The sequence below is a fragment of the Phenylobacterium sp. genome, from assembly GCF_035944335.1.
Taxonomy (GTDB): domain Bacteria; phylum Pseudomonadota; class Alphaproteobacteria; order Caulobacterales; family Caulobacteraceae; genus Phenylobacterium.
Window position 1 is genome coordinate 1 of sequence record NZ_DASZBG010000100.1, and the last position, 56,790, is coordinate 56,790.

Here is a 56,790-nt window from a genome sequence, read left to right on the forward strand (position 1 = left end):
TGACCGGCGCGATCGGCGGCATCGCCCGCGAGGTGGCCCGCGACGGGGTGACCATCAACAACCTGCTGCCCGGCCATTTCGCGACCGAGCGGCTGGAGAGCTATCTGACCGCCCTGGCCGGCGCGCGCGGCGTCCCGGTCGAGGCGGTGCGCGAGGAGGTGGCTGCGGCCAATCCGACCGGCCGGGTGGGACGCCCCGAGGAATTCGGCGCCATGTGCGCCTTCCTGGCCAGCGCGCACGCCGGTTACATGACCGGGCAGAACGTGCTGCTGGACGGCGGACTCTATCCGGGGCTGTTCTGACGTGGGGCGGGCGCCCGGGCCCGGGCGCGAAGGCCTAAAGCCCTCGCACGGGCTCGTTCGGGAACGCCAGCTGCTCGCGGGCGCGCCATTCGTCGGTCACGTAGTTGATGATCACCGAGCGGCGGGGCGCATGCAGCTTGCGCGCCTCGAAGCCGTGCCAGGTCTTGTCGGACGGCACGAAGACGAAGGCCGAGTTCCAGCCGAACGGCACCCGCTCGATCCAGGTCTCGCGGTTGGCATAGACGTCGGTGCCGAGATCTTCCTGGCCGGGCAGACCCAGCTGGTAGAGCATGGTGTAGGTCTTCACGCCCAGGTCGGTGTGCGGCTCCAGCCAGAAGCCCGAGACGTCGATCGCGTATTCGATCCGCAGGTAGCTGCCGACGAGCTTCGCGCCGGTCTGGGCCATGATCGCCTCGACGATGCGCGGCGACTGGAAGGCCTCGGCCACCTCGCGGGCCGCGGGGTGCTGGTCGAGCACCTCGCCGGCGAAATAGGAGCGCTGGTCGTTGTGCAGCTCGCGGCGGCCGGAGACGCCCTGCAGCTCGATGGCGTGGAACGGCAGCTCCACCAGGGCGCGCGCCGTGGCGTCCGGGAAGAGGTCGAACACCCGCCAGTTCACGTAAGGGCTCTCGCGCCGCTCGGCGGCGGCGAAGCTGGCGAGGATCGCGCCCTCGACCGACGAAGGATCGGCGACCGTTGCGGCCTCACTCATCGCGGAGAACTCCAAACTGCGAGGCGCGACATCACCCGCGTCGCGCGAACCGCCCCTCGGGCCCATATAGGCCGATTGCGTCTTGGTTGCCACGTCGCCGCGGCTGCGGCCTATCGCGCCGCCGCGGCGCTCGATTTGCGACGTTCGCCGGGAGCGAACCGCCGCGCTGGCGACTATATGGAGGCCAGAAGGAGCCGCCATGCCCGCCAAGACCGTCGTCGCCCAGCACCCGAGCCTGCGCGACGACATCGGCGACCTGATCACTACCCGGCCCCTGCCCGGCCCCAGGGTCGAGCAGATCGACCCCTTCCTGTTCCTCAACCACCACGGCCCGCAGACCTATCCGCCGAACAACGCGGGCCTGCCCTTCGGCCCGCATCCCCATCGCGGCTTCGAGACGGTGACCTTCATCCTCGAAGGCGAGCTGGCGCACCGCGATTCCGCGGGCCATGAGAGCGTCATCCGGGCGGGCGGCGTGCAGTGGATGACCGCCGGCTCGGGCCTGGTCCATGCCGAGGTCTCGCCCGAGGGCTTCCTGCGCGACGGCGGCCCGCTGGAAATCCTCCAGCTCTGGGTCAACCTGCCCGGCCGGATGAAGATGACCCGGCCCCGCTACACCGGCGTGCAGGCCGCCGACATCCCCGCCATCACCGCCGACCAGGGCAAGGCCACCGTCCACTTGATCTCCGGAGCCTGGGGCGGCCGCGCCGGCCCGATCTCCTCCCTCACCGGCGTCTTCATGAGCACCATCGCCCTGAAGAAGGCGGGCCGCGCCGGTTTCGGCTCCCTGGCCGGGCGCAACGTCTTCCTCTACGTGGTGCGCGGCGAGGTGGAGGTGAACGGCGTCGCAGCCGCCGCCCAGCACCTCGTCCAGCTCGACCTGGCGGGCGACATGATCGAGATCGTCGCCCTGCGCGGCGCCCTCGTCGTCTTCGGCCACGCCGAGCCGATCGGCGAACCCGTGGTCGCCCACGGCCCCTTCGTGATGAACACCCGCCAGGAAATCGTCGAGGCCATCCGCGACTACGAGGCGGGCTTCTTCGACCAGGTCAGCGCCTAGGACCGCAGTCCGCTACTCCAATTCGGGCTCGTCCGTGGGGTCGTCGAAGCTGAAGTCCGGTCGCGGCTCGACCATGTAAACGTACTGGCTCGCGGCGAGCGCGCGGAGCTGGGCGTCGCTCGGATGGCTCGCGAACTCCAGGTCCAGGGCCCGCAGGCCGCGCCACTGCGCCGTCATGCCGATCCCGGCCCGTCGCGCCAGCTCGACTAGGTCCGCGCCCACCTCCTCGATGCGGCGGGGACAGAGGTTCTCCAGCGTCTGCTCGTCCGCCCCCGGCCCGAACAGGCACTGCGGCGCGACATGGCAGATGAACCGGGTGACCTGCGCCCACAGATCGCGATGCCGCTGGGTCTTCTGGATCGGGATCACGATCCGCTGGTCGATCGGCCGTTCGCCGACAGTGGTGACGCCAGGGATGCCCCGAAGCCGCGCGAGCGCGTCCGGAGTCGCCCAGACCACCATGCCGTTGCCGCCTGTCGGACTGACAGGCGAGCCGGTCATGTCCGTAGCCCGCGACTGCTGATCCAGCGTGAGGGAGCCCTGGACCAGCGCCACGATGCACGCCCCGCCTGCCAGCAGCCGAATGAACATCGGCGGCGGCGGCTCCGGACCGAAGGCCTGGTCGAGGATGGCTATCAGGGAGCGGGTGTTGCCCGTCCAGGTCGGCTGCGCGCCATCCCGGATGAAGACCGGTGTGCTGGGCGCGGCCGGGGCCGCGGCGGTCACCGCCCAGGCCGCGTTCACATTCGGCCGCGACACCGTCGTCGACCAGGACCAGTCCACATGGCCGAGCGACATCCAGACGTTTTCGGGCCCGTCGGCCTTGATGCAGAGATGGCTGCGGAAGTCCTCGTTCACCTCCAACCGGATGCAGTCGTCGTGCAGCCCGGTGCCAGGGGAGTCGTTCACGGTCAGCGTCGCGGGGCCGTTGGGCGCGGTGTGTGTCTCCTCACCGCCATAGGCCAGGTCTCCCGCCGGGTAGCCGCGGACGTTGTCGAGATACCAGGCCCCCCCGGTGTCGGCGGAGACGATCGTTCCATTCCCACGCGTATACCGGCGATAGCCGCGCATCACCTGGAGCACGGCGATCTTGCCGGGCAGTCCGGGAACGGCGGTGACTTCGAAGTTCAGCGCGATGCCGAGGACGCCGTTGAAGGGGTCCCCCAGTCCAATCCGGGGTATCCGGCCCTGCCAGGGTCCCACCGTCTGCATGGTGGTGATGCCCACCACCTGCGGGGCCCGGCACCGGACGTAACCGTATTTCGAGAGCTGACCGGGCCGTCCCTGACGATTCTCGTAGGAGATGTCGACGTCGAAGTAGACGTCCCCGGCGGTCTGCGCATAGGACCGCACCTGCTTGGGCCCAGGGATGTCCCGGGGGAGCGGAACCATCCGTCCGAGCTCGTTGGTCTGCTGATAGGCGCTGAGCAGCGTATTGGGCGCAAAACGCCAGTCCGCGCGGATGACCACGTAGTCGCGTTCGTTGGGGGCCTGGGAGATGACCAACTCGCCGGGCGAGCCGGTGCCGTCTTGGAGGTTCTGCAGCTCGAACTTGCCGCTAGCCGCGGCCCTGTGTGCGGCGATCTCGATAAGCCCGCGCCCCGCATCGGCCGGCGCTTCCGCCGCGCCTTCGAGGGAGAAGCGGGCGACGATGTCGCCGTAGCCGCTGAGCGCCGCCTTGCGGAAATCGGGGCTGTCGATCAGCAGCGGCTCGATGCCGATCTCCATCGAAGGGGTCACCTCGAAGCTGGCCCACTCGCCCTCTTCCAGGCGCGCGGAAAGCCCTTCCAGCTCGAACACCGTGCCCAAGTCGCTCCGCCGCTGTCGGCGCTGGTCGAAGGCGTGGTCGAAGAGCACCTCTTCGCCCCGCTTCAACTGCACGCGCGCGGCAAAGGGGTTCTGGTTTGCGCCCATGTAGACCACCAGCGCATTGGGCACGCCGGAGGCCTGCACCTTGAAGGCCTGCACGAAGGTCGTGCCCGCCGCGAAGGCGTAGCTCTTGCCACTCTTGAAGGATGCGGTGCTTGCAAGCGAGACCGGAGCACTCATCGGCGCCTCCCGCAGTCTGGCCCAAGCGGCCAACTAGCTACGGTAGAGCTTAGACGAGAATAGGTTGTGTGTCGCGACGATACACGCGGCGGGATCAGGTCCGCGTGAACTCCGGGTCCTTGCGCTCGCGGAAGGCGGCCACCGCGGCCTTGTGATCGTTGGACTTGCGCAGCACCCGAAGCTCCGCGCCCAGCATCTTGTTGGCGTCCTCGGGGCTGAGGTCAGGGGCGCGCGTCGCCGTGCGCTTGGTGGCTTCCACCGAGAGCGGCGCGCGCGAGGCGATGCGTTCGGCGAGCCGCTGGGCCCAGGTCATCAGGTCGTCGGGGGCATAGACGCCGGTGACGAACCCGTAGCGTTCGGCCGTCTCCGCGTCGTGCGGCAGGCCGGTCAGCAGCATGGCCTTGGCGCGGCTCACCCCGATCAGCCGCGGCAGCCGGTAGGTCGAGGCCATCAGCCCGACGTTGACGCCGGCGCAGACGAACTTCGCCTCGGTCGAGGCAATGCGGATATCGCAGCAGCAGGCGAGTTCGAACCCTCCGCCCACACACCAGCCGTTGACCGCCGCCACGATGGGCACACGGGATCCCTCCAGCCGGTCCAGCAGCCGCCCGAACCCGGCCAGGTCCTCGCCCTGCGGTCCCACGGCCTTGAGGTCGTCGCCCGAGCAGAAGGCGCGGCCCTTGCCCGTGACGATCAGGCAGCGAAGCGTGTCGTCGGCCTCCACCCGGTCGAGGGCGCGCATGAAGGTCTCGCGCATCTCCACGCCCAGCGGATTCATCGGCGGATTGTCGATCGTCAGCTGGACGACGCCGGGCCCTGCCGGCTCCACATGGACTTCCGCGCTCAAGTCGCCGCCTCCTTGCGTTCCACAGCCGCCGCGCCGTTCGCGATCAGCGCCTCGATCTCTTCGCCCGAAAAACCAGCCTCCGCCAATACCTCGCGGGTGTGTTCGCCGACCTCGGCCGGGCCGCGATTGAGCGCCACCGGCGTGCCGTGCAGCTTGATCGGCGTGCGCACGAACCGGCGTCCCGCGACCTCGGCCAGCAGCCCGCGGGCCTGCACCTGTGGATCGGCCCAGGCCTCAGCGATCGTGTTCAGCGGTCCGGCGGGCACGCCCTTGGCCTCCAGCCTGGCCATCCAGTTGGCGCTGGTGTCGGTCATCAGGATCGCCTCGATGCGCGCCTGCAGGGCGTCGCGGTTGCGCACCCGGCGGTTCGGCCGGGCGAACGCCTCTTCCTCCGCCATCTCCGGCGCGCCGATCGCTTCGCAGAACCTGAGCCAGAGCCGCTGGTTGTTGACGCCCACCACCATGTGCCCGTCGGCGGTCTTCAGGGCCTCGTAGGGCGCCGCCAGCCGGTGCCGCGTGCCCTGCCGCTTGGCGACCTCGCCGGTGGTCAGGAACATGCCGGTCTCCCAGACCGTGTAGGCGAGCGCGCTTTCCAGCAGCGAGGTCTCCACGTGCTGGCCCTCGCCGCTCTGGTCGCGCGCGCGCAGCGCCGCCAGCACGCCCACGGCGGCGAACACCCCGGCGTTGAGGTCCGAAATCGGCACGCCGGCCGCCACGGGCTTGTCGCTGCCCTCCTCGCCGGTGAAGCTCATGATGCCGCTCATCGCCTGGGCGATCAGGTCGAAGCCGCCGCGGTCGCGATAGGGGCCGTCGAGCCCGAAACCCGACACCGAGGCATAGACGATCTTCGGATTGATCGCCTTGATGGCCTCGTAGCCCAGACCCATGCGGTCCAGCGACCCCGGCCGGTAATTCTCCACGAACACGTCGGCGGCCCTGGCGAGGCGGCGCACCACGCCGGCGCCCGCCTCCGTCGTCAGGTCCAGGGCGATGGCCCGCTTGTTGCGGTTGACGAAGTCGAAGGCCCGGAAGGCCGCGCCCGGATGGCCGCGCGTCGTCTCGCCGGCCGGCGGCTCGATCTTGACCACGTCCGCCCCCAGGTCGGCCAGGATCAGCGAGCACCAGGCGCCGGCGATCACGTGGGTGCAGTCGAGCACCCTGAGGCCGGCGAGCGCGCCGCTCACGGCTTGGCCTCCGGCGGCGGAACGAGCACGCAGGCGCGCGCCAGGGACATCTGGGTCAGGGCCCGGCGCCGCGCGAAGATCTGCATCGCCTCCGTCGTCGGATCGCGGCTCTTCTGCCATTCGCCGAGGTCGCGGTAGCGGGTGATCAGCAGCAGGCGCCGCGCGCCCGCCGCCGTCTCGCCGGCCTGCGGCTCCACGGAGAACAGGCCATAGATCCTGGCCTCGAACTTCGCCTCGAAATCCGGCCAGGCGGCGCCGGAGAGCTGCACGAACTCGTCGAAGGCCTCGGCGTCGATGGTGAACCAGTTGTGGACATAGACGCCGCCGGCCGCCGGCCGCGCGCCCTGATGCGGGCGCAGGGTCGGCGACATCCGCCGCCATTCGGCCGCCGCAACGCCGGAGCCCTTCAGCACGGCGTCCGAGGTCGCCCGCTCGTCGGTCAGCACCAGCGCCTCGTTCGAGGCATAGCCCAGCAGCGGCGCGAACACGCCCAGCACGCCGGCCCCGCCGCCGGCATAGACCTGCTCGGCCAGCGCCCGTTGCGCCTCGCGCTCGCGGCCGACCCGGAGTTCGTAATAGTTGTAGATCAATGCCTTGTCCCTAGAAGTTGGCGCGGCGTGAGATGCCTCCATCGACCACCATGTTGATCCCGGTGGTGAAGCCCGAGCGCGGACTCGATAGGAACACCGTGGCGGCGGCGATCTCCTGCGGCGTCGCCATCCGGCCGGTGGGGTTGCGCTTGATCATGCTCTCGAAGAAGCCCGGCATGTTCTGCTTCACGTTCCCCCAGACGCCGCCCTCGAAATAGACCGTGCCGGGCGAGACGACGTTGCAACGGATCTTCTTCGGCGCGTTCTCGCGGGCCACGCCCTTGGCATAGTGGATCTGCGCCGCCTTCATCGCCCCATAGGAGTTCGGATTGTCGGTCTCGGCGGCCGAGATCGACGAGGTGATGAGGAAGGCCGCGTCGCCCTTTTCCGCCGCCGATTTCTCCAGAAACGGCTTGGCCGCCTCGAAGCTTCTCACCGCGCCCATGACGTCGATCTCGAACATCGCCTTCCAGGCCTCCTCGGCGTTGCCCTGCACCAGGGCGCTGGCATTGGAGACCAGCACGTCGATGCCGCTCAGCGCCTTCGCCGACGCCTCGATGAAGCTCTTCAGCCCCGGCGCATCGGCGATGTCCATCGCCTGGCCGAACGCCTTCACGCCCTTGGCCTCCAGCGCCTTCACGGTCTCGGCGACCTGCCCGGCGTCGCGCGCGCAGATGGCGACGTTGGCGCCCTCGTCGGCGAACAGCTCGGCGATCGCCCGGCCGATGCCGCGTGAGGCGCCGGTGACCACGGCGGTCTTGCCCTTGAGTTGAAGGTCCATGCTCATCCCCCTTTGAACTTTATGCGCCGCGGCGGTTGAGGTCCGTGCGTCGGCTGGCGAGACCCTGCACCAGCCGGCGGCGGTGGGCTAGGCCCAACCCGCTCGCCGCGTTATGCCCCGCCGATGCAGGCCTATGCCCAGGTCGAAATCCCCTGGCGCGATCCCGTGGAGAGCCTCTCCCGGATCGCCGATATGCCATGGGCCATAGGATTCCTCTCGGGCGGCGAGCGGGCGCGCTGGTCCTATGTGGCGGCCGAACCCGACGCCACCCTCAGCCTCGCTCCGAACGACCCGTCCGACCCCTTCGCAGCCCTGGCCGCCCTCGCCGGCCCGCCATGCCAGTCCGCGCCCGGCGGCCCGCCGTTCCAAGGCGGCGTCGCGGGCCTCATGGCCTATGAGCTCGGCGACCGCATCGAACATCTCGGCCTCAAGCGCCTCGCCGGCTGGCCGGACCTGGCCTGCGCCCGCTATCCGGCCTTGCTCGCCTTCGACCATGGCGAGCGGCGTGTGCTGGCCATCGGGCGCGGCGCGGATGCGCGCCAGGCCGAGGCCCGGGCCGCCCAGGCCCTCGCCTGGCTGGAGCGGGCGGCGCCCACCCCCGGCCGACTTGGCGCCGACCTCGTCGCCGACGATCCCGCGGTCTACGAAGCCAAGGTCGCCGAGGTCACCCGCCGCATCGCCGCGGGCGAGGTCTTCCAGGCCAATATCGCGCGGCGCTGGCGGGGCCGCCTGGCCGCCAACGCCCGGCCCTTCGACCTGATGGACCAGCTCGCCGCGACCAGCCCCGCCCCCTTCGCCGCCTACCTGCGCCTGGCCGACCGCGCCGTGGTCTCCAACTCGCCCGAGCGCTTCGTGCAGGTCCGCCGCGACGGCGCCGCGCTGGCCGCGCGCACCGAGCCGATCAAGGGCACCGCCCCGCGGGGGCGAACCGCCGAAGCCGACGCCGCCAACGCCGCGGCCCTGCTGGCCTCGGAAAAGGACCGCGCCGAAAACCTGATGATCGTCGACCTGATGCGCAACGACCTGGCCCGGGTCTCCTCGGCGGGCCAGGTCCGGACGCCGGAGCTGTTCAAGGTCGCGACCTTCGCCAACGTCCACCATCTGGTCTCGACCGTGACCGGACGGCTCGCGCCGGGCCGCACGTCCCTCGACCTGTTGCGCGCCGCCTTCCCGCCGGGCTCGATCACCGGCGCGCCGAAGGTGCAGGCCATGAAGGTGATCGCCGAGCTGGAGCCGCCGCGCGGACCCTTCTTCGGCGCCATGTTCCATCTTGGCCTCGACGGCAGCCTGGATTCCAACGTGCTGATCCGCACCGCCGCCTTCGTGCGCCACGCCGGCGGCTGGAACGTCGAAGCGCGCGCCGGCGCCGGCATCGTGGCCGATAGCGATCCGGTCCTGGAACGCCGCGAGACCGAGGCCAAGATCTCGGCCCTGGCCGCCGCGCTGGCATAGGCGGCGAAGACGACGCATCGCGCCTTCGGTCACTAACCTATGTAATCGCAAGTGCCGACCTCCCTTCGAAGACGGCTTGTAGCTGGCTTGATCTCAAACTGTCGGAATCCCGACAATGGCCGAAGCCTCTTGCGTCACTTACCCATGTTGAGTTCTTGGCGTGTGCAGTAGCCGTCGCCCCTCGCCCCCCGATTTCGGGAACCTTTGCCGCCTTTGTTGGTTTTCGGCTCGTGGGGCTGGGCGTTGGGGCTCAAGCCGAGGATCGTTGCGAAACGCGGGGCGCCGCGGGTCTTCAGCATGGGGACGGGCAGGATGCCAAACCGGTTCAATGCTCACCTGGGCCTACGCCCGGTCGATCCGATCATCCGCAGGCTTCGCAGCCTGGCGAACCTCACCGACAGCGATGTCGAGCTGGTCCGCGGGCTCACGGAGCGGCGCGAGCGCCACGGGCCGGGCGAACAGCTGATCGCCGAGGGCGACGGCGCCGGGCGGCCTCGCTTCGTGGTCTCCGGCTGGGCCTGCCGCCAGCGGCTGATGCCCGACGGCCGGCGCCAGATCTTCAGCCTGCTGCTGCCCGGCGACGGCGTCGGCTTCGGCGCCCGCCCGTCGCTCTCCAGCGTCGTGGCCCTCACCGCCCTCGAGACGGTGGACGCCAGTGTCTTGCAGGACACCGTCCGGCGCGGCGCCTCGCCCGGTCTCGCCCGCGCGCTGGCCGCCGCGGACCTGCGGGAAGACGCCCTCCTGCTCGATCACGCCGTGCGGCTCGGCCGCCTCACCGCCTTCGAGCGGGTCGCCCACTTCATGCTGGAGCTGCAGCAGCGCCTGGAGATCGCCGGCCTCGGCGACCGGCAGCGCTTTCCCCTGCCGCTGACCCAGGAAATCCTCGCCGACGCGCTCGGGCTTTCCATCGTGCACGTGAACCGCACCCTGCAACAGCTGCGGCGCGCCGGGTTGATCGAGTTGCGCTCCGGCGTCGCCATCCTGCGGGAGCCCGAGGCCCTCGCCCGGATCTGCGACTACCGCACGCCGGCCGTCGCCCCGAACAAGGCCGCGTAGCGCTCGCGCAGCAAGTTCTTCTGCACCTTGCCCATGGCGTTGCGCGGCAGGTCGTCCACGAACACCACCCGCTTGGGCGCCTTGTAGGCCGCCAGCCGCCGCCGCGCCTCGGCGATCAGCGAGGCCTCGTCGGTGGCCCCGCCCCTCTCGCCGATCACCACCGCCACCACGCCCTCGCCGAGGTCCGGGTGCGGCACGCCGATCACCGCGCTCTCGCTGATGCCCGCGAGCTCGTCGAGCACCAGCTCGACCTCCTTCGGATAGACGTTGTAGCCGCCCGAGATGATCAGGTCCTTGGCCCGGCCGGAGATCCACACCCGCCCGTCAGGATCCCGGCGTCCCACGTCGCCCGTGATGAAGAACCCGTCGGCGGTGAAGTCCTCGGCGGTCTTCTCGGGGTTGCGCCAGTAGCCGGAGAAGACGCTGGGGCCGCGGATCTCGATGACCCCGGTCTCGACGCCCGCGACCCGCAGCTCCACGCCCGGCAGCGGATAGCCGACCGAGCCCGCGATCCTCTCACCGTGCAGCGGGTTGGAGGTGATGATCACCGCCTCGCTCATCCCGTAGCGCTCCAGGATGCGCACCCCCGTCCGGTCTTCGAACTCCTGAAAGGTCGACGGCAGCAGGGGCGCAGAGCCGGAGATGAAGAGGCGCATGTGCTGCGCCGCCGGGCGGCTGAAGCCCGGATTGGCCAACAGGCGCGTGTAGAAGGTCGGCACGCCCATCATCACCGTAGCTCGCGACAGGCCGGCCAGCACCTCGGCGTCAACGAACCTGGGCAGCCAGACCATGGGGCAGCCGCTCAGGAAGGCGCAGTGGAGCGCGACGAACAGGCCGTGGACGTGGAAGATCGGCAGGGCGTGCAGGAGAACGTCCGAAGCTGAGAAACCCCAGGTCTCGTGCAGGGCCAGCGCATTGGCGGCAAGCGCACCATGGCTCAGCATCGCCCCCTTGCTGCGCCCGGTCGTGCCAGAGGTGTAGATGATCGCGGCGAGGTCCGAGGCTGCGCGCGGGACCGCCTGCGCCAAGGGCGAAGCGCCTTGCGCCTGAGCGAGGAAGGCGACCGGATCGGTGATGAACACCGCGGGGTCGGCGTCGGCGCGGAAATAGTCGACCTCGGCGGCGGTGTAGGCGGGGTTCAGCGGCAGGAACACCGCGCCGGCCTTCAGCACGCCCAGATAGACCATCACCCCTTCGGGACTCTTCTCCGCCTGCAGAGCGACGCGATCGCCGGGCTCGACGCCCAGCGCCACCAGATGACCGGCGACCTGGGCCGCGGCCGCCTCCAGCGCGCCGTAGCTGACCTCCGAGCCATCGCTCAGCAGGAAGCAGGGCTTGGCGCGGTCCGCCGGAAAGCCGGCCGCCAGCCGGGCGTAGAGGTTCGCGCTCATTCGGCGGCGTCGACCACATAGACGGTGGAAACCGAGCTCGCCTCGCGGATCGGCAGGATGGCCGTGTACTCCGGGGAGGTCCGCCAGGCGCGCGCCTGCTGGCGGCTCTCGAAACGGATCAGCACCACCCGATCGACATCGCCCGGCCCCGCCAGGCTTTCCGGCGCCCCGCCCCGCACCAGGATCTCGCCGCCGTAGGCGTGGATCGTCGGCAGGGCCGCCTTGGCATAGGTCATGTACCTGTCCGGATCGGTGATCCTGATCTGGTTGATCACATAGGCCGCGGGGCCGGCGGTGTGGATCTGCTCGCTCATGCCTCTTTCTAGCCCGCACCTTCGATTGCGAAAAAGACTTGACGCGAACCCACTAGATGTTCTATCTTTGTTCTCATGTGCCCTTCGGCCGATATCGCGAGCGAACTGGACGAGGGGCTGAAGCAGCTCTTCGACGCCGGGCTGGCGCTCAGCCTGCAGCTGCAGGCCGATGCGATGGCCGCGGAGCCTGCGGAACGCTCAAGGCTGGCGCTCACCTTCCATCGCCTTTCCCGCGGCGTCCGCCAGACCGCGGCCCTGCGCATGAGGCTCGCCCGCGAGGCTGAGCGCGCCGGGCGTGAAGCCTCCGCCGAGGTCGTCCAGCTGGACCAGCGACGGCTCGAAAAGCGCAAGGCCCACGTCAAGGCGGCCGTCGAATGCCTGATCTGGACCGAGGCCGAGAGCGCCGAGGTTCTCGATGCCTTCAAGGAGAAGTTCGAAGACCTCCTCGATATCGAGACCCAGGACGCCGAGACGTTCGAGGGCGAACCCCTGGACCAACAGATCGCCCGCCTCGCCTGGGTGATCGGCCTCTCAGTTCCTCCCCCGTTGGGGGTTGAAGCCGGAGGCGAGCCCGTTGGGCTCGCGGAGGGCGGAACGTCGGCGAGGCCGACGGCTTCGGCCGAGGAAACGCAGCCGCCCCTTCTGAGTGAAAACCTCCTCAGTCCCTCGAGGACAGCGCCCCCAAGTGGGGAGCAACCGGGCGCACCCTGGGCCTCCTCGGCCTAGCCTCGCCGCAATCCACACCAACCCAGCTCGTCCGAACTCTAGGCCAAGCCGGGGACTGCGACGCATGCCTGCGCCCTACCCGGTGTTGCGCAGGCCCGCGGCGATGCCGTTGATGGTCAGGTGAATGCCCTCGCGGACCTCCTCGTCGTCGTCGCCCATCCTGAGACGGCGGATCAGCTCGATCTGCAGGTGGTTGAGCGGGTCGATGTAGGGCAGCCGCGAACGGATCATGGCGGCCAGATCGGGATTCTTGTCGAGCAGGGCGGTCTGGCCGGTGATGGCCAGCAGGGCCTCGACCGTGCGGTCCCACTCCGCGCGGATCTGGCCGAACACAACCTGCGCCAGCGCCGCGTCCTGCACGAGGTCGGCGTATCGCCCGGCGATGCCCATGTCGGCCTTGGCGAGCACCATCTCCATATTGGCCAGCGTCGTGGCGAAGAACGGCCAACCCTCGTGCATGTCGCGCAGCGCCGCGATCGGCACGCCGGCCTGGGCCACCGCCGAGCCGAAGCCGTACCAGCCCGGCAGCATGGCCCGCGACTGCGACCAGGAGAACACCCACGGGATGGCCCGAAGCGCCTGGACGCTGCGCTTGGTCGAGCGCGCCGCGGGCCGCGAGCCGATGTTCAGGTCGGCGATCTCGCTGATCGGGGTCGCGTCATAGAAGTAGTCGACGAACTTCGGGGTGTCGTAGACCAGCGCCCGGTAGGCCCCCATGGCGGCGCGCGACAGGGCGTCCATGGCCTTGCCGTGCGGCGGCGACACCTCGCCGTCGGCGCTCTTCCTCAGCGAGGCCAGCACCACCCCGGCGGTCAGGGTCTCCAGGCTCTGTCGCGCGATCTCCGGATCGGCGTATTTGTTGGACACCACCTCGCCCTGCTCGGTGATGCGGATGCGGCCGCCCACGGTGCCCTGGGGCTGGGCCAGCAGCGCCTCGAAGCTGGATCCGCCGCCCCGGCCGACCGCCCCGCCGCGGCCGTGGAACAGCTGCAGTTGCAGACCGGCCCCGCCGACCACCGCGCACAGGGCCCGACTCGCCTTGTGCAGTTCCCAGCTCGAGGTCAGGTAGCTGCCGTCCTTGTTGCTATCCGAATAGCCGATCATCACCTCTTGGCGGCCGCTCGACGCCAGCAGGCCGCGCACGACCGGGACCTCCAGATAGCGCGCCATGGTCTTGGGCGCGGCGCGCAGGTCCTCGATGGTCTCGAACAGCGGCTCGGCGAACACCTGCGCCACCGGGGCGGTGCCGGGCGGCGCGCCGGGCGTGAACAGCCCGACCTCCTTCAGCAGCAGATAGACCTCCAGCAGGTCCGAAACCGACTGGGTGTTCGACACGATGTAGCAGCGGATCGCGTCGGGCCCGTAGCGCCGCTTGGCCTGCGCCGCCGCGGCCAGCACCTGATACTCGCGCTCGGTCTCCTCGCTGTAGGGGGCGTAGGGCGAGCGCAGCAGTCGCCCGTGGCCGAGCTCGCGCTGCAGCAGCTCACAGCGGGCCGGCTCGTCCAGCGCCTCGTAGTCGGGACAGGCGCCGGCCACCTTCAGCAGCTCGGCGACCGTGCGGGCGTGCACGGCGGAGTTCTGGCGCATGTCGAGCGTCGCCAGGTGGAAGCCGAACACATCCACCGCCCGGATCAGGTCCGGCAGCGGCCCGTACTCGAAGGCCGCGCCGTGTTTGGCGAGCAGCGAGTCCAGCACCGTCTTCAGGTCGGCGATGAGCTCGGCCGGCAAGGCGTAGGCGGAGGCGGGCCCGGCGGGCGGCCGCGGCGCCTCGTCCCCCGTCAGCTCGAGATAGGTGGCGGCCAGCCGGGCATAGACCCCGGCCAGCGCCCGCCGGTAGGGCTCCTCCGTCCGGTGCGGCGAGGCGTCGGGCGAGGCGTCGGCCAGCGCCTGCAGCTCCGGGGTGACGCCGGTCAGCCGCGCCGAGATCGACAGCTCGGCGCCCAATGCATGGATGCGGTCGAGATAGAGCCCCAGCGCCGCCCGCGCCTGCCGCGTCAGCGCCTGGCGCATGACCTGGGCGGTCACATAGGGATTGCCGTCGCGGTCGCCGCCCACCCAGGAGCCGATCGCCAAGAAGCTCGGCAGGTCCGGCTCGGCCAGCACCTCGCGCCAGTGGGCGTAGAGCGTTGGCAGCGCGCCCAGGAAGCTTCGCTCGAAGAAGGAGACGGCGTTCTCGATCTCGTCGCCGACCTCCGGCTTCACCGAGCGCAGCAGGCGGGTGCGCCAGAAGATCGACACTTCGCGGATCAGCTCGCGCTCGATGGCCTGGCGCTCGGCGTCGGTGTGGGCGCGGTCGAAGGCGTCGAGCTGGTCGGCGATGGCGGCCTGGCGGTCGAGCACGCTCTTGCGGCGCACCTCGCTGGGGTGGGCGGTGATCACCGGGGCGATCAGCGCCTGGCGCAGCAGGTCCTTCACCGCTGGCGGCGCGACGCCCTCGGCGTTGAGCGCGCGAACCGCCCCGGCCAGGGTGTCGGCCCGCGTGTCGCCCCCGCGGCCCCGCCGCCGCTGGATCTGGTCCTCGGCGATGTTGGTGATCTGCAGGAAGCAGGCGAAGGAATGGACGAAGCGCACGGTGTCGGAGAGCGACAGCCCGGTCAGCCGCTCCGCCATCAGCCCCGCGGCTTCGCTGGTGCCCTGGCGGTGGAAGCCCACCGAGGCCTGACGGATCTCCTCGATCTGGTTGAACACCGCCTCGCCGTCCTGCGCGCGGATCACGTCGCCCAGCACGCGGCCGAGGAACCGCACCGCGGCGCGGAGCTGGTCGGGGAGGGACTGGCTCATGGGCCACCAACAGCACGAAGGCGCCCGGGCGTCATCCCGAAAACTAGTCGGCGCGCAACGCCGGCGCCGGGCGCTGCGACAGGGCCTGGAACGCCGCCAGCAGGCCCCCGGCTCCGGCCAGCACCGCGGCGCCGGCCAGCAGCGCCGCGACGCCGGCCCAGTCGACGCTCCAGTGGGCGTGGAAGACCCTGACCACCACCGGCCAGGCGGCCGCATAGCCCAGGCCCACGCCGGCCGCGCCGGCGATGACGCCCACCGCGCCGTACTCCAGGATGTAGGCGGCCAGGATCTGCGCCCGCGAGGCGCCCAGCACCTTCAGGATCGCGGCCTCCTTGGTCCGTTCGCGGGCCCGTGCGGCGATCGCGCCGGCGAGCACCAGGAGGCCCGCCAGGGCGGCCACCGCCGCCGCGCCCCGCACGGCAAGGGCGACCCGGTTGAAGAGGTCGGTGGCGGCCTCCAGCTGATCGCGCACGGAGATCACATTGACCCCGGGAAACGGCCCGGCGAGCGCGCGGATGGCGCGGGCCTCCTGCGCCCGCGACGCCTTGGCGATGGCCACCTGATGCAGGTTCGCGCCCTGGAAGGCCGAGGGCGTGACCACCAGTGGGAAGCTGGCGCCGAAGCTGCCGAACTCCACCTTGCGCAGCGCCGCCACATGGGCGTCGATGTCGAAGCCGAACACCTGCAGGGTGACCGCGTCGCCGACCTTGATCTTCGCGGCGCGCGCCACGTCCTCGTCGAGCGCCAGCAGCGGCGGCCCGGCGTAGGTCGCCGCCCACCAGCGGCCGGCGGTGATCCCCGGGTTTGGCGGCTCCGGACCGAGGACCGACATGGAGACGTCGTTGTCGAAGGCCCAGCGCTCGCCCTGCGGCATCTGCTTGGGATCGACCGCGCGGCCCCGGACCTTGGTGATCCGGCCGGTGACGAGGGGCAGGCGCAGCCAGGTGTCGCGGGTCAAGGGCTGGCCGAAGGCGCGCGCCACGTCGGCGTCGAACTCCGCGGCGCGGTCGCCCGGGATGTCGGTGAACACCAGGGCGGGCGCGGTCTGCGGCGCGACCTCGGCCACTTCGGCCAGCAGGCTCGACTGGATCAGCACCACGCAGGCAAGCAGGCCGACGCCCAGGCCGATGGCGGGCGAGGCGGTCCGGGCGGCCGAGCGCGGTCCGGCAAGGTTGGCGAGGCCGATGCGCACCGGCCCGCGCGCCGCGATCCGCGCCTTGCCGGCCAGCTTCGCCGCGCCCCAGCCGAGGACCCAGAGCAGGCCGAAGGCGACGGCGACGCCGCCGATCATGGCGCCAGCGGCCCGCGGCGTGGGCGCGGTCGCAACCGCCAGGGCGGCGAGGCCGGCCGCGGCCAGGATTGCGCCGACGATCTCCGGCCCGAACCTCAGTCCGCCGGCCAGATCGCTGCGGAACAGGCTGGCCGGCGGCGTCGCCCGCGCCCGGGCCAGCGGCGCCAGCGAGAAAGCCGCGGCGGACAGCAGCCCGAACACCGCGGCCTTGGCGAGCGGCCAGGGATAGACGGCGAACAGCGCCGGGAACGGCAGCTGGTCCTTGACGACGGCGCCCAGCGCCAGCGGCGCCAGCGCGCCGACCACGAGCCCGATAGCCACGCCCAGCGCCGCCAGCACCCCGATCTGCACCAGGTAGGTGTCGCGGATCAGCGCGCCCTCGGCGCCCAGCGCCTTCAGGGTGGCGATGGCCGGCTTGCGGGCCTCCAGATAGGCGCTGACGGCGCCGAATACGCCCAGGCCGCCCGCCACAAGCGAGGCCAGGCCGATGAATCCCAGGAAATACTCCAGCTGGTCGATTAGCCGGTGGATTCCGGGCGCCGCGTCGCCGCGGTCGCGCATCCTGAACGAACGGCCCGGCAGCTCTTTCTTGATGGTGGCGATGGCGGCCCTGGGCTCGAGGCCCGGCTTCAGGGCGATCCGCGCGGTCTCGCCGAACGGCAGGCCTGGCGTCAGGAAGCCCCCCTGCTGCAGCGCGCCCATTCGCGTCAGCACCCGCGGGCCGAGCGCGAAGCCGCGCGACAGCCGGTCGGGCTCGTCCAGCAGCACGGCCCGGGCCATGATCGGCACATTGCCGGCCAGGAACCGATCGCCCAGCTTCAGGTGCAGCCGGTCGAGCAGCGACTGCTCCACCGCCGCGCCCCAGGCGCCGCCCTGCGGCACGAGCGCGGCCGCCAGCGACGGCTGGCCCCGCACATTGACCGTGCCGGCCAGCGGATAGGCGCCCTCGACGCCGCGGAACTCCACGAGCCGGCGCTCGCCCGCGGGCGCCTGCGCCATGGCCCGGCCGCCGACCGCCCAGGAAACGCGGCCCAGCCGTTCGAACACGGCCCGCTCCTGGGGGCTGAACCGGCGCAGCTGCACCGACACCGCCACGTCGCCGCCAAGGATCTCGCGGGCCTTGCTGTTGAGGCCCTCTCGAAAGGCCTCGGCCGTGGAGCCCGCCGCGGCGATCGCCGCGACGCCCAGCGCCAGGCAGGCCAGGAAGATGCGGAAGCCGCGCACCCCGGCGCGCAGTTCGCGGGCCGCGAAGCGGAAGCTGAGCGGGATCACTCCGCCACCCGGCCGTCGCGCAGCCGCACCGCCCGATCGGCGCGGGCCGCCAGGGTCTCGTCATGGGTGACCAGCACCAGGGCCGCGCCGGTCAGGGCCACCAGCTCGAACATCAGCTCGGCCACGTGATGGGCGTTGGCGGCGTCGAGGTTGCCCGTGGGCTCGTCGGCGAACAGCAGGGCCGGCCGCGAGGCGAGCGCGCGGGCCAGCGCCACCCGCTGCTGCTCGCCGCCGGAGAGCTGGTGCGGATAGTGGTGGCCACGGGCCGACAAGCCCACGCGGTCGAGCCAGTCGCGCGCCGTCGCCGTCGCGTCGCGGTCGCCGGCGATCTCCAGCGGCGCGGCGACGTTCTCCGCCGCGGTCATGTTGGGCAGCAGGTGGAAGGCCTGGAAGACCAGCGAAACCCGCCCGCGCCGCAGGCGGGCGCGACCGTCCTCGTCCAGCTTCGCGAGATCCTGGCCGAACAGCAGCACCCGCCCGCCGGTTGGCCGCTCGAGCCCGGCGGCCACCGCGATCAGCGAGGACTTGCCCGAGCCGGACGGCCCGACCAGCGCCACACGCTCCCCCGATCCGACCCTCACATCGAGACCGCGCAGGATCTCGACCGGCCCCGCCGGCGACGGCAGGGTGAGCGAAACCTGTTCAAGGATCAGCGGATCGGGATCGTCAGCGTTGGGCAACGGAGTGCGCCTCGGGCGTTCAGGGACGGGACAACTGATCCTAGATAAGACGAGCCGATGACCGACACACCCTTCCATTCTCTGCCCGCGTCCCTGGCGCTCTCACGCCGCCGGCTGATCGCCGCCGCCTTGGCCGCCGCCGCGCCGGTCCCGGCGCTGGCCGCGCAGGTCCCCGTGGTGACCATCCTCGGCGACTCGATCACCGCGGGCCTCGGCCTGCCCGGACGCGACGCCCTGCCGAACCAGCTGCATCTGGCGCTGGAGAAACTGGGCGCGCCGAACGTGGTGCGCGGCGCCGGTGTCTCCGGCGACACCACCGCCGACGGGCTTGGCCGCATGGATATTTCGATCCGCGCCGACAGCACCGTGGTGGTGATCGCACTCGGCGGCAACGATCTGCTGCAGGGGCTCGACCCCAAGGCGACGCGCAGCAACCTCGACCAGATCATCCGCCGGCTGAAGGCGCGGCGCCGGGGCGTGGTGTTGGCTGGCATCAAGGCGCCTTCGGAGATCGGCCGTAGCTACGCCTCAGACTTCAACGCGGTGTTCCCTGCCCTCGCCGCGGAGCACCACGTGCCGCTCTATCCGGACCTGCTGGCCGGCGTCGCACGCAATCCGACCCTGAACCAGGGCGACGGCATCCACCCGAACGCCAGGGGCGTGCTGATCGTCGCAAGGCGCCTGGCGCCGGTGGTGGCGAAGGTTCTGAAGTCGCCGCCTGAGGGCTAGTAGGAGCCCTTGCGCATCAGCACCGCCGGCACCGTGGCCGCGATGATCAACCCGTCCATGACGACGTTGCGCTGGCGCGCGTAGATGCAGTCCATGGCGACGCGGGCGCGATAGGTGGTGTCGTTGCGGCCGCTGACCTGCCACAGGCCGGTGATGCCCGGCTTCACGGCGCAGTAGTTGGCGAACCGGCGGCCGTACTTGGCGATCTCCGCGTCGACGATCGGGCGCGGGCCCACCAGGCTCATCTCGCCCTTCAGCACGTTGAAGAGCTGCGGCAGCTCGTCGAGGCTGGTCTTGCGCAGGAAGGCGCCGAGCCGCGTGACGCGCGGATCGTTGCGCAGCTTATGGTCCTTGTCCCACTCGGCGCGGGCCGCGGCGTCGTGGGCCAGCAGGTCGGCCAGGCGCTTCTCGGCGTCGGTCGCCATCGAGCGGAACTTCAGGCAGTAGAAATAGCGGCCGCCCCGGCCGATGCGGCGGTGGGCGAACACGATGGGCCCGCCGTCCTGGGCGAAGATGGCGAGCGCCACGCCCAGCATCACCGGAGCCAGGAACATCAGCGCCACGAGCGCGATGGCGATGTTCATCGCCTCGGTCAGCACCTCGTCGGCGGAGAGCTTGCGCAGTCGCTGTCGGGTCCCGCCGGGGACCTCGTGGGTGTAGACAATTTCTGACATCGGTTCGTTCGGAAGCTGCCGACGGAGTCACTCTCCGCCAAAGAACGTGCCGACAACCAATGGCCACGGTTGCGGGTTCCGGGCCCAAACAAAAACATGGAACCGGCCGTAGAACCTTGACCGCGCTCGCGTGTTTAGACGCCGACCACCCGACCCTTGACGGATGGTTGGGAGGATTTCCATGCTGCGAAGCGACGCCGACGTGGCCGTGATCATTCCGGCGCACAACGCCCAATTGACCATTGAGCGAGCGGTCAGCTCCGCCTTGCGCGAGCCCGAAGCCTGCGAGGTGATCGTGGTGGTCGACGGCGCCACCGACGGCACGGCGAAGGCGGCCCGGGCGGCCGACGACGGCACGGGCCGGCTCATGGTCATCGAGCTGCCCGCGAGCGGCGGGCCGGCTGCGGCGCGCAATCTGGCGCTGGCGACGAGCAAGGCGCCGTGGGTCTGTCCGCTGGATTCCGACGACTACTTCCTGCCCGGGCGACTGGGCCGGCTACGGGCGGAGACCGGCTATTGCGATTTCGTGGCCGACGACCTGTTGCGCGTCATCGAGGGCCGCCTCGACGCCGCGCCGCATCCGATGATCGGCGAACGGCTGAAGCTGCCCATGTGCCTGGATTTCGAGACCTTCGTGCTCGCCAACATCAGCCGGCCCCACCTGCCCCGCGCCGAGCTCGGCTTCCTGAAGCCTCTGATCCGCAGGAGCTTCCTGGACACCCACCGGCTCGGCTACGACGAACAGCTGCGGCTGGGCGAGGACTTCGTGCTCTATGCCAGGGCGCTGGCGCTTGGCGCCAAGTTCAAGATCCTGCCGCCCTGCGGCTACGTGGCCGTCGAGCGGGCCAATTCGATCTCCGGCAGCCACGGCGCGGCCGAACTGCGCGCGCTGGTCGAGGCGAGCCGCGAGATGGAAAGTCTGAAGCTGACGCCGGACGAGTGCGCCGCGCTGCGCGAACACCGCGCCCACGTGGCCGCCAAGCTGGCGCTGCGCGACTTCCTGGACGCCAAGCGGGCGGCGGGATTGATCGGGGCGGCGGCCGTGCTGGCGCGCGCGCCGGCGGCGGTCCCCTACGTGGTCACCACGGTGGCCTCGGACGTGCTGAAGCGCTCGCGGGCGCGGCGGCCGGAGCCCGAGGCGCGGGCGGCCTGAGGCCGGCGTCCCGCTCCAACTCGTCGGCGATCGGACTAGGCGGCTTCTTCGGAGAAGGCGGCGCCGGCGCAGAGCATGCGCTCGACGGCGGCCTGGGCCGCGGCGCGGCTGGCGTGCGCCCCGTCGGCGACGGTAATGCCATCCTCGTCATAGACGCACCAGGCCCAGCCATCCTCCCGCTGTGACAGCGAATAGGCGAACGACCTCGGCTCGTGCATGGCTCCCGTCTCCCGGCTCATGCAGGCCAAAACTCCAAGCCACGACTTGGGTTGCCGAGATTGCCGGAAACGTGAGCGCAAGGCCGATCGAAACTATCGGCGCCGCTTGGGTGTTGTGCTGCCCAGCTAGCTTCTGGAGCATCCGACAGTGACCTATTTCAACTATCTCGGCCAAGCCATGGCCGAGAGCGCCAGCGGTCCTGGCGTATTCGGCACGAGCGCGGGCGGCGAGACCCTCACCGCGCCGGCCGGGCCTTCGCTGGTCGACGGCAACGGCGGCGGCGACCTGCTGATCGGCTCGAACGGCGACAACACCTTCGAGGTGCGCGATCCGAACGACATCGTGCAGGTCGCGGCCGGCTCGCCCGGCGTCAAGACGGTGACCGCGTTCCTGTCCTACACCCTGCCCGCGAACGTGCAGAACCTGACCTCGTCGGGCGCCCTGAACTATGCCGCGGGCAATTCGCTCGACAACCTGATCAAGGTCGGCAACGACGGCGAGACGCTCTACGGCGGGGGCGGCAACGACGTGTTGGTCGGCGGCTTCGGCAACGACACCTTCATCGTCAAGGCCGGCGAGGGCAACGACGTCATCTACGGCTTCCACGCCGGCGACGCGATCCGCCTGATCAGCCCCGCCCTGCCGAACTTCCAGGCCGTGCAGTCGGCCATGACCCAGGTCGGATCCGACGTCTCGATCAAGATCTCCGGCTCAGAGCAGCTCGTCATCCGCAACGCCACCGTCAGCCAGTTCGGCGCCCAGAATTTCCTGCTGGCGCTGGACCGCAGCCAGCTCGGCGCGGCGACCCTCGACGACGAGTTCAACAGCTTCCAGCCCTACAACTTCCAGACCCATACCGGCCTCTGGCGGACCGACTTCGGCCTGGGCCGAGACAATGTGAACACCTACCGCCTGACCCAGAACGGCGAGCAGCAGGACTATGTGACCGCCGACTTCCAGGGCACGTCGGGCCATGCGCTAGGCTACAACCCCTTCAGCGATGCGGGCGGCGTCCTGACCATCACCGCCCAGCCCTTCTCCCAGACCGACAGCCAGCAGAGCTTCGGGGCGAGCTACGCCTCGGGGATGATCAACACCAAGGGCATCTTCGAGCAGCAGTACGGTTACTTCGAGATGCGCGCCCAGCTGCCGACCGCGGCCGGGGCCTGGCCCGCCTTCTGGATGGTGCCCGATCCGAACACCAACGGCGTCGAAGCCGATATCGGCGAGAACATCGCGATCAAGCCGAACCTGGATTTCGTGCGCGCCTACGCCGGCAGCTCGACCGCCTTCGGCAATGTGCTGAAGCTCGGCGACCCTTCCGGCTTCCACACCTACGGCATGCTGTGGACGCCGCAGACCGTGACCTTCTTCTACGACGACCAGGCGGTCTATCAGACGGCGACGCCGGCCAGTTGGAACCAGCCGATGTACCTGATCGCCAACCTGGCTGTGGGCGGCTTCGGCGGCAATCCCAACGGCGCCCAGTTCCCGGCCTCGATGCAGATCGACTACATCCACGCCTATGCGCTGCCCGACGGCTCCAGCGTCGTCCACAACCTGACGCCGGCGACGCAGGATCCGCCGCCCACCGGAACCGCGGGTTCGACGCCGGGCGACGACCAGCTGCAGGCGGGGCCCGGGAACAACTCCATCGACGGCGGCGCGGGCAACGACACCATCACCGGCTGGTCCGGCGGCGACCAGCTGCGCGGCAATGACGGCAACGACTCCATCATGGGCGGCTCGGGCTTCGACGACATCAACGGCAACAAGGGCGACGACACCATCGACGGCGGCTCCGGTGGCGCCGACTGGCTGGTCGGCGGCCAGGGCAATGACCTGATCACCGCCCACGCCGGCCAGAACATCCTCTATGGCAACCTCGGCAACGACACGCTGCACGGCGGATCGGGCGGCGACCTGCTGCGCGGCGGCCAGGGCGACGACGTGATCGTCGGCGGCTCCGGCAATGACTGGATCTCCGGCGACCGCGGCGACGACACCCTGACCGGCGGCGCCGGCGCGGACATCTTCCACACCTTCAACGGCGCGGGCCTGGACGTGGTCACCGACTTCCACAGCGCCGAGGGCGACCGGGTGCAGGTGGATCCCGGGACCAGCTACACGCTCAGCCAATCCGGAGCCGATGTGATCATCGACCTCGGCGGCGGCGACGAGATGATCCTGCGCAACGTCCAGCTCTCCGCCCTGCCGCCGGGATGGATCTTCGGGGCCTGATCCGGGAACCGGACCGCGGCGCCGGCCATTTCCGCGCCACGGTGAAGGTCGCGTGGGCGGTGGAATGACGACGACGGTCGATGTGGGGGTCTGCACGTTCCGGCGCCCCTCTTTGCGCGACACCCTGGTCTCGCTGGCCCGCCAGGCCCTGCCGGACGGCTGCAGCCTGCGGGTGATCGTCGCCGACAACGACGAGGCGCCCAGCGCCGAGCCTCTGGTGCGCGCCATCGCGGTCGAACAAGGCCTTGCGGTCACCTACGTCCATGCGCCGGCCCGTAACATCTCGATCGCCCGCAACGCCTGCCTGGCGGCGGCTGGGGCCGAATGGTTCGCCTTCATCGACGACGACGAGACGGCCGCCCCGGACTGGATCGCCAGGCTGCTCGCCGAGGCTGAGCGCGGCGGCTGGGACGCGGTGCTGGGGCCGGTGAAGGCCCTCTATTCCGACGAGGCGCCTCGCTGGCTGGCCGCCGGGGACTTCCATTCCACCGCGCCCGTCGAGGTCGGCGGCCGCATCCTCAAGGGCTATTCCTGCAACGTCCTGATGCGCACCCGCGCCGTGGCCGAGCGCGGGCTGACATTCAAGCTGGAGCTCGGCCGCCAGGGGGGCGAGGACGACGACTTCTTCTACCGGCTGACCGACGCGGGCGGAACCATCGGCTATGCGGGCGACGCCTGGACCTATGAACCGGTGCCGCCGCACCGGGCGCGGCTCGGCTGGCTGCTCGAGCGCAGCTTCCGGACTGGCCAGACCCACGCCGACCGGCTGACGCAGCGCCATCGCGGACCGGCCCGCCTGGCGCAGACCGGCATCGCGGCCGCCAAGGGCGGTGTCTGCCTGGCCGGCGCGGCGGCGACGGCCTGGTCGGCCAAGCAACGCAGCCGCTGGCTGGTGCGCGGCGCGCTGCACGCCGGCGCGGTCGCGCGCCTAGCCGGCATGCCCGTCCTCGAACTTTACTGACGATTTCCGCATCTTCTTGGCGGCTGGCGGGAACGGCGTGGCCGTTGTCCGAGTTTGTGATCGCGCGGCGGTCCGTCGTCGCAAATCGTTGGTCGCGATTTCGGAGAATTCAAATCATGCGCAGGCGCTCGTCCTCGCTCGCCGCCGCGGCGTTCCTCGCGCTCGTGGCTTCCCCCGCGCTTGCGGCAACTTCGACCCTGCCCCCGCCGGACGCCGTCGCCCGGGTCACGCCAGGCGCCACCGAATACCGCATCGGCCCCGCCGACCAGCTGGACATCAACGTCTCCCAGCTGCCCGAACTCACCAAGGTCGTGGAGGTCGGCCCCGGCGGCAAGATCCTGCTGCCGCTGGTCGGCCAGGTGCAGGCGTCCGGCCGCACGCCGGTGGAGTTGTCCGACGACATCGCCGCGGCGCTGAAGAAGAAATACATGAAGGACCCGATCGTCGTGGTCTCCGTGAAAGAGGCCCAGGGCGACAAGATCACGGTGGACGGCGCGGTCACCAAGCCCGGCGTCTATCCGCTGGCCGGTCCGACCACCCTGCTGCAGGCCGTCGCCCTGGCTCAGGGCCCCGACCCCAAACTCGCCAATCCCAAGCGGGTGGCGATCTTCCGCACGGTCGGCGGCCAGCGGCGCAGCGCCTTCTATGACCTGACCCAGATCCGCACCGGCCGCGCCGAGGATCCGGCGATCTACGGCAACGACATCGTCGTGGTCGACACCTCCGGCGCCAAGTCCTTCATGCAGAACTTCCAGGGCGGATCCTTCATCGGTCTGCTCGGGATGCTCGTCCACCCGTGGTGAGGCCGCGCCGCCACGACACCTCCCGCCATTGATCCCGAGCCCTATTCCCGAGGAACCGCCTCGAGCGCTCGGGGTTATTGGCCAAGCTAGATTTTTCCGAACTGGGCGGGGTCCTCGAGGCCCGAACATAGACCGGGGAGCGTCAGGGGTTTCGTCAACCGACGGAACAGCGCCTTCCCGACCGGAGCTTGAGCTTTCCGGCGGTCCCGCCTGCCAGATGGTCCGAACGCAGGTCTTCACATGAACAGTCTGATTCCGATCTCGCATGAGCTGCCCGCACATCCGGGGCAGCCTTTCCGACCGATCGAGCCCGAGCGCATGCACCTGCGTCAGCTGTTCGGCATCCTGCTGCAAAGGGCGAAGCTCGCGCTGTGCGTCGGCGCGGCGGTGTTCCTGGTGGTCTTGGCCGCCTTCGCCCTGAAGACCCCGACCTACAGCGCCTCCGGCTCGGTGCTCATCGACCCGAAGGGCGTCAACCTGGCGCGGGCCGACCAGCCTCAGAGCTATGGCGCGCAACCCGACGCCAGCGCCGTCGACACCCAGGTCGAGATCCTGAAGTCCGAAGCCCTCGCCGAACGCGTGGTGCGCCGGCTGAAGCTCTACAACGATCCGGAATTCAACGGCTCCCAGGCGCCGCGCCTGTTTGGCCTGATCCCCGCCAAGGGCCCGATCGCCAATCCCGATTCGAAGCTGGTGGCCCGCGTCGCCGGCGGCCTGATGAGCCACGTCTGGGTGCACCGCGCCGGCCTGACCTACGTCGTCTATGTCAGCGTTGCATCCACCTCGCCCCAGAAGGCGGCGATGATCACCAACACCTACATGGACGAATATCTGAAGAAGCAGCTCGACGACAAAATCGCCCTGGTGACCAAGGCCAATGGCGACCTCGGCGCGAGCCTGGAGAAGATGCGCCAGGACGCCGAGGTCGCCGTCGCCCGGGTGCAGGAATACAAGAACGCCCACGGTCTGATGAGCGCCGAGGGCGCGACCATGGCCGAGCAGGAAGTCACCACCCTCAACACCCAGATCGCCGCGGCCAAGGCCGAGCACGCCGAGAAGGCCGCGCGCCTGGCGGCGGCCGAGGCTCAACTGCGCATGGGCAGCGGCGGCGCCGATGTGGGCGCGGCCCTGGGCTCGGAGACGATCAAGGAACTGCGCAAGCGGGAGGCGGAGCTTTCCGTCAAGCTCGCCCAGCTGAAGACCGACTTCACCGACGACTATCCGGAAGTGAAGCGCACCCAGGCGCAGCTGAAGGACATTCGCGCGGAGATCCAGACCGAGATCAACCGCATCATGTCCAGCCTGAAGGCCGACGCCACCGCCGCGGCCGGGCGTGAGTCGTCGCTGCTGGGCAGCCGCGGCGCGGCCGCAGGCGGCATCCAGAGCAACAACCAGGCCCTGATCGGGCTGGTCGGCCTGCAGCAGCGGGCCGACGCCGCCAAGGCGATCTACGAGGCCTATCTGAACCGCGCCAAGCAGGTCGCCGCGGAAGGCGGCATGCAACAGGCCGACGCCTCGATCAGCTCCCTGGCGGCGACGCCGACCGCGCCCTCCTCGCCGAACATGAAGCTCGGCGCGGCGCTGGCCCTGCTGGCCGGCCTGATTTCGGCGGGCGCGGCGATCATCATGGCCGAGTTCTGGGACAAGCACCTGCGCTCGCGTCTCGACGTGGAACGCGAGCTCGGCGTGCCCTTCGCCGGCGTGTTGCCCGACTTCCGCTCGGTGAAGCCCAAGAACCTGCGCGGGCCCGAGGCGCAGCCCCAGGAATACCTGGTCAGCCACCCGTTCTCCGGCTTCGCCGAGGCGTTCCGCAACCTTCGGGCCTTCCTGATGGTCTCGGCGCACGGCGATGACGCCAAGCTGCTGGCGGTCACCTCGGCCGTGCCCCGCGAGGGCAAGAGCCTGACCTCCTTCTGCCTGGCGCGCACCCTCGCGCTCGGCGGCGCCCGCGTGGTGCTGGTCGACTGCGACCTTCGCCAGCGCGGCGTGACCAAGATCCTCGGCCCCCGTGAGGTCGGCCTGGTGGAGGTGGTGCAGGACAAGGTGCCGCTGGCCGAAGCCCTGGTGCACGACGCCAAGAGCAACTGCTGGGTGCTGCCGGCCGCCGGCAAGTCGATCCCCTACGACCTGTTCTCCAACCCGGAGACCGACGACGTGCTGCGCGAACTCTGCAACCAGTTCGACTATGTGATCCTCGACGCCCCGCCGATCCTCGGCGTGGCCGACGCCCGGATCCTGGCCGGCAAGGCCGACCGCGTCCTCTATCTCGTGCAGTGGAACAAGACCCCGCTGCGCGCCGCCCAGTCGGCGGTGGATATCCTTCACGAGTGCGGGGCCAACGTGGTCGGCGCCCTGCTCACCAAGGTCAATGTGAAGGGCCAGGCCCGCTACGGCTACGGCGATAGCAGCGACTACTACGGCTACTTCAAGAACTATTACATCGCGGCGGCCTAGGGCGGACGGGGGCGGCGACCATGCTCACGGCTCGCATCGGCGCGCGGCGCGGGGGCGGCGGCAAGCTGGCCGCCCTCGCCCTGGCGCTCACTCTCGCCGCCTGCCTGAAGGCCCCGTCCTCTGCCGCGGCCGCCGCGGAGCCCCTCACCCGCAGCCCGGACGGGCGGCCGTTGACCATGACCTTCTCCGACGACTTCGAAACCTTCCGCCGCTGGTCGGGCGGCAAGGGCGTGTGGCGGACCACCTTCCGAGACGGCAAGGCGGCCGACGAGGTCGAGATCCGGACGCTGAAGAACAACAAGGAAGTCCAGCTCTATGTGGAGCCGGAGTTCGGCCAGCTGGGCCTCGACCCGTTCCGCACCCGTAACGGCCGGCTGGAGATCCGCGCCGAGCCCGCCCCGCCCAAGGCCATGGCGGCCCTGCACGGCTATCGTTACGTCTCGGGCCTGATCAGCACCCAGCCGTCGTTCTCGCAGACCTACGGCTACTTCGAGATGCGCGCCAAGCTGCCGCGCGGCAAGGGCGTGTGGCCGGCCTTCTGGCTGCTGCCGCAGGACCTCTCCTGGCCGCCCGAGATCGACATCATGGAAAGCGTCGGCGACCCCTCGAAGGTCTATGCCACCCTGCATTCCAAGGCTGAGGACGATATGGGCCTCGAGGTCCCGGTCAGCGATCCGGACGACTTCCACGTCTTCGCGGTGAGTTGGGATCCGAAGGATGTCGTCTGGTACGTCGACGGCCGCGAAGTAAAGCGCCGCCCGACGCCCGCCGACATGCACAAGCCGATGTACATGGTGGCCAATGTGGCCCTGGGGGGCGACTGGGCCGGCTATCCGGACGCCTCGACGCCGTTCCCGGCGACCCTGACCATCGATTACATCCGCGCCTACAGGTACGCCCGATGACCTCGGCCTGGAACACCACGCCGGGAGACGCCCCCCGTATCCGCCGCATCCGCGGTGGCGGCGAGGCTGAGCCCCCGCCGAACGCCCGGCTGCGCGTCACGCCCGTGCAGGAGATCGCCCACACCCCGCATCGCGAGGAAGGCTTCGAGATCGGCCGCACCGGCGTCGACATCGACGGGCTGTTCGCGATCGCCCTTTTGGTCCCCATGCTGTTCGTGGGCCAACTCGGCTCGCTCGGCGTGGCGATGGTCGCGGGCCTCGTGCCGGCCTATCTGTTCCTGCGCCGCGAGGGCCTGTTCAAGGTCCTGATGCCGCGCAGCTTCCTGTTCCTGATCCCGGCGTTCGCCCTGTTCTCCGTGGTTTGGTCCACCGCCCCCGGCGAGACCCTGCGCTACGCCATCGAGCTGGCGATCACCGTCGTGGCCGGTCTCCTGCTGTCCTCGGCGCGGAATCAGGAAGCGGTGGTGCGCGGCATCTCGCTGGCCTTCCTGAGCTATGTGGTCGCCTCGATCTTCTTCGGCGGCTACGTGGGCGTCGGCGTCGGCATGGGCGGCGAGGCCTTCTCGGGCCTCAGCGAGAGCAAGAACCTGCTGGCCGACATCGCCTCGACCGGCCTGGTGGCCTCTGCCGTGGTGACCATGCTGGCGGTGCAGAACCGCCGCTGGCTCTGGTTGGCGGTTGGCCTGGTTTCCATCGCCCTCGACCTCTACTGCGCGATCGCCGCGCGCAGCGCCGGGGCCATCCTGGGCCTCGGCATGGCGACCCTGGCCTTCGTCGGCCTGACGCCGCTGGTCTATGCGGGCAAGACGGTGCGCGCCGCGGTCACCTCGATGATCGGGCTGTGCCTGGTCGGCATCGGCGTCTTCTATTCGACCATCGCCCAGGCCATGATCGACTTCGGCGCCAGCGTCTTCGACAAGGACCCGACGCTCACCGGCCGCACCTACCTCTGGTATCGGGCCGCCGACCTGATCCGCGAACATCCGGTGCTGGGCCGCGGCTTCTACGCCTTCTGGATTCAGGGCAACATCGACGCCGAGGGCCTGTGGCGCTACTTCGGCATCGACGGCCGCGGCGGCTTCACCTTCCACAACACCTTCGTCGAGATCCTGGTGATGCTCGGCTGGGCGGGCCTGGTGCTGATCGGCGCCACCCTGCTGACCGGCGTGGTCTTCCTGATCCGCCGCTTCGTGACGCGGCCGACGCTCACCCACGTCTTCTGGATGGGCATGCTGCTCTACGAGCTCGCTCGCACCCCGATCGAGACCGTCGGCGTCGCGCCCTTCTACTTCTCCACCGCCCTGGTGTTCGGCGCGCTTGGCGCGGCGTTCAAGCGCTCCCGCTCCCGCAGGCGCGAACGGGAGGAGGCCCAGGCGGCGCAGGAGGCGTTGAACGCCCAGGCCTGGTCGACGGACGCCCGGGGCGCGGCGCGCCCCGTACCGGTGTCGCTGCGGCTGGTCAGGCCGGCCCCTGGGAACGGGAGGTGAGCTTGGCCGACGGGGCAGGCGCACCCATCGCCGCCAGGCCTGGAACCAAGCGGCGCAGCTTCCTGCATCGCACCTCCGTCGGCGCGCTGGCGCTGTCGGTGTCCAGTGCGCTGCGGCTGGGGCTGCAGCTGGCCATGCTGCCGATCCTGGCCCGGCTTATCGGCCCGGCGGAATACGGCCTGGTGGCCATGGCCATGCCCTTCATTCTGTTCGCCAACGTGCTGTCAGACGGCGGCATGAGCCTGGCGCTCGGGCGCCGGCAGGACGTGACGCCGGAGCTGGAATCCACCGTCCTGTGGCTCTCGGCCGGCATCGGCGGAACGATCGCGCTCGGCCTCATCGCGCTCGCTTGGCCGCTCGGGGTGGTGATGCACCAGCCCCGCCTGCCCTGGCTGATCATGGCGCTGTCGCCGATCCTGTTCATGAACGGCCTGGCGGCCGCCTCCAACGCCCGGATCATCCGCGAGGGCCGGTTCAGCGTCTTCGCCGGCGGCGACCTGTTCTCGACCCTGGCCGGCGCCGCGGTGGCCCTGGTCGCCGCCATGCACGGCTACGGCGCCTGGAGCCTGGTCGCCCAGCAGCTGGCCCTGTGGGTCGTGAAGCTCGTCTGGGTGACCGTCAACAGCCGCGCCGCCTTCCGCCTGCACTGGCGTTTCGAGGAGGCGCGCGACCTGCTGAAATTCGGCCTGCACGCCATCGGCTCGCAGCTCGCCGACTATGTCTCGCGAAATATCGACAACCTGATCGTCGGCGCGATCCTGGGCAGCACGGCGCTCGGCTTCTACGCCATGGCCTATCAGATCGTCCGCATTCCCGACATGCTGATCTCCGGGCCCCTCTACCTCTACATCTTCACCGCCGTCTCGCGGGCCGCCCACGAGTCGCAGCGCGGCGCGCTGCAGGACCTGGCGGCCTCGGCGATGCGGCTGGCCTCGGCCGCCTTCGCGCCGCTGTTCTGCGGCCTGGCGATCATCGCCGACCTGGCCGTGCCCCTGGTGCTCGGCGACAAGTGGCAAGGCGCCATCGAACCGCTGCGCTGGCTGGCTGGCGCGGGGTTCTTCTTCTGCATCTGCTCGCTGGTCAGCGCGATCCTGATGGCGCTTGGCCGCTCGGCCCTGCAGCTGCGCCTTTCCATGCTGCTGGGCGGGGCCACCATCGTCATAGTGGGCGCCACCGCTTCGTTCGGTGTGACCGTGGTTTCGATGGCCCTGGCCATCGGGATCGCCGGGGTCTGCGCGGTCTATGTCCACCAACTGGCCCGCGCCCTGAAGATGCCCAGGCGCACGCTGGTCGCCGCCTTCCGCCCGGCGCTGCTGGGCGTGGCCGCCATGGCCGCCGTGTTGATCGGCGCGCGCAGACTGTTCGCCGGGGCGCCCGCGGCGGCCGCGCTCGTCATGCTGCTGGTGCTCGGCGCTCTCGTCTATTCGGCCGTGATGCTGGCGACGGCGCGCCGCCGGCTGCTGGAGGACGCGCGCACCTTCGGTCGGGCGCAAACCGATCGGGTCGGCGACGCCGGCGCGGCCGCGCCTAGTCCGGCTTGAGGTTCAGGCGGTCTGAGGCTGTGGCTGCGGACGTGCGGCCAAGCGCTTGATGCGCGCGGTCACCGGCATGGTGAGCAGCGGCCAGATCGCCGGCGCCCCCAGCGCGCGGGAAATCCCGCCCGCCAGATCGCGTCGCTTCAGCCGCTGGATGACCTCGTCATAGGCAAGCGCCCGCTCCAGCGAGCGGCGGCGGGCGGCTTGGGCGCGGCGCGCATCGGCCGGGAGGTCGGGCACATCGGTGTCGAACGCCGCGTCAGCCCGCAGCATGGCTTCCAGATGGTCGCGGCGCAGGACGTGCGAGATCGAGGCCGGATGCCGGCGATAGCGGTACAGGCCCGCCGGCTCCAGCCGCAGCCGCAGGCCCTTGGCCAGGAGCCGCAGCAGGACGTCGTAGTCCTCGCCGATCCGTAGGGTCTCGTCATAGCGCACCCCAGCCGCGCGCCAGGCGGCGGCGCGCACCAGGGGCTTCAGATAGCCCAGCCCGGGCCGGCGGGCGTACATGCGGCTGGAGTCGATCACATCGGCCAGCGTCACCCAGCCGGGCGCCTGGAAGAGCGGCTCGGGGAGGAACGGGCGGATGGATTGCGGCGCGCCGTCCTCGAAGGCCATGAGGTTGTCGGCGACGATGTCGGCCTTGTCCGACTCCGCCCGGCGCAGCAACCGGGCCAGACGGTCCGGCTCCATCAGGTCGTCGGAATCGAAGATGGCGATCCAGCGGCCGCGCGCCTCGGCGAGCGCCCGATTGCGCGCCGCGCCCGGGCCGGCGTTGCGCGCCTGCACGATCAGTCGGACGCGGGTATCGAGGGCGGCCGCCTCGGCGACCAGGGCGGCGCTGGCGTCGCTGGAGGCGTCGTCGACGACGATCAGCTCGAGCGCGCGCAGGCTCTGACCCAGCACCGAGGCGATGGCGTCGGGCAGATGCCGGGCGCCATTGTAGTTGGCGGTGATGACGGAGACGACGGGCCGCTCGCCCGTCATGGCGCGACCGCGGCCGTCTGCATCGAGGCGCCCGCCGCCGGGCGGCCGGCGCCGTGGGCAAGCCAGGTCCCGAGCTGCATCCAGAAGCCCAGCGACCAGCCCAGGTGCATGATCATGGCCGCGGGTCCGGACAGCAGCACGGCGCGGTCCTTCTGCTTCGCGCCGAGCGCGACGCCAAAGGCCAGGGCGGCCAGCATCCAGACCAGCGCCGGGATGGCCAGCGGCCAGAACAGCGGAGCTGCGAGCGCGCCCAGCACCGCCGGCGCCACGCCCAGCGGCAGGGCCTGGCGCATCTTCAGCGGCGTATAGTGCTTAAGCACCGTCCGCGCCCGGCCCTTGCCGTAGCTCACATACTGCTTCCACAGCGCGCCCGGCGTCTTGCGCGGGTGGTAAACCAGCCGCGTGCGGTCGGTCAGCCAGATCTTCGCACCTTCCTGCGTCAGCCGCAGGTCGAGCTCGGCGTCCTCGTTGTGACTGAAGCTCTCGTCATAGCCGCCGATCTGCTGAAAGGCCTCGCGGTTGAACAGGGCGTGGTGTCCGTGGTCGACCCAGCCGGCCGCCGCGCCGACCCGGTGGGCCGCGCCGCCCGTGCCGAGCCGCGAGTTCTGGGCGGCGGCCACGGCGCGCTGGAAGGGTCCCTCGCCGTGGGTGTCCATGGCCACGACCACCGAGTGGGCGCCCGTCCGGCGCGCTTCGGCGATGAGGGTGGAGACGTAGTTCTTGGGGTATTCGGCATGGGCGTCGATGCGCACCAGCCAGGGCCGGCCCTCGCCGATCGTGCGGGCGGCCAGGTTCACGCCGGCGCTCTGCAGCCGGCGTGGATTGGGCATCAGGCGCACGCGCGGGTCGCGGGCGGCGATGTCGGCGACGATCTCGCGGCAGCCGTCGGTGGAGCCGCCGTCGGCCACCAGCACCAGCGGGTCGACCAGCGCCTCGTCCTCCAGGATCCTGCCGATCACCTGGGCGATCAGCGGCGCTTCGTTGAGGCAGGGGATGACGATCAGCGCGCGCTTGCGCCGGGATTCCTCGTCGAGCGGCGCCGGCGCATTGGCCGGCTCCGCGGGGAGACGGATCAGGGCGTCGGGATCGAGGTTGGCCCAGGCCCGCGGCCAGGGCGCCCTGACGCTCCCGGGGGAGCGCTCGACGACGGCCGCGCCGCGTGGCGCGAAGGAGCGGGGCTCTGCCGGCGCGCGACGCCCGTCGTCGGGCAGCGCGTCATCAGGTCGGAGGGGAAGCTCGTTGCGGGGCTTCGGGTTCAACATGGGTAAGCGTGCGGTCCAGACTTATCGGAAGCGCCCCCACCAGCGCAGCTTTGGTCGGGACGGCGACTAAACAGCCTCACCGGGAATATGTTCCGAGGGAAAAGCCCCTTTGGCCGCAGGCTTTCGCGACTGCGCGAACGTGGCGCATGACGCCGCGGCAGGCGCCTCCTCGCTGGACACCGCCGCCACTAGCCGACGGCAGTCCTCGACGCCCGCGACGAAGGCCTGGCGAGGCCTGGCGGCGACCTCGGCGCGCAGGGCGCGGTAGCGCGCCGGCGCCAGGGCTTCCAGCGCCGATTCCAAATCCGCCGCGCTCTCGAGCCGAATCCCGAAGCCATGATCGGCGAGATAGCGGCCGGTCTGCACGCCGGCGAGCGCGATCGGCACGGCGCCATGTCGGCTGGCTTCGTAGAGCCGGTTGGGCAGCAGCCAGGAGGAGTTCAGCCCTTCCTCCATGAAATCGATAGCCCAGGCGAAGTGCACGTCGCCGTAGAGCCGCGGCAGGTCGGCCGCGGAATAGCTGCCGCCGAAGCTCACATTCGGCAGGCCCGCGACCTCGGCGTCGAAGTCGTCGAACTCGCTGTAGGCTGGACGGCCGTGCATGCGGACGTCGACGAGGTCCGGCCGGCGGGCGGCGAGATCGGTGAGGATCGCGAGGCTCTTTCGGCAGCGGATCGCGCCCATCCAGCCGACCCGCCAGGGCGGTCCCGGTGGCGGACCCGCGGTCACATTGTCGCCCGCAGGTTCCAGCTCCAGAATCTTGTTTTCAATAAGATATGTTGGAATTCCGAGGTCACGTCCGACGCCTTGCCGCGGCTCGAAATAGCGCTCGAGGAAGGCCGGCGAGCTGACCATGAGCAGGTCGGCGCGCGCCATCAGCGCGCGCTCGGCGGCGCGCATGGCCCGGCTCTTGACCCCCTCGCCCAGCATCAGCCGATGGATGTCGAGGCACTCATACACCAGCCGCGCCTCCGAGCCCGCCATCCGCCGCGCGGCCTCGGCGACCGCCAGCGCCTCCAGGGTGCGGGCCATGATCACCGGCGCGTCTTTCAGATGCCGGCGCAGACGCGCGGCGATCAGGGCGTTCAGCCCGGTCATCGCCGCCCGCTGCAGCATCCGGCCGTCATGGGTGCGGCCAAGGTCGACCGCCGGAACGCCTTCGATGGTCGTGGGCGCCGCCGCCTCACGGCGGAAACCGAGCACCACCGGCTCCGCCCCGCCGGCCTTCAGCATCCGCACCCGGCGCGCGACGGCCGGATCGGTCAGGTCGTGGACGAAATAGGCCAGCTTCACCGAAGAGGCGCCCCTTCATTCGAGCTTGAGCGTTTACGAGGAGCCAAACGCGCAACGGGCCGTTTGGAGGCCAGGGACCTGTTGGGATTTGCGAGGCGGCGGGCGGGGCATGACGCAATCGGCGACTTCTGCGGCGGCTGAGTTCGGGTCGCTGCCCAAGGCGCCCGGCGAAATTCGTTCGATCCAGTACCTGCGCGGCGTCGCGGCGTTCGGCGTGCTGCTGTTCCACGCCGCCGATCGCGCCGGCTATGTGTTCGGCGTGGGCGCGGCCGGCGTCGACGTCTTCTTCGTCATCTCCGGCTTCATTATGTGGGTGGTGACCTGTCGCCGAACGCCCGCCCCCGGCGACTTCCTGATCCGGCGGGTGCAGCGGATCGTGCCGCTCTACTGGGGCCTGACGCTGCTGACGGCCGCCGCCGCCCTCGCCATTCCCGGCGCCTTCCCGGCCATGCGGCCGACGATGAGCCATGTGGCCCAGTCGCTGCTGTTCGTCCCGCACCGGGGCGAAACCGGCGCCATCGCTCCGCTGATCGTGCCGGGCTGGACGCTGAACTACGAGATGTTCTTCTACCTGCTGTTCGGCGCGAGCCTGATGGCGCCCGCCCGTTGGCGGCCGTGGGCCTTGAGCGCCGCGCTCCTGGGGCTTGCCGCGATCCGGCCGCTGGGCGACGCGCAGAACCCGATTTGGGCCACCTTCACCAATCCCCTGCTGCTGGAGTTCGGCGCCGGCGTCTGGCTCGGCAAGGCCTGGTCCGAGCGCCGCCTGCCCGGCCGTGGTGCGGCCTGGGGCCTGATTGCGGCGGGCCTCGCGGGCTTCGCCGCCGTGACGCTTGCCGGCGTGGACATCGAGCCGGCGAGGATCCTCTACTGGGGTCTGCCCGCCCTGCTGCTGGTCACCGGCGCGGTCAGCCTGGAGCGCGCCGGCTCCGTGCCCCACTGGTGGCCCCTACGGGTGCTCGGCGACGCCTCCTACTCGCTCTATCTGGTGCACGGCCTGGCGATTTCGGCCGCCTTCCGCCTGTTGCAGAAGGCAGTCGATGCGCCGGTCCCGACCTTCATCGTCTCGGTGATCGCGGGGCTGGCCGCAGGCCTGGCGGTCTATGAGCTCGCCGAGAAGCCGCTGATGAAGCTGTTCCGCACCGGCATGGCGGCCAAGCGGCCGGGACCGGCGATCGCCCCGCACATCGCGCCCGCGTCGGAGCCCTGACCTCAGGCCGCGGGAGCGACGCCCGCGGCCGACGGGGCGACCGAACGGCGGCCCCAGCGCATCGGGGACAGCAGGGCCTTGACGATCGGCTGGCGCAGTTCCTTGAGCAGGAACCACAGGGGGTTGTGGAAATAGGCCCGGCCGGCCAGGTGCAGGGCCAGGAGCGGGCGGTTCATCCGCGCCGCGCGGCGGGCGAGCCACAGCAGCGTCAGGCTGCGGGCCGTCCAATAGTCGTGGCGCTTCAGCCGCGGGCCGTGGCTCTCGCAGCGGCGGATCACTTCCAGGGCGGCGCGTGCGGAGCGCTCCAGCGCATGGGACGAACTCTGCGGCACGATGCGGTAGAGCACCAGCGGCTCGTCGATCGCCACCACCAGGCCGCGCCAGGAGAGCTGCAGCAGCAGCTGCCAGTCTTCGGTCTGGCCGAAATCGCGGACCAGGCCCGGATCGTAGCCGCCGAGCGCGCGCACGTGGCTGGCGCGCATCAGCATGGCGCTGCCGTTGCCCACCGGGTTGCGGGTGAGCAGCTCGCGATAATCCACGATCGGCGCAAGCCGGGTGTCGACCTGCGGCAGGAGGCGGTCGTGCTCGTCGATCCACTGAGTGCGGGCGAAGGCGAAGACCACGTGGGGGCCCGCGGTCTCCAGCGCTTCCACGGTGCGTTCCAGGAACTGCGGCCGCCACAGGTCGTCGGAATCGATATTGGCCACATAGGACCCGCGGGCCTCGGCGAGCGCCCGGTTACGCGCCGCGGCGACGCCGGCATTCGCCTGCCGGATCAGCCGGAAGCGCGGATCGGCCTTCACCGTCTCGGCGACGATCTCGGCGGTGCGGTCCTTCGACCCATCGTCCACCACGATAACTTCGAAGTCGGTGAAAGTCTGGGCGCGGAGCGACGCCAGGGTGCGTCCCACGAACGCCTCGGCATTGTAGGCTGGAACGATTACGCTGACCAAAGGCGCCGTCATGGCCCCGCCCGGTTGTTTCACCTGCGGCGATAACGCGGACCTTTGCCGTTCGTTCAGTCGAGATCGAGAAGGTCGCGGCCGGCGGCGCTGACCTTCGTGCATCCGGTGAGGATCATGGCGACCGCGAGCTCCGAGCGCAGCGTCGCCAGCATCTGCGCCACCGCCTTTTCGCCCCCGGCGCCCAGCGCCCAGGCCCAGGCCCGGCCGACGAAACAGGCCTTGGCGCCCAGCGCCACCGCCTTCAGCACGTCGAGGCCCGAGCGGATGCCGCCGTCCATATAGACCTCGAGGTCCGCGCCCACCGCCTCAGCGATCCGCGGCAGGGCCGAGATCGAGGAGCGCACCCCGTCCAGTTGACGCCCGCCATGGTTGGAGACCACCAGCCCCTGCGCGCCGCAGCGCACGGCCTCGCGGGCGTCCTCCACGTCCAGCACGCCCTTGATGACGATGGGCCCGTCCCAGTGCTGGCGCACCCAGTCGAGGTCGGCCCAGGTGACCGACCGGTCGAAATTGCGCGCCACCCAGCCCAGGAAGTCGGTCACCCGCCGGCCCTGCTGGCCGAGCGCGCCGGCCACGGAGCCAAGGCTATGCGGCCGCCCGTGCGCCCAGACGTCCCACATCCAGGCTGGATGGGTGATCCCGTCCCAGGCCTGGTTCAAGGCGCCGGCGACGCCGCTGGAGCCGGTGAAGCCGGAGCGGACGTCGCGGTAGCGCGCGCCCGGCGTCGGCAGGTCGACCGTGAACACCAGCACCGGGCAGCCGAGGTCCCTGGCCCGCCCGAGCAGGTCCTTCAGGTAGCCTCGGTCCTTGAGCATGTAGAGCTGGAACCAGGGGGCCACGGAGCCCCGCGCCACCTCCTCCACCGAGCAGACGCCGACCGTGGAGAGGCAGAAGGGCACGCCGGCGGCGGTCGCCGCCTTCGACGCCTGCACCTCGCCGCGCCGGCCATACATGCCCGCCATGCCCACCGGCGACAGGCCCACCGGCATGGCGAGCGTCTGGCCCAGGGTCTCGACGGTCATGTCGAGGCTGGTCATGTCGCGCAGCACCCGCTGGCGAAGCGCGATGGCCTGCAGGTCGCTCACATTGCGGCGCAGGGTCTCCTCGGCGTAGGAGCCGCCGTCGATATATTCGAAGAAGATCTTCGGCAGTCGCCTGCGCGCGAGCTCCCGATAGTCCGACACCGACGCCGCGCGCATGGCCCCTCCCGCGTTCTCGGGCGACTCTAGCAAGGGCGGCGGCGTGCGTCAGGCCTCAGGCGGCCGCGGAGCCATGACGATCCAGACCTGATGGGCGCGGGCCATCAGCTCGCCCGCGGCGCTGAACAGCGCGACGCCGGCCGTCTCCTTGCGGCCGTCGCGAACCAGAGGCCAGGCGAGAACGATGCATTCCTCGCCCGCCTCGGGCCGGCGGATCACCTCGCCGGTCATGGTGCCGAGCAGGGCGCCGTGGCGGCCTTCCCGCTCGACCCAGGCGAAGTAGCCGGGGCAATCGAGCGCGGCCCAGACCACCTCGCTGCGCGTCAGGCCCCCGAGGTCGGCGAAATGGGCGTGCGGCGTCCAGACGCCGCCCACCATGCCCGGCGGCCGTCCGGCCAGCTGTCCGGCGAAGACCCGCAGGCCATCGCCCTCGCCGCGCTCGGTCCCGCAGGTGAAGCAGATGGGATGGAAGGACGTGGCCAGGCCGGCGTAGCGCCCGCCGGCGAGCCGCGCCTCGTCCAGGCTGGGCGGTGCGGGCGGCTCCGGCAACTCGGCGGCGGCGGCCGCCGCGCCCTGGCCGATCAGCTCATCTCCGTCGCCGCTCATGACGACCACGCCGTCGCGGCGGGTCAGGCTGAGCGGCACGTCCAGCGGGATGCGCGCGCGCAGGACGGACGTGGCGGGACCGTCGATGTCCTTCGCCAGCACGCCGCAGACATAGCCGCCGTTTCCGGAATTGGGCGGGCCGCAGAATTGGCGGCCGATCACGATTTTCGACAAGAACCAGGACTCACTTGGGCAATGACCAAATCAATGGCGCAGGCTTTTCCACGGAAGAAGCCGGCGACGGAAGTGCTAAATCGGCGGCGCGGCGTTGGAGCCACGGTCGGGGCTTGCTAGCTTGGGGCCAAAGCCGCCGAGGGCGGATTCGTGGACGACTGTGTTCGAGGAGGTTTTCTGGTGAGCGAACGGGTGGAACGGCCCTGGGCCTTGATGCGCCACCACGCCGGCTGGGCGGATGTCTTCCACATCGAGACCGAGAGCGCGGATTCGATCACCGGCTTCTATCCGGACCGCGAGACGGTGGGGCCGCCGGTCAGCTATTCGGTGCGGGCCGTGCTCGCCCGCTTCCCCACGCTGGAGGCCGCCCGGGCGGCGCGCGAGGGGGCGGTGGCCGAATGGCGCAAGCATGACGCCGGCGTCCGCGACGCCGAAACCAAGCTGCGCGAGGCGGAAAAGGCCCGCGAGGACGCCTGGCTGACCTGCCTGCGCGACGCCGCAAAGGCGAGCTAGAGCTTCAGTCCGTTCGCGACGAAGCCGGCGATCGCGGCCGCGACGATCGCCGCCAAGCGCCGCGCGCCAGGCCGGCGCATAGGCGAGCTTCGGGTCTTCGGCGAAGTGCTGCCGGCCGGTGATCAGTGTTAGGCGCCGCAGATCCGCGCGACTGCGCCGGGAGGAGCGGACGGCCCTCAACGGCGCTCAGCGCGACGCGGTGCGCAGCGGGGCGGACTTCACGGGTGCGGACTTCACCGGCGCGCCCTTGTGTGCGTCATCGGCCAGCATCGAGGCGCAGTTGGCGTCCTTGGCCAGGCCCGGATCGACGAAGGGCAGGAGAATCGCCAAAGGCGACAGCGCCGTGGCGAGCGCCACCGCAATCCCGCCCTGGGCGAAGGCCTGGCCCTTCTCGACGCGCAGCGAGGGGCTGCGAATCGGGCCCTCGACGTCCACCGGAACGAGCAGGCGGACGAGCTGGAACTTCTTCGGATGGCCCTGGGCGCGGAACGCCAGGCGCTCGGTGTCGAGGTTGATCTGCCCCGTACCGCTGACCAGCACCGGCTCGGTGTCGAACACCAGGTGGGTCGCGGTCAGCACGCCCTTCCTGGCCTGGAAATTGGCCACCGCGCAGCGGATGGGGGTGGTCTGCTTGCTGTTGGAGTTCAGCAGGCCGAGGCCCTTGATCACATCGACGCCCATCAGCTCGGCGATGGACTGGCGGATCTCGCCGCCCGGCGAGACCACCATCACCTGACCGTCGGCGTTGGCGAAAGCCTTGTGCACGCTGTCGCCGGAGCCCTTCAGCTGGGCGCGCCCGACCACCGCGCCGGCGAACGGCGAGCCACCCTGGAACTTGAACGGGAAGAGGCTCTCCAGTCGCGCGTTGGACAGGCGCAGGTCGATGTCGGTGGCCGGCGTCGGCTTGCGCGCATCGAGCTGAACGTAACCGGAGATCTTGCCTTGCGGCAGGCCCAGGGCGAGCGGCTCGGCGCGCAGCAGGCCGTCGTTGAGCTTCACGCGCGTGGAGCCCGACGTCAGGTTGATCGGGGCGTTGCGGATCGACACGGCCTTGTAGGTGACGTCGGCGTCGATGCTGCGGATCTTGCGCGTGTTCAGCGTGGTGTCCGGGAAGATGCGGTTCTCGGCGGCCAGGTGCTGGGCGACAACCTTCTGAGAGGCCGACGCCACGGGGCCGGCCTTGGGCGCTCCGCCGAACAGGGCGCCGAGGTCGGGGAAATTGAGGTTCTGGGTCCGCAGGTCGGCCTGCAGCATGGTGCGCGGACGGCTGGCGTCCACCTCGATCTCGCCGGCCAGGTCCGAGGACCCGACGCGGCCGCCGATCCCGTCGAGCCGGTAGATGTGGTCGTTGCGCGCCAGCCTGGCGTGCAGGCTATACGGCGGCGTGTTGGGCAGCGGCACGCCGGTCAGGCCATAGAGGTCGGCGAGATCGGGTCCGCGCGCCGTCGTATCCATGTAGAAATGGCCGAAGTCGAAGGGCTTCGGCACCGCGCCCTTGGCGGTGACATAGGTCTGGCCGGCGCGAATGTCGGCGTTGAAGGGGTAGGGCTTGTTGCGGTCGATATTGAGCAGCGGCCCGCCGGTCACCTCCAGGTGGAACGGCTGGGCGTTCAACGCGCCCTGGCCTGTCATCTCGAAGCCGCGGGTCTGAGCGCCCAGCTGCTCATGGGCGTCGATCGTGCCGTTGAAGGTCAGCTTGCGGATCTCGTCGCGCACCTGCAGCTGGCCGTTGTTGATGATGAAATTGCGGATCGGCGGCAGGCGCAGCGGCGGGCTCGTCTTCTGGCCGTTGGAGAAGTCCCAGGTCGTCCGCCCCTGCGCGTCGCGCAGCAGGTTCACGCGGGGATTGTCGAACTCGAGCCGGCGCAGATCGAGCTGGCCGGTCAGGAGCGGGATGAGCCGGATGCGCACCGCGATCCGCCCCACGTCGGCCATGGGCGAGGGCCCGGCCCAAGCGGGGTTGGCCACGTGCACGCCGTCCACCGTCGCCGTCGGGTTCCAGGACCACAGGTGGACGTTGAGGTTACCGGAAATCGTCACTTCGCGGTGCATTCGGGCCGAGGCGAAGCGGGCCATGGGCGCGCGGAACCAATTCCAGTCCCAGATCGAGACGATGAAGGCGACGAGCAGCGCCAAGGCGAGGAACACCGCCCCGGTCACCAGCGCCGCCCGGCGGCCGGAGCCCGGCCGGTGCTCGGCCTGAATGTGTTGGCGCGCCTGCCAGCCATGGAAGGCCGCCCACCGCTGGGCAAGCCAGCCGCGCGCGCCGGGATTCTGTTTGTCGACGGTATCGCTGGACAAGGAAAACTCCGCAGTCGCCCTTCAACGCGCGGGCGGTCCGGTCGAGTTCCCCAATGAATGTTAGTGGCTTACGCCGCGTCCGCTGACGGCGGCCCAGGCCGTGCCGGCCATGATCTGGAAATCGAAGGCCAGCGACATCCGCTCGAGGTACTCGGCGTCGAGCTTCACCTTATCCGGGATCGGCAGTTCGTCACGCCCATTGATCTGCGCCCAGCCGGTGAGACCAGGCCGCAGCGCCTCGACGCCGGCCGCCGTGCGCAGCGCCACCAGGTCGTCCTGGTTGAACAGCGCCGGACGCGGGCCGACCAGGCTCATGTCGCCCTTCAGCACGCTCCAGAGCTGCGGGATCTCGTCCAGGCTCGTGCGCCGCAGGAAACGGCCGAGCGGGGTGATCCATTGGTCGGGATCGCCGAGGAGGTGGGTGGCCACGTCCGGCGCCCCGGTCCGCATGGTGCGAAACTTGGGCATCGGGAAGATACGGTTGTAGCGGCCGACCCGCCGGGACCAATGCAAGGCTGGACCCGGGCTCTCCAGCCGCACTGCAAGCCCGATCGCCAGCAGCGCCGGCGAAAGCAGGACCAGGCCCGCAAGGCTCCCCAGGATGTCCACCGCCCGCTTCACGGCGCAAGTCTTAGCCCGCGCCGTTCAGGCTTGGTAGACACGCGCCTCGCCGCGCTCGCCCAGGGTCTCGGCCGTCCAGCGGCAGATCGCCTCCAGGGGCGCGACCAGACCGGCCGGCGCGCCCAGCAGCACCAGCGCGCAACCGTTCATCTTCATGGGGTCGGTCAGCGGGCGGATCCGGCATTCCGCGACCAGCGGGGCGGCCACGGCATCCTCGACGTCAGCCAGGAAGCCGTCGAAGGTGGCCAGGTCCTTGAGCGGCAGCCAGATCATCAACACGGCGCCGGCCGTGCGCCGGCGCACGGCCTGGGCCGTCTCGACGATCCGCGCATAGTCGTCGGCGCGCTCGAAGGGCGGGTCGATCAGCACCAGGACGCGGCCGCCCGGCGTTTCCCGCGCAGCCACGTCATAGCCGTCCGCGCAGAGCGTGCGGACGTTTGCGCGGCCCTTCAGCGCCTGGGCAAGCGCCCCGTGTTCCTCGGGCCGCAGCTCGCAGGCGACGTAGCTGTCGTTCGGCCGTATCGCCTCAGCAATCAACCAGGGCGAGCCTGGGTAGCGCCTGACGCTCCCGCCACCGTTCAGGCGACGCACGGCCTCGGTGAGCGGGGCGAACGCCAGCGGAGCCTCGGCCGCGGCCATGAGGCGCACGATGCCCGCGGCCGCCTCACCCGACTTGCGGGCCTCCGCGCCTGCCAGGTCGTAGAGGCCGCGACCGGCGTGTGTGTCGATCACCGTCAGCTTGGCTGCGACCTTCAACCGGGTCAGCAGCTGCAACAGGGCGGCGTGCTTCACCAAGTCGGCGAAATTGCCGGCGTGGAAGGCGTGGCGGTAGTTCACGGGCGCTCACTCGACATAGGAACCGGCCCCCGCATAGCACGTTGGCGGCGGGCCATGGCGCGCGTCCTTCCCGACCACACACCGCCCCAGCTGACCCCGGACGAGGTGAAGGCCGCCGGCCTTCGCTACGTCTCCGACCACGATGCCGGCATCGTGCGGCGGAAGTCCGGGACCGGCTTCAGCTATCGCAAGCCCGACGGCGGCCAGATCGACGAGGCGACCCTTGAGCGCATCCGCCATCTCGCCATCCCGCCGGCCTGGACCGACGTCTGGATCTGTCCCGACCCGCGCGGCCACATCCAGGCGACCGGCCGCGACCAGAAGGGCCGCAAGCAGTACCGCTACCACGACCGCTGGCGCCAGGTCCGCGACGAGAACAAGTACGATCGGCTGATCGCCTTCGGCCGCGCCCTGCCCCGGCTGCGGGCCCGTGTGGAGGAAGACCTCACCCAGCGCGGCCTCCATCGCGACAAGGTGTTGGCCGCCGTCGTCAGGCTGATGGAGATCACCCTGATCCGCGTCGGCAACGAGGAATACGCCAAGCAGAACAAAAGCTTCGGCCTGACCACCCTGCGCGACCAGCATGCGAAGATCAGGGGAGCGCGAGCGGTGTTCGAGTTCCGTGGCAAGAGCGGCAAGATGCACGAGACCGGCTTCCGAGACCGGCGCCTGGCCCGCATCGTCAAGGCCTGCCAGGACCTGCCCGGCCAGCGGCTGTTCCAATACCTCGACGACGACGGCGAGCAGCGGGCTGTCGAGTCCGCCGACGTGAACGCCTACCTGCGCGAAACGATGGGCGAGGATTTCTCGGCCAAAGACTTCCGCACCTGGGCCGGCACCGTCAACGCCGCGCGCGCACTCGCCATCGCGCCCGAATGCGGCAGCGCCACCGAAGCCAAGCGGAACATCAATACCTGCGTGAAGGCGGTCGCGGGCTTGCTGGGCAACACCGCCGCGGTGTGCCGGGGATCCTATATCCACCCAGTGGTCCTGCAGGCCTATTCCGACGGCGCCTTTCCCTTCAAGGGCGCCTCCGAGGGCCGGGCCTTCGAACTCGCCGTGCTGCGCTTCCTGGAGGAGGCCCGCGACCAGGCGCAGACGGAGATGCGGCAGGTGGCGCGCTCGCGGTCCGATCGCGTCGCCCCTGAGGCGCACGCCGCCCACGGCTAGCCTTCCGCGGCGTCGGTCCCCTAGAGTGCCTGGGTCCGCGCGGGCGAGCCCCGCACGCAGGGAGAACTGCCGTGCTGCCTCAGCGTCTGCGCTTCGGCGCCTTCATCGCGCCCTTCCATCCGGTCGACGAGAACCCGACGCTGGCGATCCAGCGCGACCTCGAGCTCGTGCAATGGCTGGACGAGCTGGACTACGACGAGGCCTGGATCGGCGAACACCACTCAGCCGCCTACGAGCTGATCGCCAGCCCCGAGGTGTTCATCGCCGCGGCGGCCGAGCGCACCCGGCACATCCGGCTGGGCACCGGCGTCTCCTCCCTGCCCTACCACCAGCCGCTGATCCTGGCCGACCGCATCAACCAGCTCGACCACATGACCCGTGGACGGGTGATGTTCGGCGTCGGCCCGGGCGCGCTGGTCTCCGACGCCTGGATGATGGGCATCCCGGTGCAGAAGCAGCGTGACCGCATGGATGAGGCGCTCGGCGTCCTGGTGAAGCTGCTGCGCGGCGAAGAGGTCACCCACCTCTCCGACTGGTTCGAGCTGCGCAACGCCCGCCTGCAGATGACGCCCTATTCGCGGCCGTCGGTCGAGATGGCGGTGGCCAGCCAGGTCTCGCCGACCGGCGCGCGGGCGGCCGGCCAGCACGGGCTTGGCCTGCTGTCGCTGGGCGCGACCACCACCGCCGGCTTCAATGCGCTGGCCTCCAACTGGGCGATCGCCACCGAACAGGCGGCCGAGCACGGCCAGACGATGGACCGCAACGCCTGGCGCCTGGTGGGACCCATGCACATCGCCGAGACGCGCGAACAGGCCATTGAGGATGTCCGCTTCGGCCTGGAGAAGTGGATCTATTATTTCCGCGAGATCGCCAACCTGCCGCTGGTCCCCGAGGGCGACGATCCGGTGAAGGCGATGATCGACACCGGCATGGCGGTGATCGGCACCCCCGACGACGCCGCGGCCCGCATCCAGCAGCTGGTGGAGGAGAGCGGCGGCTTCGGGGCCTTCCTGTTCATGGACCACAACTGGGCGCCCTGGGCGGCGAAGAAGCGCTCCTACGAGCTGGTCGCCCGTTACGTCTTCCCGAAATTCCAGGCCCTGAATCTCAACCGCGACGCCTCCATCGCCTGGGTGAAGTCGAACAAGGAGGAGTTCACCACCCAGGTGCGCGCCGCCGTCGGCGCCCGCATCGTCCAGCACATCCAGGAAAAGGGCACGGAAAACATCCGGCCGGAGATCGTCGCCCTGATCACCGGCCAGGCGCCGGTCAAGGCGGATTGACGTGGACCTCGCCGCCTATTTCGAACGCATCGGGTTCGAGGGCGAGGCGCGCGTCGACGCCCAGACCCTGGCGGCCCTGCACCGCGCCCACCTGCTGGCGATCCCCTACGAGAACCTCGACGTCCAGCTGCGCCGCCCGGTGACCATCGAACCCGAGGCCGCGTTCGAGAAGATCGTGCGTCGTCGGCGCGGCGGGTGGTGCTACGAGATGAACGGCCTGTTCGGCCTCGCCTTGGAGACCATCGGCTTCCAGGTCACGCGCCTGGCGGGCGGGGTCGTGCGCAGCGCCATGGGCGACCAGATGGTCGGCAATCACCTGGTCCTGCAGGTCGACCTGGACCGCCCCTGGATCGCAGACGTCGGGTTCGGCGACGGGGTGTTCGAGCCCTTCCCGCTGCAGGAGGGGCCCGTGCGGACCGCCGGTTTCGAGTACCGCATGGAACAACTGGACGACGGCTGGTGGCGCTTCCACAACCACCAGCTTGGCGGCGCGCCCAATTTCGACTTCCAGCTCGCGCCCGCCGATCCGGCCCTGCTCGCCCGCCAATGCGAATGGCTGCAGACCTCGCCGCAGAGTCCCTTCGTGCTCAACGCCACGGCGCAACGCCACCGTCCGGGGGAGATCCTGGTTCTGCGCGGCCGGACCCTGAAGCGCGTGCGGCCCGAGGGCTTCGAGGATCATCTGGTCGGTTCCGCCGATGAATTCGTCGACATCCTGGCCCGCGAATTCGATCTGGACCTCCCGGAGGCCGCGGACCTCTGGCCGCGCATCGCGGCGCGGCACGACGAGCTGTTCGCCGCGCCGGTCTGACGCCGGCCCTCAGCGCCGGTAGGTGAAGCCGATCCGATAGGTCCGGGGCGCGGAGAAGCTGACCACCCCGTCGGCCGTCTGTCCGACATCGAGGTCCGCGTTGGTGAGGTTGTCGACCGCCGCGTAGAGCTCGGCATCGCGCGCCACCTGCCAGGCCGCCCGCGCGTCCACCTGGGTCCCGGCGCGCAGTTTGCGGGTGTTGATGTCGTCCTCGAAGCGGTCGCCCTCGTAGCGCAGGGCGGCGGTGAGATTCAGCCGCTCGACGGGGCGCCAGTCGAGGCCGGCCGTCACCGTCAGCTCCGGCGTCTGGGCTGGGCGCAGGCCGGTGAGCTGCGGCGCCGAGGCGCCGCCGTTCACCCGGGCGTGCGTGGCCGCCACCGCGGCCCGCCAGCCGAGCGCCGGGGAGACCTCGCCCGACACCTCGCCCTCGAAGCCATAGGCGTCGATCTCGCCGGCGTTCTGCCGCTGGCGCAGCGTGCCGCCCGCCGGGATCAGGCCGGCCACGGGGAAGGTCCCAGGCCCGACCCCGATGGTGACATTGGTCACCGGGTCCTTCAGCCAGTTGTAGAACGCCGTCGCCGACCAGTGGACGAACCGGTCGCCCCCGAGGCCTGCCTCGACGCCTTGCAGGGTTTCCGGCTTGAGGTCCGGATTGGCCTCGGTCACGTCGTTGCCCACCCGGAACGGCCGGTAGAGCTCGTTGAGCGTCGGGGGCCGGAAGCCCGCATAGGCCGCGCCGCGAAGATAGACGGAGGGCGTCAGGCTGTAGCGGACGCCGATGCGACCGGTGGGCGTCGAGCCCGAGCTGTTGGGCGAGGCCTGGTCGAGGGTGTCGCGGCCGGTCGCGAGGTCCCATTCCCGCCGCTTGGCGTCGCGCTCCATCCATTCATCGATGCGCACCCCGCCGGTGACGATCCACGGGCCCTGGTCATAGGCGGCGTCGAGATAGGCCCCGGCGACGCCGCTCTCGCCGCCGGCCTGGCGGCCGCGGGTGAAGGCGCCGCTCAGGAAGCGGAAGCGCTCGGACTCCGTGCCGCGATAGAGGCGCGCGTCGAGCCCGGCTTCCCAGCTGATCGCGCCGAGGCGGCCCTGCAGCGCCGCGTTGGCGCCATAGCCCTGGGCCGGCGTGGAATATTCGTCGTTGGCCGGGGTGGTGGTCTGCCGGTCCGCCGCCACCGCCACGGAGCTGTTCTGCAGGTCGCTGTCCTGCACCCACAGCTGCACGCGCCAGCCGCCGGAACCCTTCTCCGGCGTCCGGCCGACGGTCAGCGCGCCCGAGCCGCCGGAGGCGATCGAGCGGGCGCCGGCGAGGCCCGCCCCGCGCCGTTCGCCGTAGGCGCCCAGGCGGGCGGCCACCTCGACGCCGTCGAAGTCGTGCTGCACGCGGAAGGACAGCGATTCCGCATCGAGGGTGAGCGGCTCGTCGGCGGCGCCGCGCCTGGGGCCGCGCACCGGCGTGTAACCGGCGCTCGACTGCGCCTGGCCCACCACCAGCAAGCCGGGCGCGCCGGCCGCCGCGGCGATCCGGTAGCTGGCGAGACTGCCGGCCGAGACGTCGAGCGCGGAGAGTCCATCGGTGGCGCCGCGCTCCTGCAGCGCCACGACGCCCGTCAGGGCGCCCGCGCCATAGGGACCGGCGCCGGCGCCCCGCACCACGCTGGCCCCGTCCAGTCCCTCCGGCGGCAGCGCCGTCCAGATCACCCAGCCGCCGAACGGATCGTTCTGCGGCGCGCCTTCCAGCGTGACCAGCGCCCGTCCGGCGCCCGAAGGGCCGATGGCGCGCAGGGAAAGGCCCTGGGTCGTGGGGTTGGCCCCCGCGCTGCTGGTGCGGCGGAAGAGGGAGACGCCGGGCACGGTCTCCAGGGCGTCGTCGAGCCGCGGCGTCGTCTTGAGCGCCGCGGGCCCGATCTGCACCGCGCTGAAGGCGGCCTCGCCGCCCAGCGGGGCGAGCCTCGGCGGATAGACCACCACGACCTCGACCTGATTGGCCGGCGGCGCAATATCGATCGCCATGAATTCCCCCTTCGTGGCCGCGCTTCTAGCCGGTCCAGGTCGCCGGCGTGTTGCACCGTCGAATGCTGGTCGCCGGCGCGGTTCACCGTTACCTAGGTGGGATGGCGGACGGCATGGTCAAGGTTGCGATCGTCACAGGCGCCGGCAGCGGCATCGGTCGCGCGACAGCGCTCGCCCTCCTGAACACCGGCTGGTCCGTGGGCCTCGCCGGCCGCCGCGGCGAGCTGCTGGAAGAAACCGCCGGGATGGCGGAGACGCCCGGCCGCGCGCTGCCAGTGATCGCCGACATCGGCGACAAGGCCTCGGTCGACGCCCTGTTCGCGACGGTGCGCGACCGCTTCGGCCGCCTCGACCTGTTGTTCAACAATGCCGGGACCGGCGCGCCGCCGGTGCCCCTGGAGGAACTCTCGCTCGATCACTGGAAGCGCGTCGTCGACATCAACCTGACCGGCGCCTTCCTGTGCACCCAGGCGGCCTTTCGGATCATGAAGGACCAGGACCCGCGCGGCGGGCGGATCGTCAACAACGGCTCGATCTCCGCTCACGTCCCGCGGCCGCGCTCGGTCGCCTACACCGCCACCAAGCACGCGATCACCGGCCTCACGCGGTCCACCTCGCTCGATGGCCGCGCCTATGACATCGCCTGCGGCCAGATCGACATCGGCAACGCCGGCACCGAGATGACGCGGGCCATGAGCAAGGGCGTCATGCAGGCCGACGGCGCGATCGCCCCGGAGCCGGTCATGGACGTCCAGGCGGTGGCCGACGCCGTCCTCTACATGGCCGGCCTGCCGCTGGCGGCGAACGTGCAGTTCCTGACGGTGATGGCCACCAAGATGCCCTTCATCGGGCGGGGTTAGCGAGGCGTCCGCAGACGCGCTTTACCGGCTGGAAGACCTAGAGAATCTGCCCTTGGCGGTAGGCGATCTTGGCGTTGCCCCTGATCCGATGGCCGCGCTTCGTCACCTCAAGGCCGATGTAGTCTCGATTGATTTCGCACATCAGCAGCCCAAGACACTCGTGCCGTTCCATGCCCGGCTCCATGTCTGTCTCGACGTGCAACTCCAGACGCCGCGGGTCCGGCCCGTAATTCCTGATCACGGCGTCATCGCCGTAGTACTTCCGAACACACTGTCGAATGTAATCCGCCTCGGCTGCTTTGAGTGGTGCAGGCTCCTGAGGTGGAGCCGGCGGGCGGGCGACAGGCACTTGGAATCCTCCTCTCAGACCCCGCGCTCAGGAGGCTCTTCAGAGACGCCCGTCAGTTCCCGCCCTTGGCGGCCGCTTCTTCCTGGAGCCGAGCGCCGCGCAGGATGCCGGCCATCGCGTAGTTCCCCTCGTGGCAGGCGTATTCGTAGATCATCCCCTTGCCGGGCTTGAACGAATATTCCCCCGACCAGGGCTGGGTGTAGTGCACCGGATCGTCGACGGTGAACTGGTAGAGCAGCTCGTCCTTGGCGATGCGCGTGAACCGCTCTGTCACCGTGCCCTCGGCGGAGACCGGCGTCATGGTTCGCCCTTCCTGGATCGGGTGCACGTTCTTGGTCTCGATCACCATGGTGTCGCCTTCCCACCAGGCGACCGTGTCGCCCAGCCAGGGCCGGATCACCGGCGGCTTGTGGGCAGCGCGGGCTTCCTTGGCGGAGGCAAAGATCGGCGCGATCCGAACGTCGTGGTTCATCTCCAGCTGGATCACGAAATAGCCCGGTGTGACGAAGAAGCTGTAGTTGTTGTTGTAGATGGCGTTGAGCATCACCGGCCCGCCCGCGTCGCTCTGGGCGATCAGGCACCGCTCGCGCAGGGGAAGGTCCTCCGGCCCCGCGTAGGCCCCCTTCCCGGACCGGTACTCGACGCCGTCGCGCATCATCAGGGCGAGGCTCTTGGCGCGATCGCGGAACGGCATCTTGCCGTCCGCGGGGCTGGTGATGAACGACGAGCGCGCCTCTCCGCGGACCCGCATCAGCCCGTCGCCTGAATCGATCCAGAAGCCGTTGTAGCCGGCCGTGGCGTTGCCATCCTTGAACGTGCCCTGGCTGAGGTCCGAAGGGGCGTTCGCCGACTCCTTCCGGGCGATCGTCTGCCGCTGGACCTCGTCCGCCTGCGCCTTCGGCACCACGAGCTGCTTGAAGGCCGGGGGCCGCTCGAGCTGGGTGACGGTGGCGTTCGTCCACACCCCCTCGAAATTGCGCGCCAGATCCTTGGGCGGCGAAGCGGGGCGATCGGGCTGGCACCAGGCCGGGTTCGCGAGCAGTGCGGCCAGCATGGCGGCCGCAGACATGGCGCCTGCCCTCATCTCATCGTCCTCCCAGGTTCACCCGCCTTCGTTGCGTGCGGGCGCGTCGAGACCTCGGGCGACAGTAAACCCGCCCCGGCCCCGATGAACAGACACTCCGGTCAGCCGGCCTCGGCGAAGCTCGGCTCGCGCTTCTGCATATTGGCCGTCACCGCCTCGACCTGGTTCGGGGAGCCGATCAGCGCCACCTGCTCGCGGGTCTCCTCCAGGAAGATCTTGTCGATGGAAGCATCGGACTGGGCGAGGTTGAGCAGGCGCTTGCCGGCCCGGATGCCGTTGGGGTTCTTGGCCGCGATCTCGCGGGCCAGCGCCAGGGCCTCGGCGCGGGGATCGGCGCAGACGCGGGTGGCGAGCCCCATGGCCACCGCCTCCTCGCCGTTGAAGATGCGCCCGGTCCAGGTGAGTTCGCGGGCCACGTCATCGCGGATCAGGCCGCGCATCAGGACGATGCCCGCCATGTCCGGCACCAGACCCCATTTGATCTCCAGCACCGCCAGCCGCACGTCGGGCGTCACGAAGCGCAGGTCGGCGCCCAGCGCCAGCTGGAAGCCGCCCCCGAAGGCCACGCCGTGCACCGCGGCGATCACCGGCACGGGCACCTCGCGCCAGACGTAGCAGCACTGCTGCGCCCGGTTCGCCCCGGCTTCGGTGCGGCCGCGGGTGAGCTCGGCGACCGAGCGCTCGCCGCCGCGGCGTTCGCCCGAGGCCATCTGCTGGAAATTGCCCATGTCGAGGCCGGCGCAGAAGGCGCGGCCCTCGCCCGACAGCACCACGGCGCGGACGCCCTTCTCGGTCTTCAGCCGTTCGCCGGTCTCGACGAGGGCCTCGAACATGGCGTTGTCGAGGGCGTTCATCTTGTCCGCCCGCACCAGGCGGACGTCGGCGACGCCGTCCTTCAGGTCCACTGTGACGCGATCGTTCATGGCTTGGTCCTCCGGATCAGACACGCGCGATCAGATAGCCGATGCGCGGGAAATGGACATGCAGGGGGCCGAGGTCGTCGGTGTCGCGGGCGATCACGATGCGCTGGGGCGTGAGCGCCACCAGATGGCCGGCGATGGGCTCGCGGCCGTAGTCGTCCGCGCTGACGTTGATCAGGTCGCCAGGTGACAGGCTGAGCGGATCGCTCGCGTCGTGCGCCGGGGCCGGCGCGGGCTCGGCGTCGCGGGCGATCTTCAGCGCCTCGGCGCCGCTCACCTCCGACCGGTCGCCGTGGCCGATGGCCCGCATTCGCCCCCGCCAGGCGTCGACCCGGGGAAAGCTTGCCAGAAGGTTCTCGGCCTGGCTCCGCGCCGCGGCCGAGAGCCACCACACGTTCATGTAAGCGGCGACGTCGGCGAGAGAGGGCGTTGATCCGCCTAGGAAATCATCCGCGGCCAGTCCGGCCTCAATCCACGCGGCGTGGGCCCGCCACTGGGCCTTCATGGGCACGGCCGCCGCCTTCATGGCCGCCATGTCGAAAGGCCGCCCGGAGAGCTTCTCGCGGTCAGCGATGAATGCCGCCGGCACATTGTCGCCGATGGCCCCGAACACCACCGCCACGGTCGCCTGGAAGAAGATCCGATCGGCCCAGATGTTCACCGCCCAGTCGCCGCCGCGCACCAACCTCGGCTCAGGCGCGCGCGCCTCGATCTCCGCCAGGATCACCTGGGTGTCGCAATAGACGTCGGCCCCCACCTGCATCACCGGGATGCGGCGATAGCCGCCGGTCAGCGGGACCAGTTCGGGCTTCGGCATGATCACCGGCTGGATCACCGAGCGCCAGGCCAAGCCCTTGATGCCGAACATCACCCGCGGCTTTTCGGAGAACGGCGAGGTGTCGTAGTGGTGCAGGATGAACTGCGGCTGCATTTCGGGGGGCATCAGGCGAACTCCGGCGCGAAGCGGATGTTGTCGTGCTCGAGGCCCTTGAGCACCACATCGAGGCCGCCCGACTTGATCATCCACTCCAGCCGATGGTCACGGTATTCGCGCTTGAACAGTCCCTTGGCCACCAGATCGGCGACGTCGCCCATGTCGGCGTCCCGGCTCCAGGCGCGGATATCGTCCACCGTCTGCGCAACCGAGGGTCGGGCGTTGGCGCGGCCCAGCCATTCGGTAAGCCGCGAGCCCTCGGGCAGGGCATGACCCTGCCCCACCGCGCCGTTGACGAAGGGGACCACGGCCAGGTCGCCCCAGCCGAAGGCCTCGCCGTTGAACCAGGTGCGGTGTCCGAGCTGGCGCTCCAGCCAGGCGTAGAAACCGGAGAGCTGCCGGGCCGCGGCCGCGCGGATCGCCTCGGCCTGCGCACCCTCCGCCCGCTTGAACCAGCTGAGCTCCGAAAGGCCCCAGGTGATCGCCTCGAAGTGGGTGTCCATCACCTCCTCGAGCATGCGCACCCGGGCGCGCTCCTCGGGCGCATGGGGCCGCATGGCCTCGGCCGGATAGGCGTCCTCCAGATATTCCAGGATGATCGTGGAATCGAAGACGCGGACCTCGCCATCGATCAGCGCCGGCACCTCCGCCCGCGGACTGGCCTCCACGAAGGCGCCGACCGCCCCGCCCGCGCCCATGCCCTGCGGCAGCACCGCCGCAAAGGTCAGGCCCTTCTCGCGCAGCGCGATCTTGACCTTCTGGGCATAGGGCGAGAGCGGATGTTCGTAGAGGGTCAGGCTCACGGCAGGATCTCCGACAGTTCGACCTTCTGGGCGCGCTTGGCCGCCTGGAACGCCGGGCGCGCCTTGAGCCGCTCCCAGTAGGCGGCGATCGCGGGCGATACATCGTCCAGCAGCTTCAGGTGATTGGCGAGCAGCAGCGCATAGCCGACCGAGATGTCAGCGCCGGTGAACCGCCCCGCGCAGAGCCAGTCGCCGCTCGCCAGCGCCCGATCCACATGGCGCAGCCGTGACAGGAACCAGCGCGCATAGTCGTCGGCCACCTGTTCGGCGCGGCCGGGCTCCAGGGTCCGGTAGCGAAGCACCAGGGTCTGGGGGAAGGTCAGGGTGGCCTCGCCGAAATAGAGCCAGTTGAGCCAGGCGCCGTAGGCGGCGTCGTCGGTCTCGACGAGCAGGTCGTTGGGGGCGTGGCGCACGGCCAGGTACTGCACGATGGCGGCGGACTCGGTCATCAGCGTGGGACCGTCGATCATCGCCGGGATTGTCCCCAGCGGATTGACCTCTAGGTACTCCGGCGCCCTGGCGCGCGGCGGGAAGGGCAGGACGTGGAGCTCGTAGGGCAGCCCCAGCTCCTCCAGCGCCCAGAGCGCGCGGAACGAACGGGCGTCCGGGCAATGATAGAGCTGGATCACGCGGCCATTCCTTGGGGCAACCCCTTCAGCCAGTCGAGTAGCAGGGCGGTGGTCTCGGCCGGCCGCTCCTGCTGGGTCCAGTGGCCGCAGCCCGGCAGCACATGTACGCCGCGCAGGTCGCCCGCGTGCTGGCGCATCAGGGCGCCCGGATCGGCGATGCGGCCAAAGCCGTTGAACGCCGGGTCGCGGTCGCCGCCGATCAGCAGCGATGGCTGCTCGATCTTGCGGTCCTTGAAGGCCTGCAGCCATTCGAAGTCGCGTTCGTGGTTGCGATAGCGGTTGATCGGCCCGCGGAAGCCCGAGCCCTCGAACTCGCCGACGTAGTAGTCGAGGTCCGTCGGGCTGAGCCACGCCGGGAACGGGTCGGGATCCACCATGCCTTCCAGGAGGGTCGCGTCGGCCGTCTTCTGGGGCCAGGTCCCGTCCGGCGCGTCGCCGCAGATGCCGTAGTAGAATTTGCGCAGGAAACCGCGCACGTCGGCCTCGGCTTCCGCCTCCGGGGGCCCCACTTTCTGGAACCAGGCCTGGTAGAAGAACCGGTTCTTCTGGGTGTACAGCGCGTCGAAAATCTCGGTGAACGGGCGGGTCGGCACGCCGGTGTAGGGCACCGAAAGCCCCGCCACGGCGGCGATCCGCTCGGGCCGGGTCAGCGCGGTGTTCCAGACGATCGGCGCGCCCCAGTCGTGGCCGATCAGGATCGCCGGGCGATCCGGCTGCAGCGCTTCGGCGACGCCGGCCACGTCGGCGGTCAGCCGCTGCATCGCATAGGCCTCGATCGGCTGCGGCTTGTCGGAGCCGCCATAGCCGCGCACGTCGATGGCGCAGGCGGTGAAGCCCGCCGCCGCGATCGGCGCCAGCTGATGGCGCCACGAGAACCAGCTCTCCGGGAAACCGTGGACGAGGACCACCAGCGGCCCAGCACCCTCCAAGGCGCAGCGCAGCCGCGCCTCGCCGGCGTCGATGGTGCGGAACTGCGGCATGGCTCCTCCCGATGCGCGAACCATGTTCCTGCCGCAGGCGGCCATGGCAAGCCTGACCCGGCGTCAGCGTTGACCTCGCCCGCCCACGTGCCAGCATCGCCGAAGGAGGCGCGCCATGGGCTCCATGACCGAGACGACGGCCGGCTTTGACGCCGTGGTGAGCCGGGTGGAGGCCCATGTGGCGGTCATCACCCTGAACCGCCCGCAGCGACGCAACGCCTTGAACTATCAGGCCTATGACCAGCTGGAAGCCTCGTTCCGGGCGGCATCCGCCGACCGCGAAATCCGCTGCGTCGTGGTCACCGGCGCCGATCCCGCCTTCTGCTCCGGCGACGATGTGGCGGAGATCATGGCCGGACCAAAAGCTGTCTCGGCGTCCGCGCCGCGCGAAATCCGCCCGACCCCGGCCGCCATGGCCGCCCTGGACTGCGAAAAGCCGATCATCGCGGCGGTCAATGGCGCGGCCGTCGGTTGGGGCATGGAACTCGCGCTCTTCGCCGACATCCGCATCGCCTCGGAGCGGGCGAAGTTCGCGGAGTTGTTCGTCAAGCGCGGGCTGGTCTCCGATGTCGGCGGCTTCTACCGCCTGCCCGCCATCGTGGGGCCCGCCAAGGCCGCGGAACTTCTGTTCACCGGCGAGGTCATCGACGCGGCCGAGGCCCTGCGGATCGGCCTGGTGACCGAGGTGGTCGCCCATGACGATCTTCTGCCTCGCGCGCTCGGTCTCGCCGGCCGCATCGCCGCCAACCCGCCCCTGGCCGTCCAAGCGCTGAAGGCCGGGCTGAAGCGCGCCGCCCATGGCGACCCGCAGGAGATCGGCACCTGGGCGATGAGCGAAATCCGCCGGCTGATGAAGACCGAGGATCACCGGGAAGGCGTGGCGAGCTTCCTCGAGAAGCGCGAGCCGCTGTTCAAGGGTCGTTGATTTGGGGGGCCGCCGATGGACGAACTCGATTTCTCCGGCAAGCGGATATTGGTGGTCGGTGGCTCCAGCGGCATCGGCAACGGCGTCGCCCATGGGTTCCGCGAGCGGGGCGCCGAGGTCCACGTGTGGGGCACGCGGGGCACGGCGGCCGACTACGCCGGCGTCGAAGGCTCCGACCTGACGGGCTTGGCCTATGCCCAGGTGGACGTCGGCGATCGGGCGCAGATCGCGGCGGCCGAAGCCTTTGCGGACGGGCTCGACGTGCTGGTGCTCTGCCAGGGCACGGTGGTCTATCGCCGTGGCGAGTTCGAGCCGGAGGGCTGGGACCGGGTGATCGCGGTCAATCTCGACAGCCTGATGGCCTGCGCGACCAGGTTCAAGGCGCCACTGGCCGCGCGCCAGGGGGTGATCATCATCG

The 56,790-nt window shown here is 70.4% G+C and carries 52 protein-coding genes (1 of these 52 only partly in view); 22 read left to right on the plus strand and 30 right to left on the minus strand.

Going from position 1 to position 56,790, the window contains the following annotated elements:
• Nucleotides 1-302 (plus strand): SDR family oxidoreductase (locus tag VGT80_RS16235; protein ID WP_327457628.1); only part of this gene is annotated, 302 nt, incomplete at its 5' end.
• Nucleotides 303-336: 34 nt separating this feature from the next.
• Here VGT80_RS16235 and VGT80_RS16240 read toward each other — a convergent pair.
• Complete coding sequence (locus VGT80_RS16240) at nt 337-1,014, minus strand: hypothetical protein (RefSeq protein ID WP_327457630.1); 678 nt, start codon at nt 1,012-1,014, stop codon at nt 337-339.
• A 199-nt stretch (nt 1,015-1,213) separates the two neighbouring features.
• On the opposite strand from VGT80_RS16240, the gene VGT80_RS16245 reads away from it, so the two are divergent.
• Nucleotides 1,214-2,074, plus strand: coding sequence for a pirin family protein (locus tag VGT80_RS16245; RefSeq protein WP_327457632.1), 861 nt, complete (start codon nt 1,214-1,216; stop codon nt 2,072-2,074).
• A 12-nt stretch (nt 2,075-2,086) separates the two neighbouring features.
• Here the strand turns inward: VGT80_RS16245 and VGT80_RS16250 are convergent, their stop codons facing one another.
• From VGT80_RS16250 to VGT80_RS16270, 5 genes are all read right to left on the minus strand, one after another.
• Nucleotides 2,087-4,123 (minus strand): hypothetical protein, encoded by a 2,037-nt coding sequence (locus VGT80_RS16250; protein ID WP_327457634.1) that lies wholly within the window; start codon nt 4,121-4,123, stop codon nt 2,087-2,089.
• A gap of 94 nt (nt 4,124-4,217) precedes the next feature.
• Nucleotides 4,218-4,970 carry an enoyl-CoA hydratase/isomerase family protein gene (locus VGT80_RS16255; RefSeq protein ID WP_327457636.1) on the minus strand — a complete coding sequence of 251 codons (753 nt, stop codon included), beginning with the start codon at nt 4,968-4,970 and terminating at the stop codon, nt 4,218-4,220.
• The gene (locus VGT80_RS16260; protein ID WP_327457638.1) at nt 4,967-6,154 is read right to left on the minus strand and encodes a CaiB/BaiF CoA-transferase family protein; all 1,188 of its coding nucleotides are present in this window, start codon (nt 6,152-6,154) and stop codon (nt 4,967-4,969) included. Before VGT80_RS16260 ends, VGT80_RS16255 begins: the two co-directional genes overlap by 4 nt.
• Complete coding sequence (locus VGT80_RS16265; protein WP_327457640.1) at nt 6,151-6,744, minus strand: hypothetical protein; 594 nt, start codon at nt 6,742-6,744, stop codon at nt 6,151-6,153. The genes VGT80_RS16260 and VGT80_RS16265 overlap by 4 nt, the downstream gene beginning before the upstream one ends.
• A 10-nt stretch (nt 6,745-6,754) precedes the next feature.
• The gene (locus VGT80_RS16270) at nt 6,755-7,525 is read right to left on the minus strand and encodes an SDR family oxidoreductase (protein ID WP_327457642.1); all 771 of its coding nucleotides are present in this window, start codon (nt 7,523-7,525) and stop codon (nt 6,755-6,757) included.
• A 123-nt stretch (nt 7,526-7,648) separates the two neighbouring features.
• On the opposite strand from VGT80_RS16270, the gene VGT80_RS16275 reads away from it, so the two are divergent.
• Nucleotides 7,649-8,977: an anthranilate synthase component I family protein gene (locus tag VGT80_RS16275; RefSeq protein WP_327457645.1), complete on the plus strand. Its 1,329-nt coding sequence runs from the start codon at nt 7,649-7,651 to the stop codon at nt 8,975-8,977.
• Nucleotides 8,978-9,289: 312 nt separating this feature from the next.
• The gene (locus VGT80_RS16280) at nt 9,290-10,033 is read left to right on the plus strand and encodes a Crp/Fnr family transcriptional regulator (protein ID WP_327457647.1); all 744 of its coding nucleotides are present in this window, start codon (nt 9,290-9,292) and stop codon (nt 10,031-10,033) included.
• Here VGT80_RS16280 and VGT80_RS16285 read toward each other — a convergent pair.
• The gene (locus VGT80_RS16285; RefSeq protein WP_327457649.1) at nt 9,994-11,424 is read right to left on the minus strand and encodes an AMP-binding protein; all 1,431 of its coding nucleotides are present in this window, start codon (nt 11,422-11,424) and stop codon (nt 9,994-9,996) included. The genes VGT80_RS16280 and VGT80_RS16285 overlap by 40 nt on opposite strands.
• Complete coding sequence (locus tag VGT80_RS16290) at nt 11,421-11,738, minus strand: DUF1330 domain-containing protein (RefSeq protein WP_327457651.1); 318 nt, start codon at nt 11,736-11,738, stop codon at nt 11,421-11,423. Before VGT80_RS16290 ends, VGT80_RS16285 begins: the two co-directional genes overlap by 4 nt.
• 75 nt (nt 11,739-11,813) lie before the next feature.
• Between VGT80_RS16290 and VGT80_RS16295 the strand changes: the two genes are divergently transcribed.
• A complete protein-coding gene (locus VGT80_RS16295) occupies nt 11,814-12,464 on the plus strand; it encodes a hypothetical protein (protein WP_327457653.1) in 651 nt (216 codons plus the stop codon).
• A 75-nt stretch (nt 12,465-12,539) separates the two neighbouring features.
• Here the strand turns inward: VGT80_RS16295 and ppc are convergent, their stop codons facing one another.
• The 3 genes from ppc to VGT80_RS16310 are packed head-to-tail and all read right to left on the minus strand — an operon-like array spanning nt 12,540 to nt 18,488.
• Entirely contained in the window at nt 12,540-15,245 is a 2,706-nt protein-coding gene (ppc, locus tag VGT80_RS16300) for a phosphoenolpyruvate carboxylase (RefSeq protein WP_327457655.1), read from the minus strand.
• Nucleotides 15,246-15,288: 43 nt separating this feature from the next.
• Entirely contained in the window at nt 15,289-17,808 is a 2,520-nt protein-coding gene (locus tag VGT80_RS16305; protein WP_327457657.1) for an ABC transporter permease, read from the minus strand.
• Nucleotides 17,805-18,488: an ABC transporter ATP-binding protein gene (locus VGT80_RS16310; protein ID WP_327457659.1), complete on the minus strand. Its 684-nt coding sequence runs from the start codon at nt 18,486-18,488 to the stop codon at nt 17,805-17,807. Before VGT80_RS16310 ends, VGT80_RS16305 begins: the two co-directional genes overlap by 4 nt.
• A gap of 57 nt (nt 18,489-18,545) precedes the next feature.
• Between VGT80_RS16310 and VGT80_RS16315 the strand changes: the two genes are divergently transcribed.
• Nucleotides 18,546-19,217 (plus strand): arylesterase, encoded by a 672-nt coding sequence (locus VGT80_RS16315; RefSeq protein WP_327457661.1) that lies wholly within the window; start codon nt 18,546-18,548, stop codon nt 19,215-19,217.
• On the opposite strand, the gene VGT80_RS16320 is transcribed toward VGT80_RS16315, so the two are convergent.
• Nucleotides 19,214-19,891, minus strand: coding sequence for a sugar transferase (locus tag VGT80_RS16320; protein WP_327457663.1), 678 nt, complete (start codon nt 19,889-19,891; stop codon nt 19,214-19,216). The two genes, VGT80_RS16315 and VGT80_RS16320, sit on opposite strands and share 4 nt — an antisense overlap.
• A gap of 181 nt (nt 19,892-20,072) precedes the next feature.
• Here VGT80_RS16320 and VGT80_RS16325 point away from each other — a divergent pair, with 181 nt between their 5' ends.
• Nucleotides 20,073-21,044: a glycosyltransferase family 2 protein gene (locus VGT80_RS16325; protein WP_327457665.1), complete on the plus strand. Its 972-nt coding sequence runs from the start codon at nt 20,073-20,075 to the stop codon at nt 21,042-21,044.
• A 35-nt stretch (nt 21,045-21,079) separates the two neighbouring features.
• Here the strand turns inward: VGT80_RS16325 and VGT80_RS16330 are convergent, their stop codons facing one another.
• The gene (locus tag VGT80_RS16330) at nt 21,080-21,283 is read right to left on the minus strand and encodes a hypothetical protein (protein ID WP_327457667.1); all 204 of its coding nucleotides are present in this window, start codon (nt 21,281-21,283) and stop codon (nt 21,080-21,082) included.
• Nucleotides 21,284-21,410: 127 nt separating this feature from the next.
• Here VGT80_RS16330 and VGT80_RS16335 point away from each other — a divergent pair, with 127 nt between their 5' ends.
• From VGT80_RS16335 to VGT80_RS16365, 7 genes are all read left to right on the plus strand, one after another.
• Nucleotides 21,411-23,504, plus strand: a complete 2,094-nt coding sequence (locus tag VGT80_RS16335; RefSeq protein WP_327457669.1) for a family 16 glycosylhydrolase — start codon at nt 21,411-21,413, stop codon at nt 23,502-23,504.
• 64 nt (nt 23,505-23,568) lie between these two features.
• Complete coding sequence (locus tag VGT80_RS16340; RefSeq protein WP_327457671.1) at nt 23,569-24,465, plus strand: glycosyltransferase family 2 protein; 897 nt, start codon at nt 23,569-23,571, stop codon at nt 24,463-24,465.
• A 116-nt stretch (nt 24,466-24,581) separates the two neighbouring features.
• A complete protein-coding gene (locus VGT80_RS16345; protein ID WP_327457673.1) occupies nt 24,582-25,268 on the plus strand; it encodes a polysaccharide biosynthesis/export family protein in 687 nt (228 codons plus the stop codon).
• A 240-nt stretch (nt 25,269-25,508) separates the two neighbouring features.
• Nucleotides 25,509-27,722, plus strand: a complete 2,214-nt coding sequence (locus VGT80_RS16350; protein ID WP_327457675.1) for a GumC family protein — start codon at nt 25,509-25,511, stop codon at nt 27,720-27,722.
• Nucleotides 27,723-27,742: 20 nt separating this feature from the next.
• Nucleotides 27,743-28,627 (plus strand): glycoside hydrolase family 16 protein, encoded by an 885-nt coding sequence (locus VGT80_RS16355; RefSeq protein WP_327457676.1) that lies wholly within the window; start codon nt 27,743-27,745, stop codon nt 28,625-28,627.
• Nucleotides 28,624-30,114: an O-antigen ligase family protein gene (locus tag VGT80_RS16360; RefSeq protein WP_327457678.1), complete on the plus strand. Its 1,491-nt coding sequence runs from the start codon at nt 28,624-28,626 to the stop codon at nt 30,112-30,114. The genes VGT80_RS16355 and VGT80_RS16360 overlap by 4 nt, the downstream gene beginning before the upstream one ends.
• Nucleotides 30,111-31,655 carry a lipopolysaccharide biosynthesis protein gene (locus VGT80_RS16365; RefSeq protein WP_327457680.1) on the plus strand — a complete coding sequence of 515 codons (1,545 nt, stop codon included), beginning with the start codon at nt 30,111-30,113 and terminating at the stop codon, nt 31,653-31,655. Before VGT80_RS16360 ends, VGT80_RS16365 begins: the two co-directional genes overlap by 4 nt.
• A 3-nt stretch (nt 31,656-31,658) precedes the next feature.
• On the opposite strand, the gene VGT80_RS16370 is transcribed toward VGT80_RS16365, so the two are convergent.
• The 3 genes from VGT80_RS16370 to VGT80_RS16380 form a co-directional block, all read right to left on the minus strand.
• Complete coding sequence (locus tag VGT80_RS16370; protein WP_327457682.1) at nt 31,659-32,633, minus strand: glycosyltransferase family 2 protein; 975 nt, start codon at nt 32,631-32,633, stop codon at nt 31,659-31,661.
• Nucleotides 32,630-33,895: a glycosyltransferase family 2 protein gene (locus VGT80_RS16375; protein ID WP_327457684.1), complete on the minus strand. Its 1,266-nt coding sequence runs from the start codon at nt 33,893-33,895 to the stop codon at nt 32,630-32,632. Before VGT80_RS16375 ends, VGT80_RS16370 begins: the two co-directional genes overlap by 4 nt.
• A gap of 66 nt (nt 33,896-33,961) precedes the next feature.
• Nucleotides 33,962-35,188, minus strand: a complete 1,227-nt coding sequence (locus VGT80_RS16380; RefSeq protein WP_327457686.1) for a glycosyltransferase — start codon at nt 35,186-35,188, stop codon at nt 33,962-33,964.
• 109 nt (nt 35,189-35,297) lie between these two features.
• Here VGT80_RS16380 and VGT80_RS16385 point away from each other — a divergent pair, with 109 nt between their 5' ends.
• Complete coding sequence (locus VGT80_RS16385; RefSeq protein ID WP_327457688.1) at nt 35,298-36,395, plus strand: acyltransferase; 1,098 nt, start codon at nt 35,298-35,300, stop codon at nt 36,393-36,395.
• Nucleotides 36,396-36,397: 2 nt separating this feature from the next.
• Here VGT80_RS16385 and VGT80_RS16390 read toward each other — a convergent pair whose 3' ends face one another.
• The 3 genes from VGT80_RS16390 to VGT80_RS16400 are packed head-to-tail and all read right to left on the minus strand — an operon-like array spanning nt 36,398 to nt 39,339.
• Nucleotides 36,398-37,360 carry a glycosyltransferase family 2 protein gene (locus VGT80_RS16390; protein ID WP_327457690.1) on the minus strand — a complete coding sequence of 321 codons (963 nt, stop codon included), beginning with the start codon at nt 37,358-37,360 and terminating at the stop codon, nt 36,398-36,400.
• Between the two features lie 53 nt (nt 37,361-37,413).
• A complete protein-coding gene (locus tag VGT80_RS16395) occupies nt 37,414-38,559 on the minus strand; it encodes an L-lactate dehydrogenase (protein ID WP_327457692.1) in 1,146 nt (381 codons plus the stop codon).
• 48 nt (nt 38,560-38,607) lie between these two features.
• Nucleotides 38,608-39,339, minus strand: a complete 732-nt coding sequence (locus VGT80_RS16400) for a hypothetical protein (RefSeq protein ID WP_327457694.1) — start codon at nt 39,337-39,339, stop codon at nt 38,608-38,610.
• A gap of 180 nt (nt 39,340-39,519) precedes the next feature.
• Here VGT80_RS16400 and VGT80_RS16405 point away from each other — a divergent pair, with 180 nt between their 5' ends.
• Nucleotides 39,520-39,852, plus strand: coding sequence for a hypothetical protein (locus VGT80_RS16405; protein ID WP_327457696.1), 333 nt, complete (start codon nt 39,520-39,522; stop codon nt 39,850-39,852).
• 186 nt (nt 39,853-40,038) lie between these two features.
• Here VGT80_RS16405 and VGT80_RS16410 read toward each other — a convergent pair whose 3' ends face one another.
• The 3 genes from VGT80_RS16410 to rlmJ are packed head-to-tail and all read right to left on the minus strand — an operon-like array spanning nt 40,039 to nt 43,611.
• Nucleotides 40,039-42,153 carry an AsmA family protein gene (locus VGT80_RS16410; protein ID WP_327457698.1) on the minus strand — a complete coding sequence of 705 codons (2,115 nt, stop codon included), beginning with the start codon at nt 42,151-42,153 and terminating at the stop codon, nt 40,039-40,041.
• Nucleotides 42,154-42,213: 60 nt separating this feature from the next.
• Nucleotides 42,214-42,774: a sugar transferase gene (locus VGT80_RS16415; RefSeq protein WP_327457700.1), complete on the minus strand. Its 561-nt coding sequence runs from the start codon at nt 42,772-42,774 to the stop codon at nt 42,214-42,216.
• A 24-nt stretch (nt 42,775-42,798) separates the two neighbouring features.
• A complete protein-coding gene (rlmJ, locus tag VGT80_RS16420) occupies nt 42,799-43,611 on the minus strand; it encodes a 23S rRNA (adenine(2030)-N(6))-methyltransferase RlmJ (RefSeq protein ID WP_327457702.1) in 813 nt (270 codons plus the stop codon).
• A 54-nt stretch (nt 43,612-43,665) separates the two neighbouring features.
• Between rlmJ and VGT80_RS16425 the strand changes: the two genes are divergently transcribed.
• The 3 genes from VGT80_RS16425 to VGT80_RS16435 all read left to right on the plus strand — a co-directional run bounded on the left by VGT80_RS16425 (nt 43,666) and on the right by VGT80_RS16435 (nt 46,875).
• Nucleotides 43,666-44,781, plus strand: a complete 1,116-nt coding sequence (locus VGT80_RS16425; protein WP_327457704.1) for a DNA topoisomerase IB — start codon at nt 43,666-43,668, stop codon at nt 44,779-44,781.
• A 71-nt stretch (nt 44,782-44,852) separates the two neighbouring features.
• The gene (locus tag VGT80_RS16430; protein WP_327457706.1) at nt 44,853-46,064 is read left to right on the plus strand and encodes an LLM class flavin-dependent oxidoreductase; all 1,212 of its coding nucleotides are present in this window, start codon (nt 44,853-44,855) and stop codon (nt 46,062-46,064) included.
• 1 nt (nt 46,065) lies between these two features.
• Complete coding sequence (locus VGT80_RS16435; protein WP_327457708.1) at nt 46,066-46,875, plus strand: arylamine N-acetyltransferase family protein; 810 nt, start codon at nt 46,066-46,068, stop codon at nt 46,873-46,875.
• Nucleotides 46,876-46,884: 9 nt separating this feature from the next.
• On the opposite strand, the gene VGT80_RS16440 is transcribed toward VGT80_RS16435, so the two are convergent.
• On the minus strand, nt 46,885-48,888 hold the full coding sequence (locus VGT80_RS16440; protein WP_327457709.1) for a TonB-dependent receptor: 2,004 nt from the start codon (nt 48,886-48,888) through the stop codon (nt 46,885-46,887).
• A gap of 113 nt (nt 48,889-49,001) precedes the next feature.
• Here VGT80_RS16440 and VGT80_RS16445 point away from each other — a divergent pair, with 113 nt between their 5' ends.
• A complete protein-coding gene (locus VGT80_RS16445) occupies nt 49,002-49,748 on the plus strand; it encodes an SDR family oxidoreductase (protein WP_327457711.1) in 747 nt (248 codons plus the stop codon).
• Between the two features lie 37 nt (nt 49,749-49,785).
• Here VGT80_RS16445 and VGT80_RS16450 read toward each other — a convergent pair whose 3' ends face one another.
• From VGT80_RS16450 to VGT80_RS16480, 7 genes are all read right to left on the minus strand, one after another.
• Nucleotides 49,786-50,097 carry a hypothetical protein gene (locus VGT80_RS16450; RefSeq protein WP_327457713.1) on the minus strand — a complete coding sequence of 104 codons (312 nt, stop codon included), beginning with the start codon at nt 50,095-50,097 and terminating at the stop codon, nt 49,786-49,788.
• Nucleotides 50,098-50,149: 52 nt separating this feature from the next.
• Nucleotides 50,150-51,166 (minus strand): hypothetical protein, encoded by a 1,017-nt coding sequence (locus tag VGT80_RS16455; protein ID WP_327457715.1) that lies wholly within the window; start codon nt 51,164-51,166, stop codon nt 50,150-50,152.
• 116 nt (nt 51,167-51,282) lie between these two features.
• On the minus strand, nt 51,283-52,104 hold the full coding sequence (locus tag VGT80_RS16460) for a crotonase/enoyl-CoA hydratase family protein (protein WP_327457717.1): 822 nt from the start codon (nt 52,102-52,104) through the stop codon (nt 51,283-51,285).
• A 16-nt stretch (nt 52,105-52,120) separates the two neighbouring features.
• Nucleotides 52,121-53,044: a glutathione S-transferase family protein gene (locus VGT80_RS16465; protein WP_327457719.1), complete on the minus strand. Its 924-nt coding sequence runs from the start codon at nt 53,042-53,044 to the stop codon at nt 52,121-52,123.
• Nucleotides 53,044-53,838, minus strand: a complete 795-nt coding sequence (locus VGT80_RS16470) for a glutathione S-transferase family protein (protein WP_327457721.1) — start codon at nt 53,836-53,838, stop codon at nt 53,044-53,046. The genes VGT80_RS16465 and VGT80_RS16470 overlap by 1 nt, the downstream gene beginning before the upstream one ends.
• Nucleotides 53,835-54,467 (minus strand): glutathione S-transferase family protein, encoded by a 633-nt coding sequence (locus tag VGT80_RS16475; protein WP_327457723.1) that lies wholly within the window; start codon nt 54,465-54,467, stop codon nt 53,835-53,837. Before VGT80_RS16475 ends, VGT80_RS16470 begins: the two co-directional genes overlap by 4 nt.
• A complete protein-coding gene (locus tag VGT80_RS16480; RefSeq protein ID WP_327457725.1) occupies nt 54,464-55,447 on the minus strand; it encodes an alpha/beta hydrolase in 984 nt (327 codons plus the stop codon). Before VGT80_RS16480 ends, VGT80_RS16475 begins: the two co-directional genes overlap by 4 nt.
• A 115-nt stretch (nt 55,448-55,562) precedes the next feature.
• On the opposite strand from VGT80_RS16480, the gene VGT80_RS16485 reads away from it, so the two are divergent.
• Both VGT80_RS16485 and VGT80_RS16490 read left to right on the plus strand, forming a co-directional pair.
• Nucleotides 55,563-56,372 (plus strand): enoyl-CoA hydratase/isomerase family protein, encoded by an 810-nt coding sequence (locus VGT80_RS16485; protein WP_327457727.1) that lies wholly within the window; start codon nt 55,563-55,565, stop codon nt 56,370-56,372.
• A gap of 15 nt (nt 56,373-56,387) precedes the next feature.
• A protein-coding gene (locus VGT80_RS16490) for an SDR family NAD(P)-dependent oxidoreductase (protein WP_327457729.1) crosses the window boundary here: on the plus strand, nt 56,388-56,790 show its 5' portion. It continues 332 nt past the right edge of the window; 403 of the gene's 735 nt are visible here — the first part of the coding sequence; its start codon is at nt 56,388-56,390; its stop codon lies off the right edge, out of view.

Coding starts and splice junctions, on each gene's coding strand:
- VGT80_RS16240 (WP_327457630.1), bottom strand. CDS start 1,014: ATGAGTGAGGCCGCAACGGTCGCCGATCCTTCGTCGGTCGAGGGCGCG.
- VGT80_RS16245 (WP_327457632.1), top strand. CDS start 1,214: ATGCCCGCCAAGACCGTCGTCGCCCAGCACCCGAGCCTGCGCGACGAC.
- VGT80_RS16250 (WP_327457634.1), bottom strand. CDS start 4,123: ATGAGTGCTCCGGTCTCGCTTGCAAGCACCGCATCCTTCAAGAGTGGC.
- VGT80_RS16270 (WP_327457642.1), bottom strand. CDS start 7,525: ATGGACCTTCAACTCAAGGGCAAGACCGCCGTGGTCACCGGCGCCTCA.
- VGT80_RS16275 (WP_327457645.1), top strand. CDS start 7,649: ATGCAGGCCTATGCCCAGGTCGAAATCCCCTGGCGCGATCCCGTGGAG.
- VGT80_RS16280 (WP_327457647.1), top strand. CDS start 9,290: ATGCCAAACCGGTTCAATGCTCACCTGGGCCTACGCCCGGTCGATCCG.
- VGT80_RS16285 (WP_327457649.1), bottom strand. CDS start 11,424: ATGAGCGCGAACCTCTACGCCCGGCTGGCGGCCGGCTTTCCGGCGGAC.
- VGT80_RS16290 (WP_327457651.1), bottom strand. CDS start 11,738: ATGAGCGAGCAGATCCACACCGCCGGCCCCGCGGCCTATGTGATCAAC.
- VGT80_RS16295 (WP_327457653.1), top strand. CDS start 11,814: ATGTGCCCTTCGGCCGATATCGCGAGCGAACTGGACGAGGGGCTGAAG.
- ppc (WP_327457655.1), bottom strand. CDS start 15,245: ATGAGCCAGTCCCTCCCCGACCAGCTCCGCGCCGCGGTGCGGTTCCTC.
- VGT80_RS16315 (WP_327457661.1), top strand. CDS start 18,546: ATGACCGACACACCCTTCCATTCTCTGCCCGCGTCCCTGGCGCTCTCA.
- VGT80_RS16320 (WP_327457663.1), bottom strand. CDS start 19,891: ATGTCAGAAATTGTCTACACCCACGAGGTCCCCGGCGGGACCCGACAG.
- VGT80_RS16325 (WP_327457665.1), top strand. CDS start 20,073: ATGCTGCGAAGCGACGCCGACGTGGCCGTGATCATTCCGGCGCACAAC.
- VGT80_RS16330 (WP_327457667.1), bottom strand. CDS start 21,283: ATGAGCCGGGAGACGGGAGCCATGCACGAGCCGAGGTCGTTCGCCTAT.
- VGT80_RS16340 (WP_327457671.1), top strand. CDS start 23,569: ATGACGACGACGGTCGATGTGGGGGTCTGCACGTTCCGGCGCCCCTCT.
- VGT80_RS16345 (WP_327457673.1), top strand. CDS start 24,582: ATGCGCAGGCGCTCGTCCTCGCTCGCCGCCGCGGCGTTCCTCGCGCTC.
- VGT80_RS16350 (WP_327457675.1), top strand. CDS start 25,509: ATGAACAGTCTGATTCCGATCTCGCATGAGCTGCCCGCACATCCGGGG.
- VGT80_RS16355 (WP_327457676.1), top strand. CDS start 27,743: ATGCTCACGGCTCGCATCGGCGCGCGGCGCGGGGGCGGCGGCAAGCTG.
- VGT80_RS16360 (WP_327457678.1), top strand. CDS start 28,624: ATGACCTCGGCCTGGAACACCACGCCGGGAGACGCCCCCCGTATCCGC.
- VGT80_RS16370 (WP_327457682.1), bottom strand. CDS start 32,633: ATGACGGGCGAGCGGCCCGTCGTCTCCGTCATCACCGCCAACTACAAT.
- VGT80_RS16375 (WP_327457684.1), bottom strand. CDS start 33,895: ATGTTGAACCCGAAGCCCCGCAACGAGCTTCCCCTCCGACCTGATGAC.
- VGT80_RS16385 (WP_327457688.1), top strand. CDS start 35,298: ATGACGCAATCGGCGACTTCTGCGGCGGCTGAGTTCGGGTCGCTGCCC.
- VGT80_RS16390 (WP_327457690.1), bottom strand. CDS start 37,360: ATGACGGCGCCTTTGGTCAGCGTAATCGTTCCAGCCTACAATGCCGAG.
- VGT80_RS16395 (WP_327457692.1), bottom strand. CDS start 38,559: ATGCGCGCGGCGTCGGTGTCGGACTATCGGGAGCTCGCGCGCAGGCGA.
- VGT80_RS16425 (WP_327457704.1), top strand. CDS start 43,666: ATGGCGCGCGTCCTTCCCGACCACACACCGCCCCAGCTGACCCCGGAC.
- VGT80_RS16440 (WP_327457709.1), bottom strand. CDS start 48,888: ATGGCGATCGATATTGCGCCGCCGGCCAATCAGGTCGAGGTCGTGGTG.
- VGT80_RS16445 (WP_327457711.1), top strand. CDS start 49,002: ATGGTCAAGGTTGCGATCGTCACAGGCGCCGGCAGCGGCATCGGTCGC.
- VGT80_RS16455 (WP_327457715.1), bottom strand. CDS start 51,166: ATGTCTGCGGCCGCCATGCTGGCCGCACTGCTCGCGAACCCGGCCTGG.
- VGT80_RS16460 (WP_327457717.1), bottom strand. CDS start 52,104: ATGAACGATCGCGTCACAGTGGACCTGAAGGACGGCGTCGCCGACGTC.
- VGT80_RS16465 (WP_327457719.1), bottom strand. CDS start 53,044: ATGCCCCCCGAAATGCAGCCGCAGTTCATCCTGCACCACTACGACACC.
- VGT80_RS16480 (WP_327457725.1), bottom strand. CDS start 55,447: ATGCCGCAGTTCCGCACCATCGACGCCGGCGAGGCGCGGCTGCGCTGC.
- VGT80_RS16485 (WP_327457727.1), top strand. CDS start 55,563: ATGGGCTCCATGACCGAGACGACGGCCGGCTTTGACGCCGTGGTGAGC.